43 protein-coding genes (2 of these 43 cut by a window edge) are annotated in these 57671 nt (G+C 35.3%); 10 read left to right on the top strand and 33 right to left on the bottom strand.

Going from position 1 to position 57671, the window contains the following annotated elements; genetic code table 11:
- The 6 genes from I5M07_RS00480 to I5M07_RS00455 form a co-directional block, all read right to left on the bottom strand.
- A protein-coding gene (locus I5M07_RS00480; RefSeq protein ID WP_200104228.1) for a putative glycoside hydrolase crosses the window boundary here: on the bottom strand, positions 1-563 show its 5' portion. 517 nt of this gene lie to the left of the window's left edge; 563 of the gene's 1080 nt are visible here — the first part of the coding sequence; its start codon is at positions 561-563; its stop codon lies off the left edge, out of view.
- Between the two features lie 19 nt (positions 564-582).
- Positions 583-1695, bottom strand: coding sequence for a glycoside hydrolase family 18 protein (locus I5M07_RS00475; RefSeq protein WP_233621898.1), 1113 nt, complete (start codon positions 1693-1695; stop codon positions 583-585).
- A gap of 84 nt (positions 1696-1779) precedes the next feature.
- Positions 1780-2847 (bottom strand): carbohydrate-binding family 9-like protein, encoded by a 1068-nt coding sequence (locus I5M07_RS00470; RefSeq protein WP_200104226.1) that lies wholly within the window; start codon positions 2845-2847, stop codon positions 1780-1782.
- 7 nt (positions 2848-2854) lie between these two features.
- Complete coding sequence (locus I5M07_RS00465) at positions 2855-3820, bottom strand: glycoside hydrolase family 130 protein (RefSeq protein ID WP_200104225.1); 966 nt, start codon at positions 3818-3820, stop codon at positions 2855-2857.
- Positions 3821-3837: 17 nt separating this feature from the next.
- Positions 3838-5715, bottom strand: coding sequence for a sodium:solute symporter family protein (locus tag I5M07_RS00460; protein ID WP_200104224.1), 1878 nt, complete (start codon positions 5713-5715; stop codon positions 3838-3840).
- 3 nt (positions 5716-5718) lie between these two features.
- Positions 5719-7974 carry a GH92 family glycosyl hydrolase gene (locus tag I5M07_RS00455; RefSeq protein WP_200104223.1) on the bottom strand — a complete coding sequence of 752 codons (2256 nt, stop codon included), beginning with the start codon at positions 7972-7974 and terminating at the stop codon, positions 5719-5721.
- Between the two features lie 125 nt (positions 7975-8099).
- On the opposite strand from I5M07_RS00455, the gene I5M07_RS00450 reads away from it, so the two are divergent.
- A complete protein-coding gene (locus tag I5M07_RS00450) occupies positions 8100-9158 on the top strand; it encodes a sensor histidine kinase (RefSeq protein ID WP_200104222.1) in 1059 nt (352 codons plus the stop codon).
- 70 nt (positions 9159-9228) lie between these two features.
- Complete coding sequence (locus I5M07_RS00445; RefSeq protein WP_200104221.1) at positions 9229-9942, top strand: LytR/AlgR family response regulator transcription factor; 714 nt, start codon at positions 9229-9231, stop codon at positions 9940-9942.
- Between the two features lie 178 nt (positions 9943-10120).
- Here the strand turns inward: I5M07_RS00445 and nagB are convergent, their stop codons facing one another.
- From nagB to I5M07_RS00400, 9 genes are all read right to left on the bottom strand, one after another.
- Complete coding sequence (gene nagB / locus I5M07_RS00440; protein ID WP_200105126.1) at positions 10121-12034, bottom strand: glucosamine-6-phosphate deaminase; 1914 nt, start codon at positions 12032-12034, stop codon at positions 10121-10123.
- 138 nt (positions 12035-12172) lie between these two features.
- Entirely contained in the window at positions 12173-14266 is a 2094-nt protein-coding gene (locus I5M07_RS00435; RefSeq protein ID WP_200104220.1) for an alpha-L-fucosidase, read from the bottom strand.
- Positions 14267-14480: 214 nt separating this feature from the next.
- A complete protein-coding gene (locus I5M07_RS00430; protein ID WP_200104219.1) occupies positions 14481-16244 on the bottom strand; it encodes an ATP-binding protein in 1764 nt (587 codons plus the stop codon).
- Between the two features lie 471 nt (positions 16245-16715).
- Positions 16716-17600, bottom strand: coding sequence for an IS982 family transposase (locus I5M07_RS00425; RefSeq protein ID WP_449536175.1), 885 nt, complete (start codon positions 17598-17600; stop codon positions 16716-16718).
- Positions 17601-17768: 168 nt separating this feature from the next.
- A complete protein-coding gene (locus tag I5M07_RS00420; RefSeq protein ID WP_200104218.1) occupies positions 17769-18515 on the bottom strand; it encodes an SDR family oxidoreductase in 747 nt (248 codons plus the stop codon).
- A gap of 22 nt (positions 18516-18537) precedes the next feature.
- Entirely contained in the window at positions 18538-19035 is a 498-nt protein-coding gene (locus tag I5M07_RS00415; protein ID WP_233621897.1) for a cupin domain-containing protein, read from the bottom strand.
- 12 nt (positions 19036-19047) lie between these two features.
- Positions 19048-19521: a cyclophilin-like fold protein gene (locus I5M07_RS00410; RefSeq protein ID WP_200104217.1), complete on the bottom strand. Its 474-nt coding sequence runs from the start codon at positions 19519-19521 to the stop codon at positions 19048-19050.
- A 10-nt stretch (positions 19522-19531) separates the two neighbouring features.
- Positions 19532-20710, bottom strand: a complete 1179-nt coding sequence (locus I5M07_RS00405) for an NAD(P)-dependent alcohol dehydrogenase (protein ID WP_200104216.1) — start codon at positions 20708-20710, stop codon at positions 19532-19534.
- A gap of 4 nt (positions 20711-20714) precedes the next feature.
- A complete protein-coding gene (locus I5M07_RS00400; RefSeq protein ID WP_200104215.1) occupies positions 20715-21281 on the bottom strand; it encodes a sugar O-acetyltransferase in 567 nt (188 codons plus the stop codon).
- 106 nt (positions 21282-21387) lie between these two features.
- On the opposite strand from I5M07_RS00400, the gene I5M07_RS00395 reads away from it, so the two are divergent.
- Positions 21388-22215 carry an AraC family transcriptional regulator gene (locus tag I5M07_RS00395; protein WP_200104214.1) on the top strand — a complete coding sequence of 276 codons (828 nt, stop codon included), beginning with the start codon at positions 21388-21390 and terminating at the stop codon, positions 22213-22215.
- Positions 22216-22982: 767 nt separating this feature from the next.
- Here I5M07_RS00395 and dinB read toward each other — a convergent pair.
- A complete protein-coding gene (gene dinB / locus I5M07_RS00390; protein WP_200104213.1) occupies positions 22983-24164 on the bottom strand; it encodes a DNA polymerase IV in 1182 nt (393 codons plus the stop codon).
- 107 nt (positions 24165-24271) lie between these two features.
- On the opposite strand from dinB, the gene I5M07_RS00385 reads away from it, so the two are divergent.
- The gene (locus tag I5M07_RS00385) at positions 24272-25033 is read left to right on the top strand and encodes an XRE family transcriptional regulator (RefSeq protein WP_200104211.1); all 762 of its coding nucleotides are present in this window, start codon (positions 24272-24274) and stop codon (positions 25031-25033) included.
- 93 nt (positions 25034-25126) lie between these two features.
- On the opposite strand, the gene I5M07_RS00380 is transcribed toward I5M07_RS00385, so the two are convergent.
- Entirely contained in the window at positions 25127-26089 is a 963-nt protein-coding gene (locus I5M07_RS00380; RefSeq protein ID WP_200104209.1) for an endonuclease/exonuclease/phosphatase family protein, read from the bottom strand.
- A 561-nt stretch (positions 26090-26650) separates the two neighbouring features.
- Between I5M07_RS00380 and I5M07_RS00375 the strand changes: the two genes are divergently transcribed.
- The gene (locus I5M07_RS00375; RefSeq protein ID WP_317191304.1) at positions 26651-26980 is read left to right on the top strand and encodes a DUF305 domain-containing protein; all 330 of its coding nucleotides are present in this window, start codon (positions 26651-26653) and stop codon (positions 26978-26980) included.
- A gap of 301 nt (positions 26981-27281) precedes the next feature.
- On the opposite strand, the gene I5M07_RS00370 is transcribed toward I5M07_RS00375, so the two are convergent.
- From I5M07_RS00370 to I5M07_RS00355, 4 genes are all read right to left on the bottom strand, one after another.
- Entirely contained in the window at positions 27282-29270 is a 1989-nt protein-coding gene (locus I5M07_RS00370) for a heavy metal translocating P-type ATPase (protein WP_200104205.1), read from the bottom strand.
- A gap of 234 nt (positions 29271-29504) precedes the next feature.
- Positions 29505-30743, bottom strand: coding sequence for an efflux RND transporter periplasmic adaptor subunit (locus I5M07_RS00365; protein WP_200104203.1), 1239 nt, complete (start codon positions 30741-30743; stop codon positions 29505-29507).
- Positions 30744-30786: 43 nt separating this feature from the next.
- The gene (locus I5M07_RS00360; protein ID WP_200104201.1) at positions 30787-35100 is read right to left on the bottom strand and encodes a CusA/CzcA family heavy metal efflux RND transporter; all 4314 of its coding nucleotides are present in this window, start codon (positions 35098-35100) and stop codon (positions 30787-30789) included.
- Between the two features lie 98 nt (positions 35101-35198).
- Positions 35199-35585: a DUF6660 family protein gene (locus tag I5M07_RS00355; RefSeq protein ID WP_317191303.1), complete on the bottom strand. Its 387-nt coding sequence runs from the start codon at positions 35583-35585 to the stop codon at positions 35199-35201.
- Between I5M07_RS00355 and I5M07_RS00350 the strand changes: the two genes are divergently transcribed.
- The gene (locus I5M07_RS00350; RefSeq protein ID WP_200104197.1) at positions 35573-35737 is read left to right on the top strand and encodes a hypothetical protein; all 165 of its coding nucleotides are present in this window, start codon (positions 35573-35575) and stop codon (positions 35735-35737) included. The two genes, I5M07_RS00355 and I5M07_RS00350, sit on opposite strands and share 13 nt — an antisense overlap.
- Positions 35738-35763: 26 nt before the next feature.
- Here I5M07_RS00350 and I5M07_RS00345 read toward each other — a convergent pair whose 3' ends face one another.
- From I5M07_RS00345 to I5M07_RS00325, 5 genes are all read right to left on the bottom strand, one after another.
- Complete coding sequence (locus I5M07_RS00345) at positions 35764-38103, bottom strand: multicopper oxidase domain-containing protein (RefSeq protein ID WP_200104195.1); 2340 nt, start codon at positions 38101-38103, stop codon at positions 35764-35766.
- A gap of 559 nt (positions 38104-38662) precedes the next feature.
- Positions 38663-39175 carry a PRC-barrel domain-containing protein gene (locus I5M07_RS00340; protein WP_200104194.1) on the bottom strand — a complete coding sequence of 171 codons (513 nt, stop codon included), beginning with the start codon at positions 39173-39175 and terminating at the stop codon, positions 38663-38665.
- Positions 39176-39277: 102 nt separating this feature from the next.
- Entirely contained in the window at positions 39278-39430 is a 153-nt protein-coding gene (locus I5M07_RS00335) for a hypothetical protein (protein WP_200104193.1), read from the bottom strand.
- 767 nt (positions 39431-40197) lie between these two features.
- Positions 40198-41265 carry a DUF932 domain-containing protein gene (locus I5M07_RS00330; protein WP_200104192.1) on the bottom strand — a complete coding sequence of 356 codons (1068 nt, stop codon included), beginning with the start codon at positions 41263-41265 and terminating at the stop codon, positions 40198-40200.
- A 32-nt stretch (positions 41266-41297) separates the two neighbouring features.
- On the bottom strand, positions 41298-41684 hold the full coding sequence (locus I5M07_RS00325) for a single-stranded DNA-binding protein (RefSeq protein WP_200104191.1): 387 nt from the start codon (positions 41682-41684) through the stop codon (positions 41298-41300).
- 867 nt (positions 41685-42551) lie between these two features.
- Here I5M07_RS00325 and I5M07_RS00320 point away from each other — a divergent pair.
- Positions 42552-43991: a glyceraldehyde-3-phosphate dehydrogenase gene (locus I5M07_RS00320; protein WP_200104190.1), complete on the top strand. Its 1440-nt coding sequence runs from the start codon at positions 42552-42554 to the stop codon at positions 43989-43991.
- Between the two features lie 70 nt (positions 43992-44061).
- Here I5M07_RS00320 and I5M07_RS00315 read toward each other — a convergent pair whose 3' ends face one another.
- From I5M07_RS00315 to I5M07_RS00300, 4 genes are all read right to left on the bottom strand, one after another.
- On the bottom strand, positions 44062-44532 hold the full coding sequence (locus I5M07_RS00315) for a JAB domain-containing protein (protein ID WP_200104188.1): 471 nt from the start codon (positions 44530-44532) through the stop codon (positions 44062-44064).
- A gap of 184 nt (positions 44533-44716) precedes the next feature.
- On the bottom strand, positions 44717-46702 hold the full coding sequence (gene mobC / locus I5M07_RS00310; RefSeq protein ID WP_200104186.1) for a conjugal transfer protein MobC: 1986 nt from the start codon (positions 46700-46702) through the stop codon (positions 44717-44719).
- A gap of 18 nt (positions 46703-46720) precedes the next feature.
- A complete protein-coding gene (locus tag I5M07_RS00305; RefSeq protein WP_200104184.1) occupies positions 46721-48034 on the bottom strand; it encodes a relaxase/mobilization nuclease domain-containing protein in 1314 nt (437 codons plus the stop codon).
- The gene (locus tag I5M07_RS00300) at positions 48022-48411 is read right to left on the bottom strand and encodes a plasmid mobilization protein (protein ID WP_317191302.1); all 390 of its coding nucleotides are present in this window, start codon (positions 48409-48411) and stop codon (positions 48022-48024) included. Before I5M07_RS00300 ends, I5M07_RS00305 begins: the two co-directional genes overlap by 13 nt.
- Positions 48412-48716: 305 nt before the next feature.
- On the opposite strand from I5M07_RS00300, the gene I5M07_RS00295 reads away from it, so the two are divergent.
- From I5M07_RS00295 to I5M07_RS00285, 3 genes are all read left to right on the top strand, one after another.
- The gene (locus tag I5M07_RS00295) at positions 48717-49004 is read left to right on the top strand and encodes a hypothetical protein (protein ID WP_200104180.1); all 288 of its coding nucleotides are present in this window, start codon (positions 48717-48719) and stop codon (positions 49002-49004) included.
- Between the two features lie 195 nt (positions 49005-49199).
- Positions 49200-50729 carry a MauE/DoxX family redox-associated membrane protein gene (locus I5M07_RS00290; protein ID WP_200104179.1) on the top strand — a complete coding sequence of 510 codons (1530 nt, stop codon included), beginning with the start codon at positions 49200-49202 and terminating at the stop codon, positions 50727-50729.
- A 63-nt stretch (positions 50730-50792) separates the two neighbouring features.
- Positions 50793-51056: a hypothetical protein gene (locus I5M07_RS00285; protein ID WP_200104178.1), complete on the top strand. Its 264-nt coding sequence runs from the start codon at positions 50793-50795 to the stop codon at positions 51054-51056.
- A gap of 64 nt (positions 51057-51120) precedes the next feature.
- Here the strand turns inward: I5M07_RS00285 and I5M07_RS00280 are convergent, their stop codons facing one another.
- The 3 genes in view from I5M07_RS00280 to I5M07_RS00270 are tightly spaced (at most 11 nt apart) and all read right to left on the bottom strand, a layout consistent with a single transcriptional unit that may run on beyond the window.
- Complete coding sequence (locus I5M07_RS00280; RefSeq protein WP_200104177.1) at positions 51121-53805, bottom strand: alpha/beta hydrolase family protein; 2685 nt, start codon at positions 53803-53805, stop codon at positions 51121-51123.
- Positions 53792-55201, bottom strand: coding sequence for a RagB/SusD family nutrient uptake outer membrane protein (locus tag I5M07_RS00275; RefSeq protein ID WP_200104176.1), 1410 nt, complete (start codon positions 55199-55201; stop codon positions 53792-53794). Before I5M07_RS00275 ends, I5M07_RS00280 begins: the two co-directional genes overlap by 14 nt.
- A gap of 11 nt (positions 55202-55212) precedes the next feature.
- Positions 55213-57671, bottom strand: the 3' portion of a protein-coding gene (locus tag I5M07_RS00270) for a SusC/RagA family TonB-linked outer membrane protein (RefSeq protein WP_200104175.1). It continues 565 nt past the right edge of the window; 2459 of the gene's 3024 nt are visible here — the last part of the coding sequence; its start codon lies beyond the right edge, outside the window — the gene reads right to left on this strand; its stop codon occupies positions 55213-55215.

Raw genomic sequence — 57671 nt, 5'->3', positions numbered from 1 at the left:
AAATCAAATTGTGGTAATTCTGTATCCTGAACCAAATTGTATTTTGGCAATAAACTAATTGGTAAAAAGATATCTGGAAAACGGATATAATCTAAATGAACACTTTCTATTCCCTCAACTTTTGCAAGTTCTTCAACCAACTGTAATATGTGTTCTCTCGATTCTTTTCTTGTAGGACAAAGCCATTGGTAATACTCAACATACGGACGTGTATCAAAACATGATTTTCCTTCTTTACTCACCTGATACCACTCTGGGTGCTTCAATGCAATGGAGTCTCCAGGTCTATTAACTGCCATTATCCACGCATGAACTTTCAAGCCCTCTTTAGTAGCAATAGGAACAATTCTTTTTAAAAGTTCAGGATTGGTTGACGTATTAATTAATACTTCATCAATACCTCCTTCTTTGTATTTTTTAAATTCATTTGTGTAATCTGCATCTGATTTTTCAGGACTAGCAGTTGACCAAACACTAAATTTAAAAGAGGATGTTTCTTCTTTTTTAGCACATGAAAAAATACTAATTGCTAATAAAAAAAGTAATAGTTTAGGTAGTTTCATAGTGGTTTATTTAGGTTAATTAGTTTTTGGTTTTAGTCGAAGCGCCTTCATAAAGTGCTTTTAATAACTCTTGTTTATTGTCTAAACTGTACTCCCAAAACATAGCTCCTCCTAATTTTTTTTGATTAATAAAAGCTATTTTAAGTGCAATTTCTTTTGGGGTTTCATAAGAAATAAAAATGTTATCCTGAGCATTCCACAAATAAGATGCTTTTGCAGAGTCATCATAAAATTCCTGAAACTTTCCAGACTGCTTTTCTTTTGTAATTTCCCAAAACGGAATAATAGCACTTCCTGTTCTAGCCGATTGATACAAACCATTATTTACGGGCACAACATTTTCCCATTTTCTACCATAAAAAGGTAACCCGATAATGAGTTTTTTGGCAGGAACTCCCGTTTTCACTAATTTATCTACAGATTCGCTAATGCTATTTCCACCAAATTTTTCCTCCTTAGAAGGATATAAATTAGCGTGATGTCCTGTTTGATAAAACCAACCATTGTAGAAATCATAACACATTACATTGATGAAATCTAAAAATTGATGCGCTTTACCCAAATCAGTATGATTAATATATTCCTGATCTGATGCGGTTGCTATAGTCAATAAATAATGTTTATTATCAATCTTAGTTTGTACTTGTAATTGTTTACGTAATTCGCCCAACAGAAGCGTAAAGTTTTCTTTATCTGAAGGTCTGAAAACATTATCCTCGGCACGCTGCCCCGGAAACTCCCAATCAATATCAATTCCGTCAAAACCGAATTCTTTCATTACTTTAACAGCACTTTTAGCAAATTTTTCTCTTGAATCCTGATAGGCTGCTAAAGTTGAAAACTGATCAGACCAAACCCAACCGCCAATGGAATACAATACTTTTAAGCTTGGATTTTGTTTTTTCAGCCCAATAGCACTTTCAATTTTCGTCTTATCGGTTGGCAATTCAAACTGTACATTCCCGTCAACAATATTGGCAAAAGCGTAATTAAGATGGGTCACCTTAGTGGCATCAATTTTAGCCGGATCAAAGTTTTCATAACCCGCTACATAACCAATTATTTTAAAATCTTCTTTCGATTCATTTCCATTTTGCTTTAAAGAAGAACATGCTCCAAAAAAGCTGATCATTATAATTATGAAAATTGACTTTATGACGCTATTGTTTTGTTTAAAATAAATCATTTGGTACTGTGGTGTTATTTGCTATTTGTTTCATTTTTCTATAAAACGTCCATCCTCCTTTATGATAAGGGTTTTGTTTGAAAAGGGGCTTCTTATTGAAATATTGTATCCCGCTGAATGATTTTCAAATACCGGTTTTAAAATTTTATCATCAACACTAATTGGTTCTTTGGTGAGATTTACCAACGATTTTGCCCAAACTTTATTCTTTTTGTAATACTCTTTTTGAGCTCTGTACAAATTGTAAAGTTCCCATTTTATTTTTTCATCCTGCGGAATTTTAAAAGTGTCTTTTCCTTCTTTTGAAGAAAAATAAACATAACCCCATTTTTCGGGTTCATGCATATTGATTACTCCTTGCGGCGACCAAACCCAATTATACTCTGGTAAAAATTTTCCTTTGGCATCTTTTTTTCGTTCGTATTTCCCATTAACAATACTATGCTGCCAGTTAACTCTTGAAAAATTCACTCTCCAAAAACGATCTTTTGGAACATTGTCTTCATTATACGATTTTTGATAAGCTGCCCAAGGAATAGCAATTTCGAGTATCCAACCTTCGTCAGTATCATTAGGATTATTAATCGTTCCATGAATTTTTACTGCCGATTTTAAACCCGTAATATCCCAATCATTCAACACTACAATATCATTTTCTCGGTATGGTTTTGTTAAAAATAAATCCCAAGCAGTGTTTAATGCATTTATTTCTAATTCGTAATAATTAAAAGTATCACTATCTGGGTCTATAAAAACCTCAAAATCGTTGTTGTAAAAAATAATGGTATCGCGTTGTTTTAAGTTTGCCCAAACGTGTGGTTCGTCAATTTTTGCTAAAATATAAAAATTGGTTTCATCCCAGAGCATTTTAACTTTTGTATCATACTTTGGTTTTATGCCATTCTCTATATCTTCAAAAAGACCCGTCCAATCAACTTTGCTCCAGGACGCATCGGTATCTTCGCCATCAATTGTAATTGGAGTTGTTGTTTTTGCCGCTACGTATGTTTTAGGTAGTATTGTTTTCTTTGATTGTGAAAAACCAACAACCGAAAGCCAAGCGAAAACAACTGTTATCCATTGATTTTTTAAAACCATAATGCTATTATAAACTGTTATCTTTAGTAAACTGAATAACTTCGCTCAATTTACCAAATGCGATAGCTACAGCGGTGTCTGCTGCGCCATAATAAACCGCTAACTTATCTTCTTCTGTATCGTGTAAAGCGGCACAAGGGAACACAACATTTGGTACATCTCCCACCATTTCATACATTTCTGCAGGGCCTAATAAATACGGCTGCGTTCTGTATTTTACTTTATCTGGAGAATCAACATCTAAAAGCGCAGATCCCATTGCATAACGAAAACCATTGCAGGTATTTATTACACCATGATAAATCATCAGCCAGCCTTCATTAGTTAAAATCGGGATTGGACCTGCTCCTACTTTTGTGCACTGCCACGCACTGTCTTCAAAAGGAGTTGGTTTCATTACCAATCTATGTTCACCCCAATATTTCATATCTGGACTGTAACTTATCCAAATGTCTCCAAAAGGCGTATGTCCATTATCACTCGGGCGGCTTAACATAGCATATTTTCCATTTATTTTTTTTGGAAATAAAACACCGTTTCTATTGAATGGTAAGAACGCATTTTCGCATTGAAAAAAATCTTTAAAATCAAAAGAATATCCAATACCAATTGTTGGTCCGTTGTAACCATTACACCACGTAATCCAGTAACGATCTTCGATAAATACGACGCGAGGATCATATTTATAAGCCGATTCAATCATATCTGTATTACCAGATTGCATTACAATTGGTTCATGGTTAATTTCCCAATCTATTCCGTTTTTACTAAAACCGGCAAAAATATTCATTTGAACTGCTTTATTATCACATCTAAAAACACCCGCATATCCGCCTTCAAAAGGAACTACGGCACTGTTGAAAATACTATTTGATGATGGAATTGCATATCTGTCAATGATCGGATTTTCCGAATAACGCCACATCACGTCTTTATTATATTCGGGCTTATCTTGCCAAGGAATATTTTTCATTTTATACTTTTTTTTTGTTAATCATGAATTTTATTGACTTTATCTAACCAAGTGAATTTTAATATAATTGAGGTAATTACGAATACTGCGATAGACACCCACATTTTTGGATAATCACGTATTAGTAAATAAATGGGAAGCAAAATCATGCTGGATTGCCATACAATTCCGATAACACAATTAAACATATCACTGCCTAAAGACGTATTTTTCTCGAAAGTACTGTCTTCCGCTTTTAAGGCCTCATAAACAGGCTTCCAAAAACCCCACGGTCGAATATTTTTATAAAAAGACCTCAAAACTTCGGGAGAAGTTGGCTGGGTTAAGAAAGTACCCAATAAACACCCTATTAAAGAGAATATAAAAATGATTGGAAATAAATAAATATCTTTTACATTCGACAATTCATGAAGTAATGTACCTGGTTCAAAACTCCCTTTACATTGTCCTAAAACAAATTGAAAAGAAGCCACGATAAGTCCAGCAAACATTCCCCAAAAATAACCCCATCCATTAAATCGCCACCAAACCCATTTTAAAAAATTAGCGGCTACATAACCACCAAATAAAGCGCTAGTAATCCATAATGTTAGTGAATTAATAGAATGGGCAAAAAAGCCCATAAAAACACCCAAACCAACAATTACAAAAGAAACAATATGACTTACTTTTATAAAATGCGCATCAGTTGCGTGAGGCTTGAAATATTTTTTATATATATCATTTACAATATAGGCAGGACCAGCATTTACAAAAGCCGAAAATGTTGACATAAAGGCGGCCAATAAACCGGCCAATAAAAGTCCTTTAATTCCTACTGGAACATGAAAATTTATAACGGTGGGCATTAAAATTTCTAAATCGGCTCCCTTTAAAGAGGGATTGGCTGCCAATTGTGGTGCTAAGGTTACCAATGCAATTACTACAATGCCCCCAATTAATAAATACCTGGGTATAAATAAAATTAAATTGGTAAAACCACTCATATAAGCAGCCTCCTTAACCGATTTTGTTGATAGAATTCTTTGTAAATCATAACTTGGTGTTGGACCCGCAATACTGGCAAAAAAACCCTTAAATAAAGACATTCCAATTAAAGCGCCAAACATCTTATACCCCTCAGTATCAATTAAATGATTAAAAGCAGCGTATTTTTCGTTCCAATGACTGCCCAGTTCCATCGAGAAAAACACGTTTTTCCATTCCTCGGTTATAATCGAATTTATTTGAACATCCGAATAATTAATAAGAGTGTAACCGGCAATTAAAATTCCTGAAAGAACCATGATTCCGTATTGCATTACTTCGGTAGCCACGACCGAAAACATACCACCTTTGATAGTATAAATAGTTGTTAAAATAATGATTATTAATGCGTATGATTGTTCTGAAGTAAAAACAATGCCATCATTAAACGAAACAGTTAAATCCCATGGCAAAATAACTGTCATAAATTTGCCAATTCCTTCAAAGAAATAAGCAATAAAACCAATGGTTGATACAATTGCAAAAGCAGCTACAATAATATGCGAGGCTTTACCTGCTTTATCATTACCAAAGCGAGTTAAAATCCATTCCGATCCGGTCATAATATTAGACCGGCGAATCCAAACTGCCAAAAACATCATGACAAAAATTTGATTCCATATCGGCCAGAGCCACATAAACATAAAACTTTTAACCCCGTATAGAAATAAAATTCCAACCATCCAAGCAGTTCCAGAAACATCAAACATACCAGAACCATTACTAAGGCCTAGATAGTACCACTTTATAGCATTACCTCCTAAAAAATAATCATCTAACCCTTTTGAAGCTCTTTTAGAAATACAAATACCTATTCCGATGGTCACTAGTATGTATATAATAATGATACTTAAATCGATAAAATCCATATGCTACTTTTTGTTATTATTTTTTAAACCCCAGTTTTTGTTTGGTTCAGACCCCATAACAAAACGCAACGTACCACCTTGAGAAATTTGTTGGTGTGAAATAGTTGTTTGATTGAATTCGACTCCATTTAAAGTAGCCGATTGTATATAGAAGTTTTTATCGGTAACATTTTGCGCTACAATTACAAACTTTTTACCATTTGAAAGATTAAGAGTTACTTTATCGAAAATCGGACTTCCAATTTCATATTCGCCCGAAGCTGGATTCATTGGATATAATCCCATTGAACTAAAAACATACCAAGCCGACATTTGGCCACAGTCTTCATTTCCACTTAAACCATTTGGCGTTGTATTGTATTGAGTATTTAAAATATGATGCACCCAGTATTGCGTTCGCCAAGGTTGATTGGCCTTATTAAACATATACGCGATATGATGACTTGGTTCATTTCCGTGTGCATATTGACCGATTAATCCTGAAATATCCGCCGAAACATTGTTTCCTGTAATTTCTGAACTCTCTGTAAATAATTGTTCCAAACGATTGGTAAACTTTTCATTTCCGCCATGTAATGCAATAAAATCAGCTACATTATGAGGCACAAACCAACTATGTTGCCAAGCATTTCCTTCAGTATAATCGGTATGTTCTCTATGATTAGAATGTTTTGGATCAAAAGGTTCATTCCATGTTTTTCCATCATCGGATTTCCCTCTCATAAAGCCCGTTTTTGGGTCAAATAAATAACGGTAAGCTTGAGAGCGTTTTAAGAAAAATTCATAATCATCGTTTTTGCCTAATGCTTTCGCCATTTGAGCCACACACCAATCATCAAAAGCGTATTCAAGGGTTATGGTAACCGATTCATCTAACAAATTATAAGGTATATACCCAAATTTTTTATAGAAATTAAGTCCTCGTTCGTCCTGCATCATGGTGTTCTTCATAGCTTCAAACGCTTTTTCGTGGTCAAAGCCTTTAATACCTTTTAAATATGCATCTACAATAACCGGAATTGCATGATAACCTGTCATTGTATTGGTTTCGTTGGCGTATAATGTCCAAACCGGCAATATTTTTTTGGTAGTGTAATAGGTTAACATTGAGTTTACAATGTCAGCGGTTTTTTCAGGAGCTAATAACGTTAATAATGGATTTTCGGCTCTAAAAGTATCCCATAAGGATAAGGTGGAATATGCTGTATAGTCTTTTGCCGTTAGAATTTGATCATTCTCATTTCGGAATTGTCCATTTTTATCACTAAAAGTTACCGGAGCCACTTGCGCGTGATACATAGCTGTATAAAATAATGTTTTAAGCGAATCCATAGGAGTTTCAACTTCTATCTTGCTAAGAGCCGACTCCCAATTTTTTGCGGCATTTGCTTCCACTTTTTCAAATGATAGGTCGTCTGAATCTAAATTATCTTTGGCATTGTTTATACTTACCGAAGATAACGCTACTTTAACTTGCAATTCATTGCTGGTGTCTGCATTGAAAAACAGTTGAACTGCTGTATTTTCAGCTGTTGTTTTTTTCTGCTCCACTACTTTTTTATCTGCAACCAAAACGTACTCTACAATAGGTTTAGAAAATTTAGCAACAAAAAAAACTTTCTGATTTTTTGCCCAACCTGTGCTGTATCTATAACCACTTATAGTGTATCTATCTTCAATATTAATAGCGGTTTGCTCGGCTTTGTCCCAATTAATAGCAAATCCTAAATCAATTACTACTGATTGCTTGTCTTTTGGGGCAAAAGTATATTTATGGTAAGCTGTTCTTAGTGATGAAGTAAGTTTTACATTTATTTTAGGATCTTCAAGATAAACTTGGTAAGTGCCCGGTGTTGCTTTTTCGTTAACATGATGGTATAAAGACTTATAAGGTAAGTCGTTTCGAGAAGATACTTTGGTAGTTAAATCGACTTTTTTGTTAATAGGCATTACTAAAATATCAGCTAAATCACCTATTCCTGTTCCACTTAAATGTAAATGACTAAATCCAGCTACAATAGAATCTGAAAAATGATAACCAGAACACCAATCCCAACTCGAAATTCCGTTATCCGGACTTACTTGCACCATTCCAAAAGGTACTGTTGCACCCGGATAAGTATGTCCATGACCACCCGTACCAATAAATGGATTTACGTAATTTATAACATTAACATTCTTGTTTGTGTTATTATTGAGTTTTATTTTGCAACTTGTGACCGAAATTAGGAGCAGTACCAGTACACTAAAGTTCTTCATATCAAATAATCTTAATTTAACTTTAAATTTAGATAAATTTGATTTTCGGGATAACTATTTTAGACGGATAACACATAAACTTAGCTAAACATCAAAAAAAAGAAAAAAAGAAACCTTTTTCATTTATGATACTCACAAACAAAAAACTGCATAATATACCCTTACAATACCATTTATTATTTTGGTTTGTTTATTTTGTATTTAACACTTTTCGATGGGGAAGTTATTTTAACGATTATCTCTATTCGCTAAAAACCAATTTAATTGGATTTCCGATACACATGAGTTTGTGTTATTGGAATATTTTAGTTTTGATGCCTTATTTACTCTACCAAAAAAAATACCTATTCTATATATTTACCTTTCTAAGTTCTATTTTTTTAATGGTGGTGGTAAAATTTAACCTTACCTATTATTTTGTAAGTCACAACGTTTGGCCAGAAGGTCCTCAGAATTTAGACACGTTTTCGTTAAATTACTGTATCGATATGATGTTGGGGGAACTATATGTAACCACTTTTGTAACGGCCATTATCATCACATTGGATTTCTTGAAAGAGCAAAATAGGGTAATCGAATTGGAAAAATCAAGTTTAGAAACGGAATTATTATTTCTAAAATCGCAGATTTCACCACATTTTTTCTTCAATACGTTGAACAACATTTATTCGCTATCGGTAGAAAAATCAAACAAAACCCCAAAAGTAGTGATAAAACTATCCGAATTAATGCGTTACATGCTTTATGAAACAAAAAACAAAAGACAGACTTTAGAAAATGAAATTATTTGTATACAAAATTATCTTGATTTAGAACGCATTCGTAATGATGATCGACTAGAAGTGGATATGTCTATTTCGGGAGATATCCACGATAAAGAAATTGCCCCTGTTTTATTACTGACATTTATCGAAAATGCTTTTAAACACGGTGTAAACAAAAATACCGACAGGGTAAAAATAAACATCAGTTTAAAAATAAAAGGAAATTTTTTAACCTTCAAAGTAACCAATCCTATGCCAGCTAAAACAATTCATGTAGACAACCTAAAAGTGTCAAGCGGTATCGGTATTGAAAATGTAAAAAAAAGACTTGCTTTGGGTTATAATAAAAATGACTATGCGCTTTCATTTAAAAATAAAAACGATATTTTTGTTGTTAAGCTAGTTATTAAGGTAGCTTAATCCTAAAAAGTCTTTATTTTGTCAAGCACACCCCCTGTAAATACCACTATTTTTCTAAATTAAAATCAAAATGAAAATAAAATATGTGATAATTGATGACGAGCCGTTAGCAATAAATGTAATCAAAAACCTTTTGCAGCATATCGACAACTTTGAATTGGTAGATACTTTTAGTAACTCTATTGAAGGATTGCATTTTTTAAAAAACAACCCTGTTGATGTCTTGTTTTTGGATATAAACATGCCCGTTCTCGACGGAATTAATTTTGTAAAAAGTCTTGAAAACCCTCCCCTACTAATTATAACAAGTGCTTATGACCAATTTGCTATTGAAACATATGAGTTAGATGTCCTGGATTATTTGGTAAAACCGATTGAATTTCCAAGGTTAATGAAAGCCATTAATAAAATTACCAAAAGATTAGATACAGCTCCTAAGTTAACGGCTGAAAACAACAAAGAAAATGCTTTCATTTTTGTGAAAATCGATAAAAAGAAAATGAAAAAAATATTTCTTAACGAAATATTAGTCATTGAAAGCTTGAAGGATTATTTAAAAATCAATACCACATCAGGAAAATACATTATTCACAGCACACTTTCTGATTTTACCAACTTATTACCTGAAAGAGATTTTATACGAATTCACCGTTCTTATACCATCGCTATTGATAAAATTGATGCGGTAGAAGGAAATAGTATTGAAATTGAAGGGCTTAGATATGTAATTGGTCGATCTTATATAGATGAAGTGAAACAACGCATTTTGAGCGATTCTATTTAAAAAAAGCACCTCTTATAAAATTATATTGCAGTCCCAATTTTTTCTTTCGAATTGAATTGAAATTCTAGTAAAAAAAAAAATGCAACCTAAATAAATAGATTGCATTTTCAAACAGGTAACTAACCAAATTAATTATATAAAATAACCAGTTTTATATAAACTTAAATAAACCAACAAATTAAAAATGATAGCGTTTAAACGCTTCAATTGCAGAATAATCTGCTAAACCTAAATCGTGATATTTTTTTGCTGTTAAACGATTTCGGTCTTCTGCCCTAACCCAAAACTCTCTATTATCATCTCCTTGAAACATAACACCATCTTTTTGGGTTTGGTGGTAAAAAATGGCATGCCGTTTTTTCAAAACTTGATCTGGGCTCATCGGAACAGCCATTTCAATTTGATAAGGATCCCATTCGTGCCAAGCACCTCGGTACAACCAGACCCAGCAATCATCCATATAACTATTTGTTTTAAGCCGTTTAAGAGCTTCAAACAAACTATCCAAACATACTTTGTGTGTTCCATGCGGGTCTGCTAAATCTCCCGCTGCATATATTTGATGTGGTTTTATCGAATCGATTAAATCACACATAATTGCAATATCTGCATCTGATAAATTATTTTTCTTTACGGTTCCAGTTTCATAAAAAGGTAAATCTAGAAAGTGGACATTTTCATCTGGTAGACCTAAGTAACGAGTTGCCGCCAAAGATTCACTTCTTCTTATAGTTCCTTTTAATTTCCTAACTTCAAACAAATCGATTTCGTTACCTGTACGGTTTTTTATAAAATCAATAATCGTGTCTGCTTGATTTGAATTAGAATGAAGCGATTTTGAAATCTCGGCAAATTTTAATGCTTCTTCATTAGAAACAGCAATGTTTCCTGAGGTTTGATAAGCAACATGCACTTCATGCCCTTGCTCTACTAATCGGTCAAAAGTACCTCCCATTGAAATAACATCATCGTCTGGGTGCGGACTAAAAATAATGACTCTTTTTTTGGCTGGAGTAGAACGTTCGGGTCTGTAAGTATCATCAGCATTAGATTTCCCACCTGGCCAACCCGTTATCGTTTGCTGCATTTTATTAAACATTTTAATGTTTAAATCATAAGCAGTACCCTCTTCGGTTAACAAACTCGACATGCCGTTATCGTTATAATCTTTATCGGTTAATTTTAAAAATGGCTTTTTCGTTAATTCGCTTAACCAAACTACTGCTTTTAGTTTTAACTCATCTGTCCAAACACATGATTTTACTAACCAAGGTGTTTTTACTCTTGTTAGTTCTGATGATGCTTCGCTATCCAATACAAAAGTGGTATTAGAATGCTCTTGCAAATAGGTTGCGGGTACTTGTGGAGACACTTCGCCTTCAATGGTATTTTTAATTATTCCAGCTTTATTGACTCCCCAACCCAACAATACTATACGTTTGGCACTTCTAACTGTACCAATACCCATCGTAATTGCTTTACGAGGTACGTTATCAATTCCTAAAAAAGCAGAAGCTGCATCAACTCGTGTCAAATGATCTAACGTGATACTTCGAGTACCCGAATTAACGTGCGACCCTGGTTCATTAAATCCAATGTGTCCGGTACGACCAATACCGAGTAACTGAAAATCAAGACCTCCATAAGACTTTATTTTCATTTCATAATCAATGCAATATTGTTGTAAATCTTCAGCACTTACACTTCCGTCAGGAATATTTATATTTTCGGGTTTTATATCCACATGATTAAAAAGATGCTCGTGCATAAAATAATAATAGCTCTGAATATTATTTTTATGCATGGGATAGTATTCGTCTAGGTTAAATGTTACTACGTTTGCAAAACTCAAAGCTTCTTCTTTATGCATTCGAACTAATTCTTCGTACACTTTGATAGGTGAAGACCCTGTAGCCAAACCTAAAATGCAAAATTCATTTAACTCCTCTTTTCGCTGAATCAAATTGGCGATTTCTTGTGCCACCAATAACGAAGCTTCTTTAGATGAATCGAATATTACATTATGAATTTTCTCGAAACGTGTTTCTTCAAACATCCCGGCTTCTCTAAAACTTATACCTTCTTTAATCATTTTCAAGTAGTGCATTAAATTAATATTATAAAATTAAGGATTCCGATTTTTTAAGTTTTAAAAATTCGACTAACAACTTCAGTACTTCGGCAAAGGACAATTTTTATTAGTTGTTACAGGGCAATAAAACAACGAATATTATTCTATTATCCCAATCTCAGCAATAGAATACGTTTCACTGTTTCCTACACCTGACTTGGCTACAAACCGAATGTACCTTGTTTTAATTGATTTAAAAGTCTTGACCTGTTGAATTGGGTTGTGTTTAATATTTGAAAATTCACCCTGAGACTTCAATATCCAGTTTACATTATCTGTACTGGTATAAAATTCATAATTAGAAATTAAATTCAGATTATTACCCACCTGTTGTGGTGTATAAGTAAAACCAGCTATTTTTAAATTAGCTCCGATGTCAATGGTTATTTGATGTGGGGATTTATTGAGTTTTCCACCAAAATGCCATACTGTATTTGGATTTCCGTCTATAATCCTATCAGCCAATTTCAAATCACCACTTGAAGCCGAAACTATTTTCCAATTTTCTTTTGTCACACCGTATTTACCCGTTTTTACGGCACTGCTACTTTTTTCTGTTGTATCGATTGCCACAGCTTTAATAGTAACGGCATTATTAACTCGAAATACGCCTTTATATAAAGTACTTTTTTTTGTAGGTGTATTTCCGTTGAGTGTGTAGTAAATCGAGTTGCCCTTTTCTGATGTCAGGGTTATATTGCCCTTTTTATCTCGCTGAATTTCGGGCATTCGTACAAATATAGGTGCGTTGTAAGCCTGAATATTGGAAATAACAATATTGGCTTTTGAATCGGTAATATTTATTCTTAAAGCTGACGCTTCAACCCTCTCTATTCTTAAAATTCTTTTGTAGCCAATTGTGGTTTCCTTTGCAACTGTTTTCCAACGACCTGCCACTTTTGCCTCAACATTAAAAGCTTTTACACGTTGTCCTAGGGCTATATATTCCTGAAGTACAATTCGGTTTAAGGCTGTAGGTTTTTCAAACTCAAACGTAACAGAAGCCTTTTTTACATTATCATCTGTAGCCCAATACGAGTTTTTATTTTGGTCAACAGTATTTTTTCCTCCGAATGTTTCCTTATTTTCCCTCACATTATCAGCATAAATTTTGGTTTTAGATAGTAATGCTGTTCTAAAATCGGCTTTTAAAGTGGCAACGAGTTCTTTCAAACGTTGCTCGTCATTTTCGTGCACTAAACCTCTTTTGTCCACAGGAAGATTTAACAACAAGTTAGCATTTCTTCCCACCGATTCGTAATAAATATCGACCATTTCGTCTAAAGAACGCACTTTATCGTCTTCTACAGCATGATAAAACCATCCTGGTCTTATCGAAACATCGGCCTCTCCTGGAACCCATTTTTCACCATCTTCATGACCCGACATAAAATCGGTATAAGGTACTTTTCCTTGTAATTCATCTTTTTGACGTAAAAGCGACCAATTTGTTTTTCCCGCACGTCCTTCTTCGTTCCCAATCCATCTGGCTTCAGAAGGGCCTACACCCCAAACCAATGTTTTTGGTGCTAGCTGATAAATCAATTTATAGGTTTCATCCCAGTTGTAATATTCAAGAGTATTAATTTTTCGTGTTTCATTGGCTCCACCATAATAACCGTCTCCTCCGTTGGCACCATCAAACCACATTTCGAAAACATCTCCATAGTTGGTTAATAATTCGCGTAATTGATTTCTGAAATATGTTATATATTCTGGCTTGCCATAATCGGCACGGCTTCGATCCCAAGGCGAAAGGTATAATCCTAATTTCAAACCATATTCTTTACAGGCTGCTGCCAGCTCTTTAACCAAATCTCCTTTCCCATTTTTCCAAGGTGAATTTTTCACAGACCGTTCTGTATAAGCCGAAGGCCATAAGCAAAATCCATCATGATGTTTGGCTACTAGAATAATTCCTTTCATTCCGGCTGCTTTAACAATTCGTGCCCATTGGCGAACATCTAAATTTGTTGGGTTAAATAATTCAGAGGATTCATCTCCATATCCCCATTCTTTATTAGTAAATGTATTTAATGAAAAATGCACAAAAGCATAAAATTCCATTTCCTGCCAATCTATTTGCTTTTGGGAAGGAAGAGGCCCAAAAGGCAGCGGATCTGAAATATTATTTTGAGAAAATACTGAATTTGAAATATGAAAAACAAGCAATAATATAAAAATCTTTTTCATTACAACTAACTTAATTTTGGAATAAATTATACAGAAATGAAAGTTAATCATATTTGAAAAAAGAGGACAAACTATTTCGACCAATAACCAATTAATAACTCTTTACGATTAATTGATTTTTATATATTCCTTTTTGAGAATTAAATCAGGTATGTTTTTACAAAATCATGGTTTTTCTTCATGAAAAAATGCATCGCAGCTATTTTTTGACTTACTAATAAAACAAATCATATAAATCATCGAGCTTTTTCTTTAATAGTGAAGGAGGACAAGGTTTAAGAATAAAATCATTCAAATACTGATAATGCGGATGATGCACAATACCAGCATCAACAGATGCTGTTAAAGCAATAATTTTAACGGCTGCTTTTTTTCTATCAGGAACATTTCTAATCATTTTTGAAGCTTCAAACCCATCCATAGTTGGCATGTTTATATCCATTAATATAACATCAAAATCTTCTCTTAACAATGCTTCGACAGCCTGTTTTCCGTCTGTTGCTAAAGATGGTTTAATTCCCCATTTGTTGAGGAGTTTTTTTAGCACTACATAATTAATATTGTTGTCTTCTGCCACCAAGACTCTCAACTTGGAAATATCCTTTTCAGGTATTTCTTCCCGCTGTGGGTCAAAATTTTGGTTACTAACAATTTGAAATTCCAACATAAAACTAATCTTTGTGCCAATTCCTTCACTGCTTTCCAATTTCATATCTCCACCTAACAACCCTATCAATCGGCTAGCAATAGTAAGCCCTAACCCAGTGCCATAGTGTTGTCGATTGCAATCATTACTTTTCTCATTATAAGGTTCTAAAATATTAGACTGCTGTTTATTTGATATACCGATTCCCGTATCTTTCACGATAAATTCAACCTTCACTTTTTCTTGTTGAATTTCAACTACATTAGCCTGATAGCAAACGGTGCCTTTATAAGTAAACTTGATGGCATTCCCAATTAAGTTTAAAAGTATTTGCGTAATTCGATTTGGATCTCCAACTACCTTACTATTATCCAATATAGGATCAGAAAAAAAACTAAAAGAAAGTTTTTTTGCGACAGATTCTTGAACAAAGGTATTGTGTATGCTTTTAAATAAAATAGGGATTGAAAATGGTTCAAATTGTATATTCACTTTACCCGCCTCGATTTTATTGAAATCCAAAATATCGTTAATTACGAATAATAAGCTCTTGGCAGAAAATAATAAAATAGCTACATTTTCTTTTTGTTTTACATTTAATTCGTCCATAGCTAATAGATTAGCCATACCCACGACAGCATTAAGTGGGGTTCGAAGTTCATGCGACATTGTTGAAAGAAAATTGGTCTTGGCAGAAGCGATATCTTGAGCTTCTTCTAATGATTTTTTTAATGCCATTGAAAGCTTTTTTTCTCGACGATTTGCATTTTTAAAAGCTTTAAAAAAATAATAATGAACAAATAAAAGGATAACAAAATTATAAATAAACAAAAATTTAAAAGTCTCTTTATTTACATTTGGCTCTATGTAAATAAGTTTTACTCCTGTATTTTCTTCCAATACAATCAACAAGATTAAGGGTAAAATATTAAGTATTGAATAAATTAACCCCCAACGAAGCCCCAAGATATAATACCCGACTGAAATAATTAAAAGAATGTATTGTAATAAGACAAGATTGATCCCTTGCTGGAAATACAAAATCGAAGTCCAAAGAATAAAGGCAATGCTATTTATAAACAAGTGCCCCACCACTCTCCATGAAATCTCAAAAAACAAAAGAAAAATAGCCGCTACCAATAAACCTAAAAAAAATATACTACGCCAAATAAATTGCTCATTTGACTCACCTAATAAAAAGTAGATTGTGCAAATTCTTTGAAGAATAAATAATAACAGTACTCCAATCAATAGTTTTATTCTTGCTTGATTGAGTAAACTCGTTTCCTGTAGCACTATTTTTTTAAAATCTAACTTAAGGTTTTGAGCCATTTATATTTAATTTAGAGAATCTTAAGAATCAATACAATTTAATAATTTTTTTCTTAATTCCTCAAAAGTAATTACTAAGCGAAACTGTTTTATTAAAACTGGACTTTGCCCTATAATTCTGTCATAAGAAACTGCGTTTTTGTTTCATTTTTGTCCTCAATAAAAACATATTTACAAAGACGGACAATATAGATAAAAATAATACTAGCCTTCCAGTTTCGAAAGGACAATTGGAAAAAGGTAAAATATCATCTTATCGAACTTGAAAGTAAATATGATGAAAAAAAAAAATGGAGTTCCTTTGTAGTGGAACTCCATTTTTTACTTCAAGTTTTATTATAAATTGTCTTAAAAAGATTGTGCCAAACTAATGGTGATTCGAGTTCCGTTTCCTTTTACATAACTCATATTACTAGACTGCCATTGGGAAATAACAGTATAATAATCTTTATTAAAACCCGTTGGGTGTAATTAAATTGGTTGATTTTTGATATTGTTTAATGGTCTGTCAAAGATGAATTTATTGCTATATTGAACCAATGTTAATGCGGTTATTTTTGCTAAAATTCTTGTTTTAAAACCTTCAAAAGTTTTAGCATAATTGTTTCTAATCTTGAACTGGTCGCATAATTGTGAAAATAATGTTTCAATTCTTTTTCTTGATTTCCTAAAGATATAAGGTTGTGGCTTATAATCTTTCTGATTAGCTCTTTTTGGTGTTTCTAATTTGATATTTACAGTTTGAAACAAATCTAATTGAATGCTTTGAGACAAGTAACCTCTATCGCCAAGCAGCACACAATCAGACATTTGTTGTTTTATGTTTTTCAAAAAATGAACGTCGTGAACTTCTGCTTTTGTAATATCTATTGAGTGGAAAATTCCATTTATAGAACAAACACCATGTAATTTGTACCCGTAAAACCAATTGTTTTGAGAAGCACAAAACCCTTTTGAAGGAGCTGTTTCAAACTCATTTTTACAGATTTTAACTCTTCTATGACGTGCAAATTTACAAATCTCCAACGGCATATTATCCACGATGAAATAATCTTCAAATTCTAAAAAGCGAGATGCTAATTTTGTTCTTACTTCGTCTAAAAAGAAAAATAATTTTCGTCTTCGCTTATTAAACTGACTTCGCTCAATTAAATTAGATATTTGTTGCTTATTAATCTCTTTAAATAAAGAATTCTCGCTATCAATTGACATAAATTCAGCGGTTAAACTTAATGCAACTACTTCTAAATCAGACATTTTTTGTTTTCTACCGACATCAGATTTATTCTCTAATGTACAATCCAAAGAACTTATAACTTCTAAAACTCTAAAATAATTTTTTACTATATTTGACATAGATATTGGTTTGTTTGGCGACTTCAAGATACTGAATTTCAGTATCTTGACCAATATCTAATCATTCTTTTTTACTACAAATAATTACACCCAACGGGTTATGTTATAATTACATTTTTGTACACCACAAATCAAAGTGAACAGCCTTTTAAATAATTGATACTTATTTTACATTTCTTGTGCTGTTGGGCGGAATATAACTTCATTAATATCAACATCCTCCGGCTGACTGATGGCGAAAGCAACCACCCTTGCAAAACTATCTGGGCTAATTCCTACTTCGCCTACATAATCTTTATTGGCCTGCTGAATATCTGCTTCGGAAATATGTTCCAGCAATTCTGTTTTTACAGCACCTGGACAAACAATTGTGGTACGGATATTATATGGTTTCACTTCCATACGTAAACCTTCTGTTAAGGCCCGAACTGCATATTTTGTGGCAGAATAAACGGCAGAACCATTGAAAACTTTATGACCGGCAACGGACGAGGTGTTGATAATCTGACCAAATTTTTGCTCTTTCATATAAGGAAGAACCGCAGCAATACCGTTGAGTACACCTTTTATATTTACATCAATCATCATATTCCACTCGTCAACATTTATTCTGTCTATTGGCGACAAGGGCATTATTCCTGCATTGTTTAAAATCACATCTACTTTGCCAAATCTTTGGACAGCTGTATCCACAAGGTTTTTAATTTGGTCAAGATTGGTTACGTCTGCTTTTACGGCAAGTGCTTTTCCGCCGGTTTCATTGATTTGTTTTGCTAACTGTTCAATTTTTTCGGCTCTTCTTGCTCCTAGGATAACTGTTGCGCCAAGTGTTGCTAAATGTTTTGCTGCAGCTTCGCCCATTCCACTACTTGCTCCGGTAATGATTACTATTTTATCTTTGATATTATTTTCCATAATTGAATTTTATTTTAAAAACCTATTTTATACTGTTATAAACTTCTTCTGTTACGGCTTCCTGCCAATTCACAATTCCTTTTTCGGTGTTTGGAACGATGTATAATTGTTGCAAACCCACATCAGCACTGGCTCCGTGCCAATGACGAACATTTGGTGGGCATTTCACCACACTCCCTTTTTTGATAATTTCAATTGGCTGTCCTTCTATTTGATGATAACCAATTCCATCTGTAATAATTAAAATTTGACCGGCAGGATGACTATGCCAATTGCTTCTTGCACCGGGTTCAAAATATACATTGCCCACTGCTGTTGTCAACAAACTATCTGTTTCTATCAAACCAACATTGTACGCATTTCCGGTAAAATTTTCACTTGAACCTTTTTCACCTTTCGGGAAAATTTCTGTTAATTCATTTTTATTTGTTACCATATTTTCCTGATTTTTATTGTTGCACGATAGTAGGGTCATCGCCAAAACGGTTATCACTGAAAAGTTTTTTAAAATATTTTTCATTCTGATTATTGTTTAGTTATTTTCTAATTTTACCACCACATTTCCATTGCCTAAAGCCTCGGCAAGTCCAGCTGGATTATCTATATTTCCCAGTTTTGTATAACTGTACGAGGTATTGAAACTCTTATAAAAAAGCACCAACGTGTTACTTCCGTACAGCATTAAATCTCCATTTTTTATCGCACCACCAACGGATGCATTAGTTGGAAGTGGATGGGGTAAATCGTAATACTTTTCGTTGTTATTCAATTCGGTCATATCAATCGTAAGTGGCAGCAGTGCTTTAAAAGCTGTAGCACTTGGATTATCATATAACGTTGCGCTAAAAATTTCGGTGCCAATTGTGATTTTCATTTTTGTTATTGAAGGATTAGTGCTTACACTGCTATTATTTTCGATTGAATTAGGCTCATCATCTTTACTGCAACTTGCTGCGCAGCACGAAAACGTAAATAAAACTGTGATGATTGTTATCAGAGATTTCATATCCAGTATTTTAAAATGTTGAAGCATCGATGACATATCTATATCTTGCTTCTTTATTCACTACCTTATTCCACGCATCATTTATTTCTGATGCTTTTATCACCTGTATCTGCGGATAAATTCTATGGTCGGCACAGTAATCCATTACTTCCTGGGTTTCGGGAATGCCGCCAATCAGCGAGCCGTTGAAATTCACTCTGTTAAAAATCATATTGAAATTATTGATGGTCAATTCGCCGTTTACAGGCTGTCCGACCTGTGTGAAATAGCCGTATTTTTTAACACAGTCGATGTAAGGAGACATTTCATACGCATACGGAACGGTAGAAATCATAAAGTCGAGTTTGCCTTTGTACGGCTGTAAATCTGTTGCCGATTTTACCACGATAACTTCCTTTGCCCCAAAACTTTTAATGTCATTCACTTTTGAAGGAGAAGTGGTAAATGCATACACTTCAGCACCTTTTGATACGGCTAATTTCACAGCGATATGGCCCAAACCACCGATGCCGATAACACCGATTTTATCCCCTTTCTTAAAATTGATTTTCATCATTGGCGAATAGGTGGTGATACCTGCACAAAGCAATGGTGCTGCATATTTCAGGTCAATAGTTTTAGGAATTTTTATTGCAAAGTGCTCAGTAACTACAATATTGTTGGCATAACCACCTTGGGTAATTCCGGTTGGCGATGAGGCTTCCGGGGTACCATAAGTGCCTACCATTCCGCCCGTTTCGCAGTGATGTTCTTCGCCGCTTTTGCAACTGTCGCATTTCATACAACTGTTTACCATACAGCCCACACCAGCTTGGTCGCCTACTTTAAATTTGGTCACATTTTTACCCACTGCGGTTACAATTCCTGCAATTTCGTGACCAGGAACCTGTGGATATTTTTGCGGACCCCAATGTCCTTTTATAGTATGAATATCCGAATGGCAGATTCCCGAATATTTAATTTCAATTAAAACATCGTTGTCGCCCACTGCTCTTCTTTCAAAATTCCATGGGACCATTTTTCCTGCTACATCTTTTCCTGCGTAGCCTCTTGCTTTTATATTTTTATACATTGTATTATAATTTGTTTGTGCGAAAATTTGCAAAGGTCCGGCAAGCACCAAACCTGCACTTGCAAGCGAAGTCTGTTGAATAAATTTTCTGCGGGAATTATTATTATCGTTTGACATATTTTTAAGCATTAATTTCTTTAATGATTTTTGCAGGAATTCCGCCTACGATGACATTGTCTGGAACATCTGTTGATACTAACGAACCTGCTGCTACAACGGCATTTTCACCGATAGTTACACCTTGCAGAATGGTAGCATTTGCCCCAATCCACGCATTTTTTTTGATGTGAATAGGTTTAGGAATTAACGATTGCCTTTCTGCAGGATTTATGGGATGACCTTCGGTAAGCAAACTCACTTTAGGCGCAATCAAAACGTTGTCATCGATGGTAATTCCGCCCAAATCCAAAAACACACAGTCGAAATTAATGAACACGTTTTTGCCTATTTTGGTATGCTTACCGTAATTGATGTGCAAAGGCGTAAAAACGGTTACACTTTCGTGAATTTCAGTTGCAGTAATTTGGCTTAATAAATGTCTAATTTCCGTTGGTTCAGTCGCATTATTCATCTGTACAACCAACTTTTTCGTAACAAAAGAAGCTTCACGCATTTTGTAAGCTTCGGCATCGTTAGAAGAAATGGTTTCGCCGTTTCTCAACCGTTCAAAAATATCTGCTTTTTCCATTGTTTTATTTTAAACACAAAGATAGGCCGGTGTCAACCGTGTTTTGTTACATTTATAGCGCAAGTAATGTCAAATATTACGTATTTTAGCACTAAAATATACTGCGATGCCGAAAAATACACTTCCAAAAATCATTTTTCTTGAAATAAAAGAGGGTACTGCGTTTACTGAATGTATTATAAAACAGTATCATACGCATTTGTTCTGCCATCGTGGGAGCATCAAATTTTTGTTCAATGATACGCCAATGGTCTGCAAATCCGGACAGTTTTTGTTTTGGTTTGCTGAAAGCAGGCTGGGGCAAATACAGACCAGTAAAGGGTTTAAAGCCACTGTACTGCTGGTGGAAAAAGATTTTCTGACCAATAATATTCCAGATCAGGGATGGAGCATCAATGCACAGTTACATTCGAGGGTTTTTCCGGTAAAAAATATTGCGGCGATTGAAGAAAAAGAACGAATTCTGAATAATTTCAAATGGATGAACCAGCGTTTTAACGAAACGGAACACCGCTTTTACGATGAAGCGCTGAACCTGCAAATGCGAATTTTCATCCTGGAAATGTGGCACACTTTCGCCAATGAGTACGAGCAACGCCGTCACAGCCTGCAAACGGGAACGCTTTACCAGCAATTCATCAATCTTTTGCAGCAGTATTGCCTCACAGAGCGGGAGGTTCAGTTTTACAGCAATTTGCTGAATATCACACCCAAATACCTCAACCACCTCTGCAAAAGCCATTCAGGCATCACCGCATCGGAATGGATACAGCGTCACGCTAAAGAACGGATATTGATTTTACTGCAAAACAAAGACCTGAACATTTCCGAAATTGCAGATGAAATGAATTTTTCGAGCCGTTCTTTTTTTACTAGATATGTAAAAAAGGTTTTAGGTTTAAGTCCTAGTGAGTTTAGAAATCGTGTGAATTAGTTTGTCATTTTTTAGTTGGGCGGTTTGTTCGGTAGGGTTTCCGATAACAGCTAGCTAACGTTAGTTGCGGAGTTGGTAGGCGGATTTTGCACCATAGTGTGAGGCAGTTTAAAGGAATGCGTATACTAGCTGCGCTAGCACCGCAATTAGTGTTATTTTCTGTTAGCGGCTGGCTTACTACCGTTTCTTTAGTGACGGGGCTTCTTTGCAATGCGGCCTCTCGACTGCGCTTGCTGTAAAGGGACTTGCTGAATTGGTGTGGATGAACTTGATACACGGGTTGCGCTAGGGATGGAAGCGGCATCCTTTAAGGCTTGATGGGGTTTCGCATAAGGGATGAGCGCCTTAGCCTTAAAGATATAGCGGACAGCCCGACCGAAGGGAGCGCCCAGATGATAGTGAAGAGGCAAGAGGCAAGAGTCAAGAGTGAAGGGTTGTGGGTTGTGAGTAGTGAATGGTGAATCCCTCGGCTGCGCTCGGGATGACAGTTTTTTTTGTTTATTCGTTTACAGGTTAATTTGTTAGATTGTTTTTATTAATACGTTTTATAGTGAAAATAGAAATTAGTTCTATTAATTTTCTTTTTTGCTTGATCAAAAAAGAAACAAAAAAATCAAGTCTAACGCTTTCTCGTCGGTCAAATTAGTTTTCGAATACTAAAAGAAAAGAACTCGCTGCGCTCAAACAGCTTTTCTTTTTACGTATTCTTCAAACATTTGACGCTCGACTGCGAAAGCTAAGGACGACATTCATACTAAAATTTACCTTCATAATTTACGTTTTAGGATTTCGGCTTTGGTGTTGGGTTTGAAGGAAGCGCCGGCGCAGCGCATGACGGCATCGAAACCGTAACGACTTTTCATTTTGTCCATGGCTTCGTAGAGGGCTAACATTTCTTCGGTGTCTTCGAAAAGGTTGATTTGGTAGGTTCCTCTTACTAATCCGCTGAAACGGATTCCGATTAAGCGTAAACGCATTCGGCGTTGAAAGAGTTTATCAAATAGTTCTATCACATTTTTTGTGAGGATATGGTCGGCTGAGGTATAGGCAATCTTACATTGTTTGGTTTCGGTATCGAAATTGGCGTAGCGAATTTTGACCACTACCGTTGAGGTAAGCCATTGTTCTGACCGCAATTGAAAGGCGAGTTTTTCTACCATTCCGGTTAGGATGGTTTTTAACTTTATTAAATCGATTGTATCCTGGGTAAAGGTATGTTCGGTAGAAATTGATTTTCTTTCGGTATATGGTTCTACGGGGGTGTTGTCTATTCCGTTGGCTTTTTTCCAAATATCAATCCCATTTTTACCAATCATTTGCTGTAGAACCTCCGCTGGCATTTCAGACAGGGTTTGTATGGTTCTAATACCTATTCGGGATAACAACTGAAAGGTTACATTGCCGACCTGTGGGATTTTTTTAATGGATAACGGATTTAAAAAAGGCTTTACGAGGTGTTCTGGAATTTCTAAATTTTGTTTTTGTTTGCCTTCGCCCGTACCAATTTTGGAAACGGTTTTGTTGACCGATAATGCAAAGGTTAACGGTAAACCTGTTTCTTTTGTAATGGTTCTAGCAAGTTCATCTGTCCATTTGTAGCTACCATAAAATTTATCCATGCCAGTGATGTCTAAATAAAATTCGTCGATACTGGCTTTCTCTACTACGGGTGCTTTTTCTTGAATGATTTCGGTAATGGTGTGCGAAAATTTGGAATACAATTCCATATCACCTTTTAATACTTTGGCTTGTGGGCACAATTTCAACGCCATGCTAATGGGCATAGCCGAATGTACTCCAAAATGACGAGCTTCGTAGGAACAGGAAGCTACTACTCCCCGATCGCCACCACCAATGATTAGCGGTATTCCTTCTAATTGGGAGTTGGTTAGTCTTTCGCATGAGACGAAAAATGTGTTCATATCCATGTGTACAATTGCCCTTGCCATTTTTTTTCCTTTACATTGTTTGAATTTGTTCCTTTTATTTTACAAAATTAGTACAGATTGAAACAATTTGTTTTAAATTTGTTGTTCCAATTTATAACAAAAACATTATGTCTTTATTTTCTGATAATATTCGCGCTTTACGAGTTCGGGCTAAAATTTCGCAGGAGAAATTGGCTGAAGAGTTGGGCATTACAAGAGGGAGGTATGTAAAATATGAAGATGGCACTTCGGAAGCACCCTACGATATTTTGAAAAAGATGGCACTTTATTACCACATTAGTATTGATCTATTATTAACTGTTGATGTGCGAAAAATTCATCTCGAGGATTTATTGAAACTGGAAAACAATCGACTATTGCTGCCGATACAAATTGATGTTGCTGGCGAAAATGTGATTGAGGTGGTTACTGAAAAAGCCAAAGCGGGGTATTTGACTGGTTTTGCTGATCCTGACTATATTGAAAGCTTGCAACAGATTTCGTTGCCTTTTTTGGGTTCTGGAAAATACAGAGGGTTTCCAGTTGAAGGCGATTCGATGCCACCGCACGAAAAAGGGTCTATTATTGTGGGACGCTATGTTGAAAAATTAGGCGACGTTCGTGATGGCAAAACCTATATTTTGATTACCAAAAATCATGGGATGGTTTACAAACGTTTGAATAAGAATAAAAAGAATTCGTTGGTTCTGGAATCTGACAATAGCTTTTACCCGAATTATGAAGTTAAGTTTTCGGAAATTCTTGAGATTTGGGAATTCCAATGCAGTATTGGGCGAACGGATAGGAAAAATGAATTGTCGGAATTGGGTGAATTGAAAGGGCTTGTGTTGGAGTTGAAGCGGGAGGTTTTGAAGTTGAAGAGGGAGTGAGTTGTGGGTTGTGGGTTGTGGGTTGTGGGTATGGATTGCTTAGTCGGTGCGCTGTCGTGTGTGCAAATTTGCGGTATTGGGTTATACTTTTAACTACAACTTAAACTCTGCCCAAAGGGGGTAATGATCGGAGAGCATAAAAAAAAGGGATTGTTTGGTTAGTCCTCGATTGTTTAAAGCTGTTTTTACAAAATCGTAGTTGCCTCCTGTTAGAAATTCTAAGGAAAGGTTGTTTTTCTTTTTGCTGTCTTTGAACCAAGCTATTTGGTCGTAATATTTGGTTTCGTCGAAAATGGAGCGTGTTACTTTTTCGTTTTGTAAGGCTGGCGGTATGTAAAGTCCTTCGGAAATGAAGGTTTCGTTTAGCAAGTCGCCCCGTTTGTCGATGTTGAAGTCGCCTAATGCTATTAGATTTTGGTGGTAGGCATTTATGTCACTTGCCCAACTGGATAACCATTTGGCTATTCCACGTAGTTCTTCAATGCGGTCGCTGGATGCTTTTCCGTACAGAATGTGCAGGGTTACTAAAATAAAAGTTTGGTCTTGTGCTCTGAAACTTACTGCATAAGGGGAACGGACGAATTGTTTGGTTAGCATACCGTTTGAAATTTCGTTTGTCCATTCATTGGGCACCACCAATTCGCAGGCTAAACCGGAAAGGTTTACGCGTCGGGTATCAAAGATATAGGCCATTCTTTCTCCATTTCCTGCATCTCCTTGGTTGACATCGGTTAGGATTAACGACCAGTCGTTGCCTAATACTTTAAGTACATCACGCAATCCTTTGAGATTGGCTTTTACTTCTTGCACCGCAATGACATCGAATCGTTTTATGATTTCGGCTATGCAGATTAGGGAATGTAAGTCGCGCTTCGGGCTGTCGGATGCTGCTGATTTCCATTTTCGGGTAATGTCGCCAAAACCTCGTATGTTCCAAGTCGCAATTAGGAGGTTTTTTTCGAGTTTCTTGGGTGGGATTTTTAGATCTAAATCGTCCTTTAGTTCTTTTAGGTTTTGGGCTATGTCAAGTGGCAAAACATCTTCAATTGAATCCATTCATTTTTGGTTTTGATTGGAATATAAAGATAGGTGGAAATTTTGAGTTGTGGGGTGTGAGTGGTCAAATGGTGAATGGTTTGTGCTCGCTACGCTCGGGTTTGTGGGCTTAGATCGCTATCGTCGTGTGCAAATCCTTACTTAACATCGGGATGGTTTTTATACATTGCCGTCTGCTTTAAGCTTTAAAAGATGTATATAAAGCAAAGAAGACAATCAAATACATAAATGGAGTGCTTTCAGTAAAAGAATAAAAAGATATTTTAAACCGATTTGATAATCTTTTAATTAATCATTAACTTTAAAAATATTGATTCATAGTATATATACGTAAGAAATTATTATATAACTAAAAAATAAAAATCTTGACTTTTGAGTAGATTTAGTTCAAATTATCCATAAAAAAAAATAACCATGCAAGAAAATCATTCACATGACAAAAAAAATCCTTATTTAAAATTTGCCCTAATTATGGCTGTATCATTTATATTGATGTATCTGATAATGTTTTTGAACGTTGCAGAATTCAGTCATATTCATAATAGTTTAACACGAGTTTACATGACTACCTTAATGATTGCTGTTATGGCAATTAGTATGCTATTATTTATGTGGAAAATGTATCCTAAACGAGAAATTAATTTCGGAATTATTGCTTTTGCATCAATATCCTTTTTTGGGACTTTGTACCTATTGCGTACCCAAACACCAATTAGTGACGTACAATATATGAAGGCGATGATACCGCATCATTCATCAGCTATAATGACTAGCAGTAATGTAGATTTCAAGGATCCTGAAGTTAAAAAATTAGCCGAGGATATTATTATTGCTCAAGAAAAGGAAATCAAGCAAATGAACGAAATCATTAATAGATTAGAAAATAAGTAGTCTACAATTATGCTTTGTGTAAAAAAATATGGTTTGTAACCGTTATATCTAAATAGTGAAGTCAAGTTAGATAAACTTGGAGTTCACTACATTACTAGAAGAATTGAAACTTTTAGCGGATTCATTTTAGATTGTTAACAATTAAAAACAAATTACATTTACTGAAAATTATCTCGCTTTTCGCAAAACCCTTTCCGTATAGTCGGTTAAAATAGCATCAACTTCAAGTTCAATCAGTTTATTTATTCTTTCATTTGCAGATTTAGGGGGCATTATAGCCGCTTTTAGTTCCATAAGTAACTTAAAATCTCATCCTCTGAATTCGAATTGCATTTAAAACAGCTAGTAATGCCACACCAACATCTGCAAAAACAGCTTCCCACATTGTCGCCAAACCTCCAGCACCAAGAACCAAAACAACCGCTTTTACAGCAAAGGCCAGAACTATATTTTGATACACAATTTGCTTGGTTTTTTTACCAATATTTATAGCAGTAAAAATTTTCGACGGTTGATCGTTTTGAATAACAATATCTGCAGTTTCAATTGTGGCGTCACTACCTAAGCCACCCATTGCAATTCCTGCATCGGCAAGAGCAACTACAGGGGCATCATTGACACCGTCGCCAACAAAAGCAATTTTTAAGTTTTGAGCTTTAATTTCTTCTACTTTTTCTACTTTGTTTTCGGGCAATAAGTCGCCATAAGCTTGGTCAATTTTTAATTCTTTAGCAACGGCATCTACAACGGCTTGTTTATCTCCTGAAAGCATCACTGTTTTTACATTTATTCTATGTAAACTTTCGATAGTTTGTTTAGCATCTTCTTTGATTTCGTCAGCAATTAGAAAGTAGCCAGCATATTGTTGATTAATAGCAACAACGACAATTGTAAATGACAAATCATCAATTTCGGGGGCATATTTAATATCAAATTTTTGCATCAGTTTTACATTTCCTGCCAATACTTCGTTACCATCTACTTTTCCTTTTAATCCGTGTCCTGCAATTTCTTCCACATCAGTAACGATAGTATTTTTTTCTGAGCCTTTGGCATATTCAATAATTGCTGTTCCTACGGGATGGGTAGATTTGGTTTCGAGTGCAGCTGTATATTTGACCAAATCGGCTTCGGGAATACTAACAGCTACCACTTTTTGCACTTTGAAAACGCCTTTAGTCAAGGTGCCTGTTTTGTCCATCACTACCATTTGAATAGCTGCCATTGTATCCAGAAAATTGGAACCTTTTACGAGAATTCCGTTTTTACTTGCAGCGCCAATACCACCAAAATAACCTAACGGAATGGAAATAACTAAGGCACAAGGACATGAAATTACCAAGAAAATCAAGGCACGATACAACCAATCGTTGAAGATATAATTTTCAACAAATAACATCGGAATCACACTTATACCAATGGCTAAAAAAACAACAATTGGAGTGTAAATTTTAGCAAATTTTCTAATGAATAATTCGGTTGGTGCTTTTTTAGATGTTGCTTCTTGCACCATTTCAAGAATTTTAGACAACTTACTATCTGTGTAAGATGTTGTAATTTTAACTAGAGAAACCGAATTCAAATTGATCATTCCTGCTAATACTGTTTCATCTTTTAGTTTTGAATCGGGTTTGCTTTCTCCTGTTAGCGCTGCTGTATTAAATGAAGCTTTATCTGATACTAATTGTCCATCTAAACCTAATTTTTCTCCTGGTTTGAGTTGGATTATATCTCCAATTTTGGCGGTTTCTGCTTTAATTGTTTTAGCTACATTATTCTCTATGATAGTTACTTCATCAGGTCTTTGATCTAATAAAGTTTTGATGTTTTTTTTGGCTCTTTGTACTGCAAGGAATTGAAAAATTTCGCCAATCGCGTAAAATAACATTACTGCTACACCTTCAGGATATTCACCAATAGCAAATGCTCCAATTGTAGCAATCGACATGAGTAAGAATTCAGAGAATACATCACTTTTACGAATGCTTTGAATGGCTTCTTTTACTACTGGAAGTCCGACTGGAATATAGACTACAACATACCAAACTATTCGAACCCAGCCTGTAAACCAAGATTGGATAAAATAATTATCAAAACCAATAGCCAACAATAATAAGCCGAAACTTATTATTGCTGGTAAAAATAATTGGAATGTAGCTTTTTCTTGAGAAGTATGGTCGTGATCATGACCGTCATCTTCTGTATGTTGCTCTTCTGCTTTATTGATTTTTTCTTCTATTCTACAGTAGTCTGCAGCGTCTTCTATTTTGTTTGATTTTTTATTTATCATATAATCTATACGTTTACGTTTAATATTTTTTAAATGTCTTTTCGAATAACCATTGCTCTTAATGGGAGGACATTTAATCCACCTTGTATTTCCGACAGGAATGTTTCCAATAAATGATTAACTTGTATTATTTAAAATTTATTTTTGCTGATACTATTGTAGCATTATAAAAAGGTTTCGATTTAGTAGGTGCTTTAATATTTACTTTCATATCTACTGATTTTTATCCACTAATTAATGTTCGTGTTCTCCACCACCTTTCATAGCAGAAAGTAAATAAAATGCGCCTTTAATTACAATTTTGGCGTTAGCTGGAATTTGCTCTACAAATTTCACTTCCGTATAGCCTAAATCGGTTGTTCCTGGTATCACTTCAATGGCTTTAAAATAAATTTCGTCATGTCCTTCCTCTTCTTCGGAATGTGATTCTCCTTCCTTGTGTCCGTGAGTTTCTGATTTTTTAACAGTAGCTTTTTCTATGTGTTCTTCTTGGATATAAACAAAAAATTTATCTCCATTTTTTACTACAGCATCTTTAGGTAGTGCAGGAACAGTTGCATTTTTTATATTAATGTTGGCTGAAACATACATACCGGAAATTAAATCTTTCGAATCAGCAGGATTAATTTTGGCGTGAACTGCAACACTTTTACTTTCATTAGAAAATGATTTATTGATACCAAATATGGTTCCTTTAATGGCTTTATTTCCTTGATTGGTCAAAACAAAATCAATAGTTTGCCCTGTAGCAATAGATCCTAAATCTTTTTCATATACATTCAAGTCCAAGTGCATTTGGCTATTATCAACTACTTCAAAAAGCGTTGTTCCACTTTCGGCAAATGCTCCCTTGGCAATGCTTATTTTTCCAACGTAACCAGAAATAGGAGAAATTATCGGAATTAAACTTGAGCCATTAGTACTCATATTTAAGGTTTGCAACTTACTTTTTGCTGCCTTGGCTCTTGCTTTTTCTACATCTAATTTAGCTTTTACTTCTTGCAAAATTTTTCTAGGATTTACATTTTCATCGCTTAAGGTTTTCTGACGATTGTATTCTAATTGCAAGTACTCAATATTGGCTACTGCCGAATTATAATCTTCTTGCATCTCCACTACATCAAGGTTTTGCAATGTGGCTAACACTTTTCCTTTCTTAACATACGTACCTTCAAGAACCAAAATATCTTTTACTGTTCCGCCAATTAAAGTCGAAATGTTTGCCATATTTTGCGGAGGTACGGTGGTATAACCATTGGCTTTTATAACAAGGTTTAGGTTTCTGTTTTCTATGGAACCTGTTTGAATACCAACTGTTTGGAATTGTGCAGCGGTTAAAGCTACCTCATTTTCTGACTGTTGTTCTTCGTGACCATCTTCTTGATTCTTTTTATCCTGACAAGAAGTAAGAAGTAGTAAGGAAAAAGTAGTAAGAATGAAGACGAACTTCAAATTTGATTTTATATTTTTCATTTTGGAAATTATTAAATATTAGAAATTATTTCGCCACTTCGCTTTATTTGGCTGATGGAAATTGCATTTGAATAGCAGTTTGATTATAAGAATGTATGGCTTCGATATTTTGTTTTTTAATATCTATAGCTTGATTTAAAAAACTGATGTACGACCAATAAGTCATATCGCCATTTGCATAACTCTTTTGAGCTGTTTTAATGATCTCATCCGCATATTTTAAACCTTCATTTTCAAAATACTGCGTTGCTTTTTCTTGTTTTTGAAATTGATTTAAAAGTTCCTCTTTTTGTAATTTTAAATTTAATTTAGATTTGTCGAATTCAATTTGTGCTTGAGCGCTGCTTATTTCAGAAGCTTTAGCACGAGCTGTATTGGCACCACTAAACATTGGGATTTGCAATCCTGCGGTAAAACCCTGAAAATAAGTTTCTTTATTTAAAGACTGTCCAAAGTAGCCCACACCTAATTTTGGCGCTCGCATTTTTTTGAAACTATTGGCTTCCTTTTCAAAAACGGCAATTTGTTGTGTATAAAATTCATTTACTAATGTTTCTACTTTGTTTTCATTGGAAGAAAGCGGAATAACATATTTTAAAGGAGTATTACTATCAGGAAGAATGTTTTTATTTGTTTGAATAAAATATTGCAACTGTTTTTGATAGATCGCTAAATCAAGTAAAACTTGTGTTTTTATAGTCTCAATTTCTTTGACTTTAGCCATGGCACTAATCACTTCAATATTACCACTTTCTCCAGTTTTAAACCGTAGCTCAGCGTTCTGTAGAAATTTTGAGTACACCTCATATAAATCGTTATTTAGCTTTTGGATTGAAATGCCATATAAATATTGATAGTAAGCAATAGTTACTGCTTTTTCAATTTCATACTCCGAGAGTGCTTTTCGTTTTTCGGCTAATTTTGCCAATTCTTCTTGGAGTTGTCTATTTGCTTTTGTACTTCCTCCAATCGGGAAATATTGCTGAATACTTATATTATTGTCATAATCAACACTATTGTATTGACCTCCCATGTATTCAATCTGTAAAGGATCAGCTTGAAATGCCGTCTTTTTCAGTACTGTTTGTTTTTCAATTTCTTTATCTGCGATTTTTAAATCCATACTATTAGTCTTAGCCATTGCAATAGCTTGTTCTAAAGTTATGGAATTACTGTTTTGAGCAAATGAAAACGTGCTAATCAATAATACGGTTATAGTCATGATTGAATTTGACATCTTTTTTCTTTTTTTAATACCTTCTTCCAACAATAAATAAAGAATAGGCAAAACGATTAATGTTAACAAAGTGGCTGATATTAATCCGCCAATAACTACGGTAGCCAATGGCTTTTGAACTTCAGCTCCACCGCTAGTTGACAAGGCCATAGGCATAAAACCTAATGAAGCTACAGAAGCCGTCATTAAAACAGGGCGTAACCGTGTTTTTGTTCCTATCAAAACCCTTTGTAATGGATCTACTATTCCTTCGGATTTAAGTTGATTGAAATAGGAAATTAGTACGATTCCGTTTAATACTGCAATACCAAACAAAGCAATAAATCCAATTCCCGCTGATATACTAAAAGGCATTCCTCTAAGCCAAAGTGCAAAAACACCTCCAATTGCAGACAGCGGAATAGCTGTAAATATTAGTCCGGCTTGTTTCAAACTATTAAAAGTGAAATATAACAATACCATTATCAAGCCTAAGGCAATAGGTACAGCAAATGAAAGTCTCTTACTAGCCTCAATCAAGTTTTCAAATTGACCGCCATAGGTGATATAATATCCTGCTGGTAATTTAAAATTCTTGTCTAATTTTAACTGAATTTCTTCGACCACACTTTTTATATCTCTACCACGCACATTCAAACCGATAGTAATTCTACGCTTACCATCTTCACGAGAAACCTGAACAGGACCTTGTTCATAAGAAACTGTTGCGACTTGTGAAAGCGGGACTTGTTGCCCGTTTGCTAATGGTATAAACAAATTACTAACATCTGTAATATCAGTTCGACTAGCAGCATCCATTCTTACAACTACATCAAATCGTTTGCTTTCTTCATATATCTTACCCGCACTTTCTCCTGCAAATGAGGAACGGATGATTTGATTAATATCAGTAATATTTAAACCGTATAATGCAATTTTGTTATAATCGTACTTTACCGTAATTTGAGGTAAGCCAGTTACTTTTTCGGCTTTTAAATCTCCAATACCTTCAATGCTTTTTACTTTCGAAATCAATTCATTTGCTTTGGTATCCAAAACCTCTAAATCGTCTCCAAATATTTTAATAGCAATATCGCTTCTGCTTCCTGTCATTAATTCATTGAAACGCATTTGAATGGGTTGAGAAATCTCAATATTAGCTCCGGGAATGACTTCCATTTCCTCTTTCATTGCATTGGCTAAATCTTCCCAATTGTGATATTCTCCTCTCCATTCCGGTTTGTCTTTTAGTACTATAATTAAATCGCCACTTTCAATTGGCATGGGATCGGTAGGAATTTCACCACTCCCAATTTTTGAAACAATGGTTTTTATTTCAGGAAATTTAGCTTTTAAAATTTTTTCATATTCCGTAGTTGTTTTCACCATTTGTGAAAGCGAACTTCCGGTCATAATAGTAGCATTGAGGGCTAAATCTCCTTCTTCGATTGTTGGGATAAATTCGCCCCCCATATTTTGAAAAACAACTAGTGCTAGTGCAAACAATCCAATTGAAATGGCTAAAATTGCTTTTTTGAATTGGAGTGCTTTTTCCAGAAAAGGAGTATAAATTCCTTCAAACCAAGCCATCATTTTATCGCTAAAATTAGTTCTGTGTTCTGTATTTTTAGATAAAAATAAGGCACTCATCATAGGCACATAGGTTAGCGATAAAACAAAAGCACCAATCACAGCAAATGCTACTGTCATTGCCATTGGTTTAAACATTTTACCTTCCGTTCCAACTAAAGCTAATATTGGTAAATAGACAATTAAGATAATAATTTCTCCAAAGGCAGCACTATTTCTGATTTTGGAAGCGGATATAAATACCTCACCATCCATTTCTGTCTGAGACAAATTCTTTTTTCTATTTAGCTTTTGCAAATGGTGCATGGTGGCTTCGACTATAATTACGGCTCCATCAATTATAATTCCAAAATCTATTGCACCCAAACTCATTAAATTTCCGCTTACTCCAAAATAATTCATTAGAATTACTGCAAAAAGCATGGCCAAAGGAATTACAGATGCAACAATTAATCCAGCTCTAAGATTCCCAAGAAATAAAATCAGTACGAAAATCACAATTAATGCCCCCTCTAGTAAATTTTTGGTTACTGTTCCTATAGCATTTTCAACTAATTTACCTCTATCAATAAAAGCTTCGGCAACTACACCTTCGGGTAAACTTTTATTAATTTGAATCATTTTTTCTTTGATTCTTTTTACAACAGCACTAGAATTCTCTCCTTTTAACATTAATGCCAATCCGGAAACAATTTCCCCTTTTCCATCTTTGGTCGAAGCTCCGTAACGTAGGGCTACACCTTCTCGAACTTCGGCTACATCACGAACTAAAACTGGAGAGCCATTTTTATTACTAACCACAACATTTTCTAAATCTTTGCCTCCTGTGGCCATACCCACCCCACGAATGAAATAAGCATATTGATCTTTTTCAATATAAGCACCACCTGTATTTTGATTGTTTTTTTCTAAAGCATTAAAAATATCAGTAATGGTTAACCCTAAACTATTTAATTTGTTAGGATTAATAGCGACTTCATATTGTTTTAATTTTCCGCCCCAAGCACTCACCTCAGCGACTCCTGGAACTCCCTGCAACTGTGGAATTATAATCCAGTCTTGAATAGTTCGTAATTTTACGGCATCATATTTATCTTCGTAGCCTTTTTTGGCATACACATCGTATTGGTATATTTCACCAAGTCCTGTAGAAATTGGAGCTAATTCTGGAGAACCTGCATAGGAAGGAATGTTTTCTTCAGCTTGCTTTAAGCGCTGGAATACTTGTTCTCTAGCCCAATATATATCAACATCATCTTCAAAAACTACGGTAACGACAGAAATTCCGAAACGTGAAATACTGCGTAATTCAATTACTTTTGGAATCGTTTTTACGGATTGTTCTAGTGGATAGGTAATTAATTGTTCCACTTCCTGACTTGCTAAGGTAGGCGCAGTAGTAATAATTTGTACTTGATTATTAGTAACATCGGGCAAAGCATCTAGAGGTAAATTTTTAACAGAATAGCTACCCCAAGCTATAAGTACAAGGGTAAGTAGTAGTATAATGAACTTGTTCTTTATACTAAATTGTATAATATTGTCTAACATTGAAAATTTTATAATGAATTAGAAATCAGCAAATAGAATATTTGCCATTATTTGTGAAGGTCACAACTTTCTAACTCCGCAAAATTTGCAGAGCATCATTATACTATTTGTGGCGGTTGCCAAATACTCCCAAAAAAATTGGAAGTAAAAATTGATTTGTAAGTAGGTAATTGTGTTTTTATACCTTCGAATGGTATTGGAAAGTCAATAATAATAGATTGAAAATGATTTACAACCTGTGAACCACAACAACTACAACTGCAAAAAGGGGAGCATAAATCTTTTTCGGCATCATGAGCATGTTTGTCGTGCTTTGCTTTAAATCCTATTTCATAAATTAGAGTGTTGTTAGCTTTCATGTCTGCACACGGTATGCATGAAAGAACTAAAAATAGAACTGATAATATGATGTTTGCAAGTTTCACTACTGTAAAAATAGTATTTTTATTTTTTAATAATAAAATTATATGAAATGAATTTAACATATTTTATAACCCATAATACAACTGTAAGCGATACAGGAACCAATGTTATTATAGAAAATATAGAAAACACTTTGCTAAAAGGTGACTTAAAGGGTATGGCAAGAACTAAAAAATGGTATCATGGTGTCCTGAAAAATGACATTTTTTTATAAAGAGCACAATGATTTTGTGTTAAATTTTAAAAGCGCATGGAAAGCCCGCCACCTGCACCGAATCGACTATCATAACTTGCCATAAGGGAAATATTTCTAGAGAGAAAATATTCAAAACCAGCATTCCATGTAATTTCATTAGCAAAATTATCACCAGTAGGTAATTCATTTACCCAACCAAAATCTACTTGGTATTCAAACATTCCAAAAACAGCTGTTCTGGGAAAAATTAAGATTTCTCGACTTAACCCAATCTGCGGTCTTAATTTACTATCCATTCGTACATCTAGATTGAATAAATAAGGTGTCAAAAACCGAATTCCTGCAATAGCAGTCGTCGCCATTTCATCCAAACTACCATCAATTTCATTTTCGATATTTACTCCACCAAAAACCCGCAAATAATCATGTAAGTACCGTTCATAGGTAACTTCTGCTTCTAAATTTTTATTCCAGCCATACTCCCCTGAAATAGTAAATTGATTTCTAATATTTGAAGCAATGAAATTAAATTCTGTCATGTGCGAAGCCACATCCAAAGTAGACCACTTATAATATAGATCCGCTTCTTTAATTAATTTTTTTACTGAGAATTTTGCCATTCTAGGATCACGAGGCGTCTCATAACTCACAACACGAGCCATACCGCTCATCATATGATATAAAACATGACAATGAAAAAACCAATCACCATACTCATCACCATTATTACCGCTAAATTCAATAGTTACTTCCTGCATTGGTGGGACATTGACGGTATGCTTTAAGGGAGAATATTCACCATATTTATTGATTACTCTGAAAAAATGCCCATGAAGATGCATTGGATGGTGCATCATTGTAAGATTATTAAAAGTCATTCTAGTAACCTCACCACTTTTTATAGCAATATCATCTGTCTCGCTAAGAGGAACACCATTAATACTCCAAATATAACGTTGCATGTTACCGGTTAAGTTTAAAAGATTTTTTTTTACGGGCAGATTCTTATCATAGATTGTTTTTTGAGGTGATTTTAAATAATCATACTTATATTCAGCAAACATATCCATTGCATCCATTTTCATGTTTTTCATCTGTGAGTCCTTCTTCATCCCATCGTGATTCATTTCTTTTATTAATGAGGTCGAATCTGTTTCCACATCCATATTAGAATGTCCCATTTTTTTATGCATTTGAGTATCTTCGTCCATTTTCATAGCATCGTTAGACATATCCATACCCTTCATTTTCATTCCATATTCTTCTTTCATTTCGAATCGCTCATCTTTTCTAGGTTGGAATTTTAAAGCATGTGCCCCCATTTTCATATCCATTTTGGCCATTTTTTTCATCATTTCTATTTTATTTGGCTTGGGTAAAACTTCAGCGGGAAGTATTTTTCCCTTACCAATAAAAGCAGATGCCGAACCTGAACCATCTTGAGCCACAATTCGGAATTCCATTTTACCTTCTTTGGGAACAGTTACAATAAAATCATACGTTTCGGCAATAGCAATAAAGGTCTTATTACGCGATATTGGCACCACATCTTTTCCATCGGCAGCAACTAAAGTTGGTGTTTCACCTCCAAAAGTCATCCAAAATTGTGAGGATGCAGATCCATTAATAATCCGTAAACGAACTTTTTCACCTGGTTTAAACTCGGGATAATCCCTAGTTGCTTTGCCATTAATTAAGAATGAGGGATAATAAACATCAGCGATATCTGCTCCCTCCATGCGTTGTTTCCAAAAGTTAAGCTGAGCACCAAATGCCCCTTGACCAATTACTCTATTTAATGGAGTAGAAGTTCCCTTTTTCATTTGGTACCATTCATTACCTCGCTTGAGATTTCGCAATACATTAATTGGTTTTTCATTCGTCCAATCGGATAACATCAAAACTAGATCTTTGTCGTATTGGAGTTTCTTTTCTTTTGGATTTATAACAATAGAACCGTAAACACCACTTTGTTCTTGTAGCATGGTATGTGAATGATACCAGTATGTACCTGATTGTTTTAAAGGGAATTCATATTTAAAAGTAGTGCCTGGTTTTATAGGTGGTGTACTTAAGTAAGGTACGCCGTCAAAAAAATTAGGAAGTAACATTCCGTGCCAATGAACAGATGTTTCCACACTCATTTCATTTTTTACATAGATCACCGCATATTCACCCTCTGTAAATTCAATAGTGGGTCCTGGAATACTTCCATTTACAGTCATTGCATTTACTTGCTTTCCAGCCTTATTAACTATTTCTTCTTTGATTACCAGTGTATATTGATGAACTGGTAAATTATCGGAATTGCCTGCTTCTACTTGTGCTAAGGTTGCTGCGCTCCAACCAAATGATAAAATTAATAGATAATATATTTTTTTCATAATAGATGCTATTTCATATTTTACTACAAGTTAACTATTTTGAATGGGTCTTATAGTATGTTTATATAAAGAATAGATAGTAATTACATATTTCTTTTGAAATGGAAGCTTAACAAAAAAAGCCGACTATTACAATAATCGGCTTTAGGATATTCATAAAAAAATTATTTGTTAGCGATAAATGTTTTTGCTTGATTGGTTCTACAATTTTCTGCTTGGTATTCACTCCCCTCAGTTACGCTCGGGGTGGTTTTGATTTCTTTGGCTTATACTTGACAGTTATAAGCTCCTATACCAAAGTGCGTCAGTAGTTACATAGTGACAAAACTTATATTTTGTTTGTAATACTTAAAAAAACAGGAGTTTAAATCTATATAATTATTCCATTGGTTTTCTAAAGCCCATCGTATGTTTTTAATAATCTGATCTAAACAACTGGGTTTGGTCATATAGCAATTAGCACTAGCTTGGCTATTTTACAATTGTAGGTAACTGAACAAAATATTCTAACAATCAGATTAGAAATCCATCTTAAAACCCCTCAATTAGCAGATAGGATTTATACATCGTCAAATTCTTTACGTCTATAAAAATTATCATCATTGCTATCGTAGATACCACTAGCACTACTTTCTGGGTAGTACGAATGCATTATAGTTCGTTCATAATTTCTATCAAAATCATGCTCCCTATTGTATCTACCAGTCTTTTTAAAAGTGCTATAAGCAATATTAGTAGCCATTACAGTTTTAGTATCTTTATTAATATTTACTGACCCAATTGGAATAATTAAGTGGCTGTTCCCGTCCTTATACAAAAACTCCTTAGCATTTTGATCTGATATCGCTTCATGAACCTCATTACGGCTGTCACTTATCAATTCCTTATCCACCTTTACATCCAAATAGATGACGCGCTGCATTTCTTTATTCACCCAAAGATTCTCCACTTTCCCTATAGTTCGGTTATCTACATCAACTATTTTCCAACCTCTTACATCGGCATAGTTTGAAGCAATTTTATAATCGGTCAATTCGTCGAGTCTGTATAAATTTTTATCTTTATTTTCCATAATTCTTTTTTAAATTGTTCTATTTTTTTTCTAAACCAATACAATCAGCTAATCCTACTTTCACTTTCCTAGTTAGAAAATGTTTGATTTTAGTTAGTAGGTTTACTGTACGTTGGTATTCTCAATTTCCATCGTGTTTTCACTTTGAGTGTCATTATCACCCACTAACATGAAACACACGAGCGCTCCGATTATAAGGATTAAGGCAATCCAAGGCCAAATCGGTTTTTTTTTCTCAATTTTAATTTCTGCCATGTCTTCTTTTTTTTATGTTATTGTACTTATTTCAATTTTAAAGGTACAAAGGACAAAAATTTGACCCGTATTTAATTTCAAACAGATTTTATAGAATTTCCACAAAACAAATCAATGGTTTTCAATTCGTTATGGTCTAACTTTTTCTTTATTAAAGAGCCTGGTAAGTTGTGTACTAGCAGTTGTAATTGGGTTCGTTCTTTTTGAATTTTTGATTGTTTTGAAGAATCTTTTAAAGGTATTCTTATGTTATTTGAATAACACAAAAAAACTCCGAAGGGTTACTTCGGAGTTTGCCAAAAACAAGAACGTTATTTATTTAGATTTTTATAATAGCGCTGCTATCACAGGGCTAAAGTAGTTTATTTTTCTTACAAACAAATTGAAGATCGTTTTTTATTTTTGAATTTATCTCAAATATTCATTCAAAAAAACGCAACCTTTTTGCTAAAATAGGAGTAGCGGAATTTATGGAGTGCTCGATTTTAGCAAAGTGGTTGTATCCAAATTAAAGGCAAAAATGCGTTTCCGACCATAGGAAGGAATTGCATTTTTGCCTCCCAATATTTCAGGCATAACAGAGGGAAAAGGTTTTTTTTATTCCCCTGTTCTGCAAGTTAAGCAAAAAAAAAAAAATCGATTCCCTTCATTCCATAAAGAAAGAATCCTTGATAATCTCGAGAGTATCAAACCCCGTATTCTATTTTGGTGAATTATTTAAAATAGGCTACTCCCTTGTTTAGTTTGTAGCCTATAGTTGTCTAATTTTAGTTCAGTATTACCGCGCCGTCCAAAGCAAATGAGCTACATAAATCAAATGCTTTTTGCGATTTTTGCTGAGCAGTACCTCCCAATACAATGCTTTGCAATTTGGCTTCTTCATTATTGTACTTTCTTACGTTTTGGTAGTACCCAGTGACCGCATTGTATGCGCCAAAAAGCGTGCCTTTTGTGGTTTCCATTTGCTGGGTATCACTTATCATGGCATAACTAAAAGCATCCTCAACCACATTTTTAAATACAGTCGAAACATCATCTTCTGCGCCCTTTTTTAGTAAATCAAGGGTTTCCTTATTTGGGCATAGTGCCAATTGAATTAGTTTTTTAACCTCTTGGTCAGTAACACGTACTTTTGCCCAATGATTAAAGATGTTTTCCAACTGTAGACTTAGTGTGTTGGCAAGTCCCATTATTTTGTGAGCGTTTTCAATACGTTGTCTGGCTCCTGAGGTATGTTTAATTCGTACTACATTAGTCATGTTTCGCAAGGAGGCGTTTAAGGTATTTTGACAAACAATGCGAATGGGAGTAAATGCGGCTGTGATGCTTCCGCTACCATCATGTGAAGTGGTCAGAAAAATATATTTCTCGGTGACATCATCGCCCTTCCCTACACGTATATAGTCTGGTAATTTTGCAGTGATAAATATGCGTTCGCCTTTGCCTAATGCGCCTGCTGTTTCATATAAAATGCCCTCTCCACCTCCTACGATAGCATCAAAAAAATTGAAAGCGTCACGGTTTTGTACAATATGGTAATCCTTACCCACTACGCCCAAAACGGTATTATTATCGGTGCGACTGGTCGCATAATAATTGGGAACTTCCAATATGTTACTACCTACCTCAGTATCCTGTGTAGTTTCGATACTATCCGAAGCTTTGGTAAATAGTGGGGATTTGACCACCTGGTAATCTAATCCTGCGTGTTTTATTGCTTCCTCGCTTGTTGGGTATTGCGCTACGATTTGCCCTAATCCGTGCCATGCTTTTTCTTGTACGCTAAAAAATGAGTAACGTCCTGTTTTCTCGTTAAAATTGATATTGTGTGCCATGATATTAAATTTTACTGATTGTTTTCTTGTTTTTAAAATGGTAGGTCGTCTTTCGCTTCTTGCGTAACGTTCTGCTGTGTTTTAGCAGTAGCCTCTACCGTGTCATTTCTCTTGCTACCTCCGTGCAGTTTAATGTTTGAGGTATGAAAATTTAGCCCTGCTTTTGGCGTTCCGTCATTTCCTGTCCATGCTCTTGTGCTTACTCGTCCTGTTAGTTCTACCAAAGTGCCTTTTGTAAGTAGTGTAACTACCTTAGCAGAAATCCAATAAGAGCAATCAAAATAGGTAGTTTGCTCTATGCGTTCCCCTTGTTTGTTGCGGTAGCTTTCATTAGTGGCTACTGCAAAATTCACTACTTGTTTGTCCTGTGACGTGGTGCGTACTTCCGCATCCCTTGTCAATCTTCCGATAATGTTCATAGTTGGTACTTTTTAAAAATTATACATTTTGTTGCTCTTTTTCTCCGTCCAGCTTTTATAGGTTTGTTCCACTTCGCTTCACATTATTTTTTTTCCAAAGAAAAACCGGAAAAAAGAAAGCAACTTATTACGGCGGTTGGGAAAAAGCCAAAAGGAAACGGAATAATTGGTGGGTACCTTTAGGGAGGAAACCGTTTATGCCGTAGTCTTTTGGCTGGGAGGCAGCAAGGGAAAACCGCCGTACTTTGGCTTGCTTTTTACCGGTTAGTTATGGAGAAAATTCTGTCTATAATTTTAACTAAGTATGAATGATGCTGTTATTTCAGCCATTACTGAAGAAAGTAAACATTTATGGGTATGCGGAATATCCTTTATATCCTTTTCCTATTTTATGAAGTAATTCAATACACATTTAACAATTTAACCATGGCATTTAAAATTAATATTTGTGTTGAGGCACCACTTTATAAATCAATCTTGGAAGCAATTCTGGATGTTTTTAAATTTTTTGATTGATTTCATAATGATCCAATCTTTCCATTTGTAGCATTCCTCAACGAAGCAAACATTTTATTTAGTAATTAACCGCTGAAACAGAATTTAACGCGTCAATTACAGAAACAGCTATGTTACAATATCCGTTTGTTGAATTCCATTACTAACTTTTATGAAAGAATGCGCCACCGCTACTATAACAATATCAAGAATCCATTTTTAATGAAAGTTATTTAAAATAAAAAGGAAATTACTATTACGAAATCGATTGAAATTTTTAATTTCGCTTCGAAATGCAATTTTTATAACAAAAAGATTGCGTTTTGTGATATTATAAAACAATCCAATACTAACCTTCCTACATCTTGTAAAATGAATCTTTACCAAAAACAACTCTCTTCAGAAGCCGAAAAAAGGCGAAGCGCAGTAGAACTCATCAAAATAATTAGTGATTTATGGTATGAAAAATCAATAGAATTGGTTTTGTTCCGCAACCCATTATTTGATAAAAGCGTGAGTGAAATACTGAACTTGCATCTTTATGCAGCCCATTTTCATAACAAACCTTTTTCAATTGACACCTCTGTAGCCATTGCCAATGTCATCTTAACAATACATTTACCACCTGCAAAACTGGATTTGGGAAAACTTTCTTATGAATATCGATTAGAGGAAGAACACTATGAAGATGTGAGGCACTTTGTTTTAGAAAAACTTAAAGGAGCTAAAACAACCAAAAACCTGCAACCCAAAGACGTAGTACTTTATGGCTTTGGAAGAATTGGGAGATTACTAGCTCGAGAATTACTGTTTAAAACTGGAAAAGGTGCCCAAATGCGACTAAGAGCTATCGTTACACGAGATAAAAATGATGCGCTGAGTTTAGAAAAACGCGCTTCCCTTTTACGATACGATTCCATACACGGTGATTTTCAAGGAACCGTAATTGCAGATCCAAGCAACAATGCGCTTATCATCAACGGCACAACGGTATACATGATTTACGCCAATGCTCCAGAGGAGGTGGATTACAGTAGCTACGGTATTGAAAACGCTTTGCTTATAGACAATACTGGAGCCTTTACCACCAAAGAAGCGCTTAGTCGTCATTTAGTTGCCAAAGGCATTCACAAGGTATTACTAACCGCTCCTGGAAAAGGAGTTCCCAATATTGTTTATGGGGTGAATCAACACCAGTTTAATCCAGAAAAGTTCGATATTTTCTCGGCTGCTTCTTGTACGACAAATGCAATCACGCCCATTTTGAAAGTTATCGAAGATACTTTGGGCGTGGTCAGTGGTCACTTGGAAACGATTCATGCTTACACCAACGACCAAAATTTGGTCGATAATATGCATCGCAAATACCGCCGTGGAAGAGCAGCAACTCTCAACATGGTGATAACAGAAACGGGAGCTGGAACAGCGGTTGCCAAAGCAATACCCGCATTAGAAGGAAAGTTAACTTCAAATGCGATTCGGGTTCCTGTACCCAATGGCTCACTAGTGGTTTTAAATCTAGAAGTGGCTACCCCCACTACCCTCGAGACTCTCAATGACATTATGAAAAAATATGCTCTAGAAGGCGAATTGGTCGAACAGATTAAATATTCATTTAACCATGAATTGGTATCTTCTGATATTATTGGAACTGCTGCACCGGCAATTTATGATAGTAAGGCCAGCATTGTTTCACGAGATGGTAAAAGAGTAGTGTTGTACATTTGGTACGATAATGAATATGGTTACAGTCATCAAGTGATACGACTTGCGAAATATATCGCAAAGGTGCGACGGTTCACTTATTATTAATTCACAAAAAAAGACAGAAGCAAGAATTCCATATGCTTCTGTCTATCTATGAACTTATAGATATAAGGCGCTATAAAGCGCCCTCATCTGCAAATGAATAATAGTTCTCGGGAGTAATAATGAGATGATCTAGAAGTTTAATATCTAAGAGTTGACCCGCTTCTTTGATTTTTTTGGTAATTTGTTTATCAACTTCAGAAGCTTTAAGCTGCCCTGAGGGATGGTTATGCATTATAATTAATGCTACAGCATTGGCTTTGATTGCTGCTGCAAAAATCATTCTGATATCAACTACAGTTCCTGTAATACCTCCTGAGGACATTTCGTAAATACCCAGTACTCTATTAGACTGATTTAAAAGTAGTACTTTAAATTGCTCAAAGAATTCGATGGTATCCGGATTCCAGTTCTGGATCGCTAGATTATATACCGCTTTGGAGGAAGTGATGTAAGGTCTTTCAGATGCTTTTACTTTGGTTTTATAAACCAGTTTGATCTCTGCTACTTGATTCCATTTTTGCTGTGTGTTTTTCGTTTCCATAATACTAAAGTTTTAAGATTAATTATGGAACCTGCCCCGCAGGTAGGTAAGCGAACGAAAAAAGCAACGCAATAAAGCAGGATATGTCCTGCATTTATGGGGGAATTTTTTTCTGAGAACCGCAGCCTAACTGCGAACTTTGTTTCGGAATTAAGTCTGAACGCCCGAGAGTAGCATATAAAATTCACCCCTCTTTTTTTTTAATAATCAAATGTGTCTGTGCCGGATCATTAAGCAGATTTTCCAGTTCCGAGTTTATGATGTCTTGTACGTCCTGTTTGATCTGCAAATAATTACGTTGAATCATGAGGTCATCAATGTTACGCACTGGTGGAATTTCTTTATAACTCCCCTCCTCTTTTTTCAATGCCTGATGATCATTTACTATTTCGCAGTGAAAGGTTTTAAGATCAATTTTACAATCGGGATTATCGGCAACCATACCCACAAATTCACCTGAACTTAGCGAGGCAATCTTAGAAGGAGGCACTGCTACTTCCAGCTGTTTAGAACGACTAATAGAGGTATCACTGCTGTTGATTGAGAGACTTTCCCTATCCTGCATTATTTTACCAAAACGTTCCGAAAGTTGTTTAGACGTATCTCCCGTAACCTGCCCTGAGATTATATTTCCAGTAATATTCATAATTACATCGGCCTGTTCCCTGCCGTAATCTTTTCGCAATTGACTAAAATCCTGAATCCCTAAACAGGTGGACACTTTATTGCTTCTAGCCGTTGCAATAAGGCTATCCATATTATTGAGATATATGGTGGGAAATTCATCGAAGATCAGACTCGATTTGATTCTGTCTTTTTTATTAACCAGTTTTACAAGTCTATTCACATAAAGGGACAAAACCGCTCCATAAATCTGTATTTTTTGGGGATTATTTCCCATGCACACAATTTTGGGTTCTTGCGGATTGTTGATGTCTAAACTAAAGTCATTTCCAGATAATACATAATACAGTTGAGGCGAAGACAAACGAGCCATAGCGATTTTTGCTGTACCGATTTGCCCCTCTAGCTGATCCATTGCATCGTTTTGAAAGGCGCTTATAAACGGATTGATCAATACCTCAATTTCTTTCTCTGTGCGAAGAATGGAGAAAAGATTTTCGTATTCGACCTGCATGAGTTCAATAACGTGTGGAAGGGTACAAAATTCCCCTTCTTTATATCTTTTGAGATACCAGATTACGGCAGACAAAAAGTTAATGGGCGATTCCACAAAAAAGTCTCCTTGCTTTTTGATCCACTCCCTGTTAAGTCCCATCAGAATGGTACGCGCTGATTCCGAAGCATCTGTAATATCATCCATAGCTTTTGGATCCAGAGGATTGCAACGGTGCATAATTTTATCAAAATTTATAAAATAACAGGTTGGGGTAACTTTATAAACATGTTTATATTTCTCAAAGGTATTGTAGACAATTTTGGAAAGATCATCGTATTTAAAATCATATACAAACATGCTAAATCCTTTTTTGATGTGCTGGGTAATGACGTGACGGATTACAAAATAGGACTTACCTGAACCGGGACTGCCTAAAACCAAAAGACCTCGAAACGGATTGATAATGTTAATCCAACTCGAACGTATCTTATTTTTTAATTGATAGCGTGCTGGAAGATTAATGGAATAGTCATTCTCAAGCAGTCTTTCCTCCTGAGGAAAAGTTTCATTTTCTCTATTGAAAACATCGTTGTTATTGAGCTTGGTGTTTATGATTCTTGATAATAAAGTACCTCCGGAAAGCACCAGAAGAAAACCGCTCGCTGTAATAGTTATATAAAGAACTGCTGCATACTGTACACTCATTTTAAAATGCAAAACGGCAACTCCAGTCCAATAGCAAAACAGACCTATTAGGATATATACCAATGCCCTTTTGTAATTCATTTTTTCATCTTTTCTTCCCTTTGCTCCAATAATCGAAATCATCAAAAGTAGCAACGCTAAGAATTTTGATTTGTAAAAATTATCAAAGAGCCCGGTTCGGAAAATTTTGCTCATTATATTTTGGCCAAATACACTGGTGAGATTCCATTGTACAAAAGCCAGATAACAAAAAAAGTAAAAGTGTAAAATCAAGATGACAATACTAATGAGCCTTGTCATATCCAAAATTTTTCTAAGCGCCTGTTCATTTTCTCCTGTCTGCATAGCTCAAATATTTTAAGATTATTGATTGTTTGATTGCCCTCTGTTTCTCTTTTTTTTACGTTTATTTTTAAGTTGATGAGGAATGTATGATGATTCATTTTCCAGACGAGTCAACAGGTTACAAATGCCTTCGATAGTAGACTTAAAATCAGCATTATAAACACCTTCATTTAATTCTTTAAAAAACCTTTCTTTGTAATCCCATTGTTGCTGATTTTCTTTGGTACTGTTCACTTGAGCGACCTTAGGGTTACTTCTATTCTGCAATTCATTAGAAGACAAGTTGCATCGATCTTGAATAGCTTTGGCACTGTATTGCTTCCCCAGATCACTACCATTAAAAACGGATTTGGACTGATGATCTACGTAGGTAATTCCGTAGATTTGACCCTCGCTACTGCGGCGTAAAACAAGATGAATACCTTCCTTTTGAAGCTCGGTGGATAGTTTTAAAAGCGATACCTTTTTCTTAAGGAAAATAAGATCAACTGCATTCTTTATTCTGTTTTTCAAAGATGCCGGCACTTTCTTGTTTACCTCAAATCTTTTTTCCAAAAACGCAAGCGTTGGTTTGTTGTAAAAACTGCTTGCTTTAAGAGGGACACCTATAGGTTTTTCTTCTTGATCTAGCATTCGGTAGACCAATCCTTTATTTTTAAAAATTCTAGATTCTTCATCTCCTCGATCAGCAGCTAAACTATATTGCAACAACACGGCGTTGAGTTCAGAAAGGCTTTTGTATTTATAATTTGGAAGCACATAATTTAGTACAGCTTGCACTGCCTTTTTAGATTCTGACGTTCCATAATTTATCTTAGACAATACCATAGGTTTTAGTGTCTGCTCCTTCTTGGTTTGGCTATCCTCAGCCCTAACTAATCCAAAGTTTTTTTCGATTTCTTTTCTAGCAGTTTCAGACTGATTTCTCCCTATATTATGCATGTCTATCCGGCTACCATCCGATCTTATTTTAATTGATACCAAATGAATGTGGGGATGTCCGGCATCATAATGTCTGTACACCAAGTAAGGTTGCTGTGCAAAACCAATTTTATTCATATAACTCGAAGCAATTCTTAGGAGTTTCTCATTGGTAAGGTTAGCTTCAGAAGTATCAAAATTGAGGGACACATGTACGCTGTTGTGTTTTACATGTTCATTTTGGGCACTCTGATTTAAAAGTCTACTGAGTTTCATTTGGCTAGTCAATAGATGTGTTTCCATGGGATAATTCACCGCACCAATGCACTGCGCTTTTCCTTCTTCTACTTTATTTTCATTATAGGTAAAAATCCGTCTAACAGAACTGCCAGTTTTAATTACTGCAACCATTTTTCTGAGAATTTCCGAAAGTGTTTTGCTAGTTCCTCTACCTTATCCATAAGCAATTTTTGTTCGTGTTGCGCACTTAAATTCCAGTATCGAAATTCTGGGATTTCTTTTAAGGTATGTAGCTTTTTCACCTTCTGATTAAAGTTATTTCCAACCGCATTTAATTCCCCTCTGAGCCTTATAATTTCATACATAAAATCATCCAGAGATTGATTTCTATAAACCGTTGTAACAGGTTTATTAAAAACTTGTCTACGTATAAAATCACTAAGCTTTCGGCATCGAGTAGCTTTCCATCTTTCTCCCATCTTTTTGTATTCTTCTGGTGTAAAACGAACCCCTACAAATCTCGTTCTGTTTGCATCTTTCTTTTCCATCATCTATCCTTTTCATTGTTCTGACAAACTGTTTTTTACTTTAAGGTTTCCCTGCTCCGAGTTCCGAGGCAAGAGCAGCAAGATTCGGTTGTTTAACAACCGGACATCTTGCCGTTTGCAGGAACGTGGCAAACTTTCAGACTTTTAAAGTTCATTTTAAAGCTTCATCAAATTTTTCCTTTATTGAAGCTAAATTAAATAAGTACTTTGGATTAATCCTATGATGGATATATTGTAGCCATGAGAATCAGCTAGCAGCAACTTATCTTTACAAGAGTCAAATAGTAATTTAAAACGTTGAAATTATGATCACAAAAAATGATGTTGCCAAAGTGTTTGATACCATTTTAAGTATCCCAGGCATGAATGAACCAGTGAAGATTGATTTGAAAATTTCACGCAAAAATGTGTTGCTACTGAGCCATCTAATTGAGCAAGGATTAGCAGTGGAAAATGAAGATTCTAGCCTTATGGAAAGCATGTCGGAAGAGGAATTTGCCAATCTAAAAAAGATAGCCGAGGAATGCCTACAAAAAGCGGGATTGGTTGAACTCAATCAAAAACTTCAAACGTTGAATCAAGCTTGTAAGTAAATGCCTCTTTCAAAGATTCCTTACAATGCCTGTATTTTTTTTGCAGGCATTTTTTTTCTAACTAGAAATCAGCACAAAACTGGCTCGATTTTCAAAAATTTTGGCTTGATTTTCATAAGTGTTCTGGCATTTTATGACCGTACTTTTGTTTTGATCAGAAATCAGAATTGATGGATGCACATTAAAATCAAGATCATGAATAAGTACTTCCAAAATAATAACAAGATTATTCACCTAATACGTTTTTTATTTATCCTGCTTTTTGTTTATGCGGCGGTAAATAAAATAATAGCAATGGAAACTTTCACTGTTCAGTTGGCACAGTCTCCCCTGCTCAGTGCTTTTGCCGGATGGGTTTCCTGGTTTGTGCCTTTAATTGAAATACTAATCGCTGTTATGTTGATTTTTCCTAAAACCCGTATGGTAGGATTATATGGTGCTTTAGGTTTGATGACGATGTTCACCGCATATATTTTTGTGGTCCTACATTTCAGCTCCTTCGTACCCTGTTCTTGTGGTGGCATCCTTGAAAAAATGTCCTGGAATGTTCATTTGGTTTTTAACCTATTTTTTGTGCTGCTGGCTCTCATGGGCCTATTTTATAATCCCCCTAGAAAATCTAAGGTAAAACCCAATATACAAAGTTGGAATAAACTTAAATACGCATTTGTTTTGATGATTTTAAGTATGGGATTGATTGTGGTCATGTTTTTAAGTTCAGAGAAAATAATACACAAAAAAAATCCTTTCATACGCCGCTACATTAAACAGACTATTAAGTTAATTAATAAAATCGATTTACACTACAACTCCTATTATTTTGCAGGTAGTACAGCCGATAAAATTTTCCTTGGTAACCTAACGGATCCATTTGAAATTATAAGTATAGACACACTAAAAAACCGAAGCAAACACAGCATTGCCTTTACCGATACTGGTGAGCCATTCAGAAAAATTTTTGTAAAAATCAAAGCTCCTTATTTCTATTTACTAGATGGATCGGTTCCGGTTATTTATAGAGGTAAAATGAGCGATTGGACAATCTCTGGTAAATTGGAAAACATACCCCATTTCACCACTGCAGTACCGGTTGATAGTAGCAGTTTCGTACTACGAAATAACGACGGTGCCGGTTCTCAGCACCAACTCGGCTTCTATAATGAAAATAAAACACTTAGAATTAAATATTTTCCCATTTTGCTACAGAAACAAATTGATGGAATTTTTGATACTGATGGCATGCTTCTTTACAATGAATACCGCAAGGAAATGGTCTATGTTTACTATTACCGAAATGGATTTGTACAAGCTAGCACAGAAGGTAAATTTAAAAGAGGTACTACAATAGACACGATTACGCACGCTAAGATTAAAGTAACCGAAATAAATAATCATACACAGCGCCGTTTAAGTGCTCCCCCCTATATTGTGAACGCATTGACTGCCACACAAAAAAACTTATTATTTATTCATTCAAAAGTCCCTGGTCGCTATGAAGATCCAAAAATGTGGGCTAACGCATCAGTGATAGATGTGTATGATATTGAGAAGGAAATTTATCTGTTAAGCTTTCCCATTTTTACCGATAACGGAACTAAAATTAAACAGCTATACCTCACCGATACTTATTTGTACGTGCTCAGTGGTAAAAATCTTTATGTGTATGTTATAAAAGGGCAGTTGAAAGAAAATCTTGAAAAAAATAACAACATTACCGGCCGGTAGCAGGAAAGCGATCAACACCTGTCATAAAAAGTAGATCATTGTTTAATTTAATATATTACGATTATGAAAACGACATTTTTAAAACCAACTTTATCTTTTGCTGCGGCAGCAGTAATGGGTATTTCAGGTGCTTTTCTAACTACCTCTATGCAGAATGCATCCAAGGCAGCACCACGTGATGGATATATCAACAGTCTCACAGGAGTTTGTGACGTTCCTGTTGAATGTTCTAATGATGCTACTCAACCCATCTGTCAAGCTAACGGACAACAAGCTTTTGGTAAAGGAAATAATTGTGCCGAAGTTCTGCACATGCCTTCTCCTTGATGAAATTAACTAACCTTTAAACACAATGCAGTTTTTTAAAACTGCATTGTAACTTTGTATTAAATCATAGCTGTTTGCTAATCCATTGAGTCTGTTTTTCCTCTTTAAGAAAATAATCAAACCACTGTAATATTTTTGTTGAGAGATCTTTTTGATTTTCAGGTTTCATGAAGGAATGTCCTTCCTCGGGATATAAAATCATAACACTTTTTTTCTTAAGACGATGCATTGCCACGTATAATTCAATGCTCTGATGCCAGTCAACTTGATTATCATTTTTACCACTCCAAATAAGTAGGGGTTTATCAATAGCTTGTGCACTAGCAAGAGGTGAATTTTTCATGTAGATCTCAGGGGCTTGAAAAGCTGAAACTCCTAATCTTAACTGTCCAACGTTAAACTTTGTCATATTGGCTTTTCCTTTATCCCAGTCTATAGAATGGTAAAAACTATAAAGATCTGTGGGAGGTGCTCCAGCAATCGCAGCAGCAAACATATTCGTTTTTCCAACAATAAATGAAGTTTCATAGCCTCCAAAGGAATGTCCCATCAATCCAATTTTACTTGCAACCACAATTCCTTTATCAATAACAGCTTTAGTTGCCGCTGTAACACAATCAACAGCACTTTCACCCGGCTTTCCTATTTCATAATCAATATCTGGGCGTAATACAAAATAGCCCTGCAATGTTAATACAGTTGGGTTAAATCCTACCAAATTAAAAAGTGTAGGTTTGATATAATTATGTATGTTCTGTGATTGCTTTTCGTATACGTGTACAATCATTGGATATTTTTTTTGCGGATTATAGCCAGCTGGATAATACAATGCTCCATGAAGCAATTTTCCCTTTGAATTTTTATAGGAAACAAGTTCAGCTTTACCCCACTTAAATTGGTGCTGGTGCTTATTACTTTCATAAAAAACGTTAGGCTCTTTATTTTGTGATTGCCGAACTAAAAATGGAGATTTATCAAAATTCTGTTTTTGATAGATAAAAGTTTTGGCCTTTTCAATGTAGTGCATATTATCAATCATGGCATCCTCATAAACAATACACTTTTCCTTCGTTTTTTCACTCCATAAAAAATATCCCGACTTTTTATCAATACCTTTTGCGCTGAGGATTATATCCTTATTTATATTTATGGTAGCTCTTTTGGCACCATCAAAATTTTGTTTTTTAAAAGAACTCCCTATATTATATGCAAAACGAAACTGAATTTCTTTTTCTCTTCCACTAGTTAATTTTCTCCACGTTCCATTTGGCTTAACGGCCCAAATATCAAACTGGTCATACAAAAGTATTTCTTGATCGCCATCAGTCCAACCTGGGTTGCCGCAAGGATAACCTACCCCTATATTACCGTTATCCTCAGAAAAATCAGTGTCAATTTCAGCTGTAATGTTGGTATGTTTTTTCTCAACTACGTCATAAATCCACCAATCATTCTCAAGGAAATAGGCAATATATTTTCCGCTTGGAGAGGGCAACAATCGATTTTTTAAATCTATAATATTTTTAACTAATAGTTCCTGTGTGCCCGTTTTAAGATCTTTAATAAAAAAATCCTTCACAACTTCAAGCTCCATTGCGGGTTCGTGCAAAAGAGGATCGGCAAGCAATGCATACTGTTGGTTTCCTGTAAGGAATACTTCAGAAAATTCAGGAGAAGAAATAACCCTAAAACTTCCGCTCATCGGATACCACACCGCTAGATTGGGCTTACTTTTCAGATCCTCGGTTCGCTCTTGTCGAGAATAAATTACTTTTTCGCCAGCGTACCAAATTTGAGGTTCATTTTTATCTTTTTTTTCTGAAGGAACACTTTGTCTTTTAGTAGCGAAAAAAACGCTTTCACCATCATCAGAAAGCATCATGGGATATAAGTAGTACGTTGTAATTTCTATATTTCCTAGAGAACCACTTTGTGTCATGGGATCTAGTGTTTTTAAAACTGATCGCTGCAAATTATAATACGATAAGGTTGTTTTTGAATCCTTACCGTTGTGCTGCAGGTACGACAAGGCTTTTGATTGTTGCCAAACAAAATTATCCCACTTTGCTGTACTATTGGCAATTAGTATTTTTTCTGTATACCCTGCCTTTATATCCATGATGCCTAAAGTATCACCCGCGTCTGATTTAGTTACATAAACAATTTTAAGTCCATCGGGGCTCATTGAAAAGAAAGATACTGATTCCTTTTCTTTCAACACCTTTCCTTTAGGATCCAAGATGCTCAACTTCTTGTTTTTCCCATCATCGGTCAACATTACTATTTGATGCGTACTTTCCGAATAAGCATAATTTGTCACCTTATCAAAACGTTTTTTGCTACCCTTTTTTAAATTGAGGATTTCCATATAATCTTGACGCAAAGTCACGAGGCCTTCGTCATTCAAGAAATTGTAACGCTTTAAACCTTTAAAATTATATTTTTTATCAAAGGTTGTACTCCGTACCACCATTGTATCCATATTATGATCATAATCGAGCTGATACAACACCCATTTTCCATCGGGGCTTACGTCATGCATATACATATCCGACCATCGGTGGTAGTCTGAACTCTGAGCATTCCTTTTTTGCAATTCCTGTCCTCTAAGAGGACAGGTTACTAATTGCAAAATAAACAACAAAAAGATAGTGGCCTTCATAAAAAATGTCACCCAACAACATTTCTGTATTCTTATAATTTGATTGTAAAAATTCATATAATTAGTATAATTATTAATATCCATCATTTTGGGGCAAAAGGGTCGGATTAAGGTTTATTTCATTCTGAGGCAATGGAAAAAGCCTATCGGTTGTATTCCAGCCTGGCTTTAGGGTTGATAAAGCCTGATCGAGTTGTCCATTTCGTTTTAGATCAAAAAAACGATGTCCATATTCTGAGAATAATTCTAATTTTCTTTCTTCTAGAATAGCTTGCAGCAACTCTTCTTTAGAGGATGCAAGGGCCTGGGCAAGTCCTGCACGTTGGCGAATTCGGTTTAGATCTTCTTTAGAACTTATCAAATCTCCTTGTTGTGCTCTGGCCTCTGCTCTAATCAGATATTGTTCTGCCAGTCTCAATACCACAGGATACTCTTTTGACACAGGGGTATTATAGAACTCTTTAAACTTATAAGTATAATACCAAGTGGAACTAGCATTAGCCATTGAACCCGTCCAATTGCTTTTTCTAAGATCAGTGGATGCAAAAGAGTTTATAAACTCAGCTGTTAAAGCAGCCGAAGGAGGCGGAACAGTAAAAAATATAAATGACGCAGCTTGGTCAGTATTTTTTCCTGCAATTGAGGGCTGTTGCTGCCAGATCGTTTCTTTCGATTCTTTAAGAAATACCCTCTTTAAATCCGATTGTAGGGTGTATAGCTCTGTAGCGTTGAGGAGTACAGATGCTGCATTGGCCGCTTCTGCCCATTTTTCATCATATAGATATACTCGTGACAACAATGCAAGAACAGCATAACGGTTGGGCCTTGTCCTTTCCGCTCTAAGATAATCCTTTTCCAGTAGTGTAGCTGCTTGCTCTAGGTCGTGGATAGTAAAGCTGTAAACTTCTTTTACAGTGACTTTCGGAGCTCTACTATTTAACCTGTAATCAGTAGTTTTGATGTAGGGAATTTCTCCAAAGAGATTAGTAAGATAAAAATGCACCATTGCCCTAATAAAGTAGGCCTCGCCTTGAAGTTGGGTTATTTGTTCTTCGGATAGAGCAGTAGAAGTTTCTAATCTTTCCAGTACCGAATTGGCAGCATAAATCTGATTATAGGCCACCGACCAATAATCCTGAACTAGATTATTACTTGGTAATAAGGCATTAGTGTTAAAAGCGGCAGCAGCCGCGGTTGGTGATCCATAATAATCTAATTCATCGCAATAGGATCCCAGCTGATATGAAATTCCCGAACTCTGCCCAGTTAACATGCCCCTATCTCTCATTTTTGCATATATGTCTGTTATGGCGGCACTTGCTGTGGCATAATTTTCAAATACGGCTTCGCTAGGCAATTGTGACTGTGGACTATCCGCCTCCACAAAAGAATCACAGGAGATATGTAAGATACCCACTACCATAAGAAAAAATAGTACGGTTGAATAACATGAAAGTAAAATAGGATGTGTAAATCGTTTCATAATGTTGATGATTAAAAATTAAACTGTATTCCTGCTGTGACGGTCTTTAGCGGAGGAAGATACCCATAGGTGGTAAACTCAGGATCCCCATCTTTATACTTAGCAAAGGTCAAGAGGTTTTGCCCCTGTACTGTTAGATTACATTGTACGGCATGCAGATTAAGAGGAATCTTCCAAGAAAGTGCTATGTTTTTAAGCCTTACAAAAGAGGCATCTGTTACAGAGGCTGTGCTTGAATTGAAGAGGTAGGCATTTGTCACCGCTGCACTATTATAACCTGCTGTGTAGCGCTGGTATTGAGCATCGTCTCCCACCTGTGTCCAACTATCCAGGAACCTTACAGGTTGATTTGCCATCTGTCCTGCGGGATCTAGAGTTGCATTTCTATTTTTCTGCTTTACAAATTGAAAAAGAAAGTCCAATGTCCAAGCCTTGTATACCAACTGATTTTGAAGACCACCAAAATATGTAGGTGTCATGTCTATGATAATTTGTTTATCATCTGGGTTAGTAATTTTGCCATCACTATTTAAATCTGTAAATCGATACAGTCCAGTTTGAGGATCAACTGACTCCAACTGATAAAGCAGTTGCAAACTTAAAGGTTGCCCCATACGGTAGGTCTGGCTATAACTTGACCCTTGCAAATTAGGAAACTCAAGTAATTTGTTTCTGTTAGAAGAAATATTAAAATTGGTAGTCCAACTGAAGTTATTGCCTTTAAAATTTTCAGTTCGCACGGTAAACTCCAATCCCCTATTTTGAACTAACGCATCCAGATTTGCTTGAATGGAGTTAAATCCAGTGGTTGCAGCCATCGGTATTCCTACCAGTTGATTGGATGATCTGTTTTGGTACCATGCAGCGGTTAAAAATATTCTATCCTTAAAAAATCCCATTTCAATGGCGGCTTCAAGTTTTTTATTGACTTCCCAACCAAAATCAGGATTATAAAGACGTGAAGGCTGTAAACCTACATTTCCATCATACAATACTCCAGTTGAAGTATAGGTGTCCATATACTGATAATCCCCTATTTTATCACTTCCTGTTGTACCGAAACTAGCTCTTAGCTTACCAAAACTGATGATATTGCTACCACTTATAAACTTTTCTTTGGAAAAAAGCCAAGCTGCTCCAACCGCTCCAAAATTTGCAAACTGATTTTCCGGTCCAAAACGGCTGGAACCATCCCGTCTACCTGTTAGGTTTATAATATAGCGTTCGTTAAAACTGTAATTGATACGCCCGAAAAAAGCCTGATACCTGTATTGAATCTTATCGCTGAATAAAGTTCGGGATGTTGAAGCAGAAGCCAAATTGTAGATTAAACTATTAGAACTAAAACCTGTTCCCGACTGAGCAATGCTTGTAGATGTTTGATCCTGAAATGTACTTCCCAAAATAATGGATACTTTACTTTTATCAAATGTTTTGTCGTAACTCAACTGCGGCTCTACGATCCAGGAATTCCGTTGTGTTTCTGCAACAAATAGACTTGAGTTGGCACTGGTAATATTGGCCACAGGATTATAAATAGTTGAGGGAGAAATTCGTGTCTCTACATGATTCAGATCACTGTATCCCAAGTTCGTCTTAAACTGCAACCCATTTAGGAGCTCATACGAAACCACTGCACTTGTAATGAGGTCTTTGGTTTTAGCTCTAAAGGTAGCGCCGAGAGTTCTCAAGGGATTGAGCCACGTATTACCCGCCCAGTTTAAACTCCCATCCTCATTATATAGTTCGGGAGAATTAGGGGCAAGATATCGCGCATTATAGGTAAAATCGGCAGCCGGTTGGTTGTTATTTTGGAGATTATAGCCTGTGTTTACAGTTAATTTAAAACGATCATCAGTAGATGCATGAGTTACATTTAGCTGTACACCCGTTTTGTTATAGGTAAACTCACCGGGAAAAACAGTAGTTTGCTTACTTGAGCTAGCATTTAGCAAAAACTGCGTTTGATCGGATCCTCCTTGTACTCCTGCATTAAATAGGGTTGTCAAGGCGGTTCTTCCTGTTAAGGTTTTCTGCCAGTCGGTATAGCGATCTTGATCCCAAGTTCCGTTTATATCGAAGGCTGAGGGTGGATATGTGGTTATCCCGTCGTTGGCAAATGCTTGTCTCCTCATGGAGAGATATTGTTCAGTATTCATTAACTCAGCAAATCTTGTAACGGAAGAGGCTCCTGTTGATGCATTTACAAAAAACATAGTTTTCCCTTTATGACCTTTTTTAGTGGTTATTAGCACTACTCCGTTGGCTCCTCTAGAACCGTAAATAGATGTAGCATCGGCATCTTTCAGGACCTCAATACTCTCTATGCTACTAGGATCAATACTATTGAGTGGACTACTAATTGTTGGAAAAGGCGTTGACGTCTGACTATACCCTATAGGATCCGAAGCATACGGAACCCCATCAATAATATATAAGGGGGCATTGGCATCGGAGCGCAAACTATTTT

Source organism: Flavobacterium agrisoli, assembly GCF_016522065.1.
Lineage (GTDB): Bacteria > Bacteroidota > Bacteroidia > Flavobacteriales > Flavobacteriaceae > Flavobacterium > Flavobacterium agrisoli.
Note: the sequence above shows the minus strand (reverse complement) of the source record. Positions and strands in the feature narration are given on the sequence as shown.

What these genes read in the sequence shown, in the direction of transcription:
- I5M07_RS00330 (WP_200104192.1), bottom strand. Translation starts at nt 41,265, where the DNA reads ATGGCACACAATATCAATTTTAACGAGAAAACAGGACGTTACTCATTT.
- I5M07_RS00280 (WP_200104177.1), bottom strand. Translation starts at nt 53,805, where the DNA reads ATGATGGATATTAATAATTATACTAATTATATGAATTTTTACAATCAA.
- I5M07_RS00465 (WP_200104225.1), bottom strand. Translation starts at nt 3,820, where the DNA reads ATGAAAAATATTCCTTGGCAAGATAAGCCCGAATATAATAAAGACGTG.
- I5M07_RS00290 (WP_200104179.1), top strand. Translation starts at nt 49,200, where the DNA reads ATGAATAAGTACTTCCAAAATAATAACAAGATTATTCACCTAATACGT.
- I5M07_RS00285 (WP_200104178.1), top strand. Translation starts at nt 50,793, where the DNA reads ATGAAAACGACATTTTTAAAACCAACTTTATCTTTTGCTGCGGCAGCA.
- I5M07_RS00385 (WP_200104211.1), top strand. Translation starts at nt 24,272, where the DNA reads ATGTCTTTATTTTCTGATAATATTCGCGCTTTACGAGTTCGGGCTAAA.
- I5M07_RS00350 (WP_200104197.1), top strand. Translation starts at nt 35,573, where the DNA reads ATGAATTTAACATATTTTATAACCCATAATACAACTGTAAGCGATACA.
- nagB (WP_200105126.1), bottom strand. Translation starts at nt 12,034, where the DNA reads ATGATTAAAGAAGGTATAAGTTTTAGAGAAGCCGGGATGTTTGAAGAA.
- I5M07_RS00315 (WP_200104188.1), bottom strand. Translation starts at nt 44,532, where the DNA reads ATGGAAACGAAAAACACACAGCAAAAATGGAATCAAGTAGCAGAGATC.
- I5M07_RS00275 (WP_200104176.1), bottom strand. Translation starts at nt 55,201, where the DNA reads ATGAAACGATTTACACATCCTATTTTACTTTCATGTTATTCAACCGTA.
- I5M07_RS00420 (WP_200104218.1), bottom strand. Translation starts at nt 18,515, where the DNA reads ATGGAAAATAATATCAAAGATAAAATAGTAATCATTACCGGAGCAAGT.
- I5M07_RS00300 (WP_317191302.1), bottom strand. Translation starts at nt 48,411, where the DNA reads ATGGAAAAGAAAGATGCAAACAGAACGAGATTTGTAGGGGTTCGTTTT.
- I5M07_RS00435 (WP_200104220.1), bottom strand. Translation starts at nt 14,266, where the DNA reads ATGAAAAAGATTTTTATATTATTGCTTGTTTTTCATATTTCAAATTCA.
- I5M07_RS00405 (WP_200104216.1), bottom strand. Translation starts at nt 20,710, where the DNA reads ATGTCAAACGATAATAATAATTCCCGCAGAAAATTTATTCAACAGACT.
- I5M07_RS00360 (WP_200104201.1), bottom strand. Translation starts at nt 35,100, where the DNA reads ATGTTAGACAATATTATACAATTTAGTATAAAGAACAAGTTCATTATA.
- I5M07_RS00400 (WP_200104215.1), bottom strand. Translation starts at nt 21,281, where the DNA reads ATGGAAAAAGCAGATATTTTTGAACGGTTGAGAAACGGCGAAACCATT.
- I5M07_RS00365 (WP_200104203.1), bottom strand. Translation starts at nt 30,743, where the DNA reads ATGAAAAATATAAAATCAAATTTGAAGTTCGTCTTCATTCTTACTACT.
- I5M07_RS00325 (WP_200104191.1), bottom strand. Translation starts at nt 41,684, where the DNA reads ATGAACATTATCGGAAGATTGACAAGGGATGCGGAAGTACGCACCACG.
- I5M07_RS00415 (WP_233621897.1), bottom strand. Translation starts at nt 19,035, where the DNA reads ATGAAAAATATTTTAAAAAACTTTTCAGTGATAACCGTTTTGGCGATG.
- I5M07_RS00475 (WP_233621898.1), bottom strand. Translation starts at nt 1,695, where the DNA reads ATGATCAGCTTTTTTGGAGCATGTTCTTCTTTAAAGCAAAATGGAAAT.
- I5M07_RS00375 (WP_317191304.1), top strand. Translation starts at nt 26,651, where the DNA reads ATGACTACCTTAATGATTGCTGTTATGGCAATTAGTATGCTATTATTT.
- I5M07_RS00355 (WP_317191303.1), bottom strand. Translation starts at nt 35,585, where the DNA reads ATGTTAAATTCATTTCATATAATTTTATTATTAAAAAATAAAAATACT.
- I5M07_RS00335 (WP_200104193.1), bottom strand. Translation starts at nt 39,430, where the DNA reads ATGGCAGAAATTAAAATTGAGAAAAAAAAACCGATTTGGCCTTGGATT.
- I5M07_RS00470 (WP_200104226.1), bottom strand. Translation starts at nt 2,847, where the DNA reads ATGGTTTTAAAAAATCAATGGATAACAGTTGTTTTCGCTTGGCTTTCG.
- I5M07_RS00430 (WP_200104219.1), bottom strand. Translation starts at nt 16,244, where the DNA reads ATGGCTCAAAACCTTAAGTTAGATTTTAAAAAAATAGTGCTACAGGAA.
- mobC (WP_200104186.1), bottom strand. Translation starts at nt 46,702, where the DNA reads ATGCAGACAGGAGAAAATGAACAGGCGCTTAGAAAAATTTTGGATATG.
- I5M07_RS00320 (WP_200104190.1), top strand. Translation starts at nt 42,552, where the DNA reads ATGAATCTTTACCAAAAACAACTCTCTTCAGAAGCCGAAAAAAGGCGA.
- I5M07_RS00460 (WP_200104224.1), bottom strand. Translation starts at nt 5,715, where the DNA reads ATGGATTTTATCGATTTAAGTATCATTATTATATACATACTAGTGACC.
- I5M07_RS00410 (WP_200104217.1), bottom strand. Translation starts at nt 19,521, where the DNA reads ATGAAATCTCTGATAACAATCATCACAGTTTTATTTACGTTTTCGTGC.
- I5M07_RS00425 (WP_449536175.1), bottom strand. Translation starts at nt 17,600, where the DNA reads ATGTCAAATATAGTAAAAAATTATTTTAGAGTTTTAGAAGTTATAAGT.
- I5M07_RS00295 (WP_200104180.1), top strand. Translation starts at nt 48,717, where the DNA reads ATGATCACAAAAAATGATGTTGCCAAAGTGTTTGATACCATTTTAAGT.
- I5M07_RS00380 (WP_200104209.1), bottom strand. Translation starts at nt 26,089, where the DNA reads ATGGATTCAATTGAAGATGTTTTGCCACTTGACATAGCCCAAAACCTA.
- I5M07_RS00450 (WP_200104222.1), top strand. Translation starts at nt 8,100, where the DNA reads ATGATACTCACAAACAAAAAACTGCATAATATACCCTTACAATACCAT.
- I5M07_RS00345 (WP_200104195.1), bottom strand. Translation starts at nt 38,103, where the DNA reads ATGAAAAAAATATATTATCTATTAATTTTATCATTTGGTTGGAGCGCA.
- I5M07_RS00305 (WP_200104184.1), bottom strand. Translation starts at nt 48,034, where the DNA reads ATGGTTGCAGTAATTAAAACTGGCAGTTCTGTTAGACGGATTTTTACC.
- dinB (WP_200104213.1), bottom strand. Translation starts at nt 24,164, where the DNA reads ATGGCAAGGGCAATTGTACACATGGATATGAACACATTTTTCGTCTCA.
- I5M07_RS00340 (WP_200104194.1), bottom strand. Translation starts at nt 39,175, where the DNA reads ATGGAAAATAAAGATAAAAATTTATACAGACTCGACGAATTGACCGAT.
- I5M07_RS00455 (WP_200104223.1), bottom strand. Translation starts at nt 7,974, where the DNA reads ATGAAGAACTTTAGTGTACTGGTACTGCTCCTAATTTCGGTCACAAGT.
- I5M07_RS00395 (WP_200104214.1), top strand. Translation starts at nt 21,388, where the DNA reads ATGCCGAAAAATACACTTCCAAAAATCATTTTTCTTGAAATAAAAGAG.
- I5M07_RS00370 (WP_200104205.1), bottom strand. Translation starts at nt 29,270, where the DNA reads ATGATAAATAAAAAATCAAACAAAATAGAAGACGCTGCAGACTACTGT.
- I5M07_RS00445 (WP_200104221.1), top strand. Translation starts at nt 9,229, where the DNA reads ATGAAAATAAAATATGTGATAATTGATGACGAGCCGTTAGCAATAAAT.